The sequence below is a fragment of the Mesorhizobium kowhaii genome (genome assembly GCF_042431665.1).
Lineage (GTDB): Bacteria > Pseudomonadota > Alphaproteobacteria > Rhizobiales > Rhizobiaceae > Mesorhizobium > Mesorhizobium kowhaii.
Map to the genome: position 1 here is coordinate 164,609 of NZ_JBHLYT010000008.1, position 54,501 is coordinate 219,109.

At 64.6% G+C, this 54,501-nt stretch carries 49 protein-coding genes; 29 read left to right on the top strand and 20 right to left on the bottom strand.

The genetic code is table 11. From position 1 onward, the window contains the following. The first annotated feature begins 135 nt into the window (after nucleotides 1–135). The 5 genes from minC (at nucleotide 136) to ACFFNA_RS10545 (ending at nucleotide 6,285) form a co-directional block, all read left to right on the top strand. Nucleotides 136–954 (top strand): septum site-determining protein MinC, encoded by an 819-nt coding sequence (minC, locus tag ACFFNA_RS10525; RefSeq protein ID WP_378917982.1) that lies wholly within the window; start codon nucleotides 136–138, stop codon nucleotides 952–954. Nucleotides 955–1,008: 54 nt separating this feature from the next. Beyond that, nucleotides 1,009–1,824 carry a septum site-determining protein MinD gene (minD, locus tag ACFFNA_RS10530; RefSeq protein WP_111543354.1) on the top strand — a complete coding sequence of 272 codons (816 nt, stop codon included), beginning with the start codon at nucleotides 1,009–1,011 and terminating at the stop codon, nucleotides 1,822–1,824. Continuing rightward, complete coding sequence (gene minE / locus ACFFNA_RS10535) at nucleotides 1,821–2,093, top strand: cell division topological specificity factor MinE (RefSeq protein ID WP_024501686.1); 273 nt, start codon at nucleotides 1,821–1,823, stop codon at nucleotides 2,091–2,093. Before minD ends, minE begins: the two co-directional genes overlap by 4 nt. A gap of 174 nt (nucleotides 2,094–2,267) precedes the next feature. Then, complete coding sequence (locus ACFFNA_RS10540; protein WP_378917985.1) at nucleotides 2,268–4,472, top strand: sensor domain-containing diguanylate cyclase; 2,205 nt, start codon at nucleotides 2,268–2,270, stop codon at nucleotides 4,470–4,472. A gap of 346 nt (nucleotides 4,473–4,818) precedes the next feature. Further along, complete coding sequence (locus ACFFNA_RS10545) at nucleotides 4,819–6,285, top strand: coiled-coil domain-containing protein (protein ID WP_378917987.1); 1,467 nt, start codon at nucleotides 4,819–4,821, stop codon at nucleotides 6,283–6,285. 1 nt (nucleotide 6,286) lies between these two features. Here the strand turns inward: ACFFNA_RS10545 and ACFFNA_RS10550 are convergent, their stop codons facing one another. The 6 genes from ACFFNA_RS10550 to ACFFNA_RS10575 all read right to left on the bottom strand — a co-directional run bounded on the left by ACFFNA_RS10550 (nucleotide 6,287) and on the right by ACFFNA_RS10575 (nucleotide 14,016). Continuing rightward, complete coding sequence (locus ACFFNA_RS10550) at nucleotides 6,287–8,119, bottom strand: ABC transporter ATP-binding protein (RefSeq protein ID WP_378917989.1); 1,833 nt, start codon at nucleotides 8,117–8,119, stop codon at nucleotides 6,287–6,289. Nucleotides 8,120–8,128: 9 nt separating this feature from the next. Next, a complete protein-coding gene (locus ACFFNA_RS10555; protein ID WP_378917991.1) occupies nucleotides 8,129–9,163 on the bottom strand; it encodes a glycosyltransferase family 2 protein in 1,035 nt (344 codons plus the stop codon). Nucleotides 9,164–9,167: 4 nt separating this feature from the next. Continuing rightward, complete coding sequence (locus ACFFNA_RS10560) at nucleotides 9,168–10,274, bottom strand: glycosyltransferase family 2 protein (RefSeq protein ID WP_378917993.1); 1,107 nt, start codon at nucleotides 10,272–10,274, stop codon at nucleotides 9,168–9,170. Then, nucleotides 10,271–11,440: an acyltransferase family protein gene (locus ACFFNA_RS10565; RefSeq protein WP_111543360.1), complete on the bottom strand. Its 1,170-nt coding sequence runs from the start codon at nucleotides 11,438–11,440 to the stop codon at nucleotides 10,271–10,273. Before ACFFNA_RS10565 ends, ACFFNA_RS10560 begins: the two co-directional genes overlap by 4 nt. Nucleotides 11,441–12,049: 609 nt before the next feature. Beyond that, on the bottom strand, nucleotides 12,050–13,291 hold the full coding sequence (locus ACFFNA_RS10570; protein WP_378917995.1) for an ATP-binding protein: 1,242 nt from the start codon (nucleotides 13,289–13,291) through the stop codon (nucleotides 12,050–12,052). Then, entirely contained in the window at nucleotides 13,288–14,016 is a 729-nt protein-coding gene (locus ACFFNA_RS10575) for a response regulator (protein ID WP_378917997.1), read from the bottom strand. Before ACFFNA_RS10575 ends, ACFFNA_RS10570 begins: the two co-directional genes overlap by 4 nt. Nucleotides 14,017–14,224: 208 nt before the next feature. On the opposite strand from ACFFNA_RS10575, the gene ACFFNA_RS10580 reads away from it, so the two are divergent. The 9 genes from ACFFNA_RS10580 to ACFFNA_RS10620 all read left to right on the top strand — a co-directional run bounded on the left by ACFFNA_RS10580 (nucleotide 14,225) and on the right by ACFFNA_RS10620 (nucleotide 24,055). Beyond that, nucleotides 14,225–14,962: a hypothetical protein gene (locus ACFFNA_RS10580; RefSeq protein WP_378917999.1), complete on the top strand. Its 738-nt coding sequence runs from the start codon at nucleotides 14,225–14,227 to the stop codon at nucleotides 14,960–14,962. Nucleotides 14,963–15,083: 121 nt separating this feature from the next. Next, complete coding sequence (locus tag ACFFNA_RS10585; RefSeq protein ID WP_378918001.1) at nucleotides 15,084–15,287, top strand: hypothetical protein; 204 nt, start codon at nucleotides 15,084–15,086, stop codon at nucleotides 15,285–15,287. After that, nucleotides 15,268–15,576 carry an efflux RND transporter permease subunit gene (locus ACFFNA_RS10590; protein WP_378918003.1) on the top strand — a complete coding sequence of 103 codons (309 nt, stop codon included), beginning with the start codon at nucleotides 15,268–15,270 and terminating at the stop codon, nucleotides 15,574–15,576. Before ACFFNA_RS10585 ends, ACFFNA_RS10590 begins: the two co-directional genes overlap by 20 nt. Next, on the top strand, nucleotides 15,560–16,822 hold the full coding sequence (locus ACFFNA_RS10595) for an efflux RND transporter periplasmic adaptor subunit (protein WP_378918005.1): 1,263 nt from the start codon (nucleotides 15,560–15,562) through the stop codon (nucleotides 16,820–16,822). The genes ACFFNA_RS10590 and ACFFNA_RS10595 overlap by 17 nt, the downstream gene beginning before the upstream one ends. A 4-nt stretch (nucleotides 16,823–16,826) precedes the next feature. Continuing rightward, the gene (locus ACFFNA_RS10600; RefSeq protein WP_378918006.1) at nucleotides 16,827–19,982 is read left to right on the top strand and encodes an efflux RND transporter permease subunit; all 3,156 of its coding nucleotides are present in this window, start codon (nucleotides 16,827–16,829) and stop codon (nucleotides 19,980–19,982) included. A gap of 11 nt (nucleotides 19,983–19,993) precedes the next feature. Next, nucleotides 19,994–21,487: an efflux transporter outer membrane subunit gene (locus ACFFNA_RS10605; RefSeq protein ID WP_378918008.1), complete on the top strand. Its 1,494-nt coding sequence runs from the start codon at nucleotides 19,994–19,996 to the stop codon at nucleotides 21,485–21,487. Next, the gene (locus ACFFNA_RS10610; RefSeq protein ID WP_378918010.1) at nucleotides 21,400–21,768 is read left to right on the top strand and encodes an EamA family transporter; all 369 of its coding nucleotides are present in this window, start codon (nucleotides 21,400–21,402) and stop codon (nucleotides 21,766–21,768) included. Before ACFFNA_RS10605 ends, ACFFNA_RS10610 begins: the two co-directional genes overlap by 88 nt. A gap of 158 nt (nucleotides 21,769–21,926) precedes the next feature. Continuing rightward, nucleotides 21,927–23,300 carry an NfeD family protein gene (locus ACFFNA_RS10615; RefSeq protein ID WP_378918012.1) on the top strand — a complete coding sequence of 458 codons (1,374 nt, stop codon included), beginning with the start codon at nucleotides 21,927–21,929 and terminating at the stop codon, nucleotides 23,298–23,300. After that, nucleotides 23,297–24,055 carry a slipin family protein gene (locus ACFFNA_RS10620; protein WP_111543371.1) on the top strand — a complete coding sequence of 253 codons (759 nt, stop codon included), beginning with the start codon at nucleotides 23,297–23,299 and terminating at the stop codon, nucleotides 24,053–24,055. Before ACFFNA_RS10615 ends, ACFFNA_RS10620 begins: the two co-directional genes overlap by 4 nt. 13 nt (nucleotides 24,056–24,068) lie before the next feature. Here the strand turns inward: ACFFNA_RS10620 and ACFFNA_RS10625 are convergent, their stop codons facing one another. After that, nucleotides 24,069–24,998, bottom strand: coding sequence for a LysR family transcriptional regulator (locus ACFFNA_RS10625; protein ID WP_111543372.1), 930 nt, complete (start codon nucleotides 24,996–24,998; stop codon nucleotides 24,069–24,071). A 97-nt stretch (nucleotides 24,999–25,095) separates the two neighbouring features. On the opposite strand from ACFFNA_RS10625, the gene ACFFNA_RS10630 reads away from it, so the two are divergent. Then, the gene (locus ACFFNA_RS10630) at nucleotides 25,096–26,106 is read left to right on the top strand and encodes a zinc-dependent alcohol dehydrogenase family protein (protein ID WP_111543373.1); all 1,011 of its coding nucleotides are present in this window, start codon (nucleotides 25,096–25,098) and stop codon (nucleotides 26,104–26,106) included. 64 nt (nucleotides 26,107–26,170) lie between these two features. Here ACFFNA_RS10630 and ACFFNA_RS10635 read toward each other — a convergent pair whose 3' ends face one another. The 3 genes from ACFFNA_RS10635 to ACFFNA_RS10645 are packed head-to-tail and all read right to left on the bottom strand — an operon-like array spanning nucleotide 26,171 to nucleotide 29,945. Further along, nucleotides 26,171–28,480, bottom strand: coding sequence for a xanthine dehydrogenase family protein molybdopterin-binding subunit (locus ACFFNA_RS10635; RefSeq protein ID WP_378918015.1), 2,310 nt, complete (start codon nucleotides 28,478–28,480; stop codon nucleotides 26,171–26,173). Next, the gene (locus tag ACFFNA_RS10640) at nucleotides 28,477–29,460 is read right to left on the bottom strand and encodes an FAD binding domain-containing protein (protein ID WP_378918017.1); all 984 of its coding nucleotides are present in this window, start codon (nucleotides 29,458–29,460) and stop codon (nucleotides 28,477–28,479) included. Before ACFFNA_RS10640 ends, ACFFNA_RS10635 begins: the two co-directional genes overlap by 4 nt. Continuing rightward, complete coding sequence (locus ACFFNA_RS10645) at nucleotides 29,457–29,945, bottom strand: (2Fe-2S)-binding protein (protein ID WP_111543376.1); 489 nt, start codon at nucleotides 29,943–29,945, stop codon at nucleotides 29,457–29,459. The genes ACFFNA_RS10640 and ACFFNA_RS10645 overlap by 4 nt, the downstream gene beginning before the upstream one ends. 264 nt (nucleotides 29,946–30,209) lie before the next feature. Here ACFFNA_RS10645 and ACFFNA_RS10650 point away from each other — a divergent pair, with 264 nt between their 5' ends. The 8 genes from ACFFNA_RS10650 to ACFFNA_RS10685 all read left to right on the top strand — a co-directional run bounded on the left by ACFFNA_RS10650 (nucleotide 30,210) and on the right by ACFFNA_RS10685 (nucleotide 38,393). Beyond that, complete coding sequence (locus ACFFNA_RS10650) at nucleotides 30,210–30,830, top strand: TetR/AcrR family transcriptional regulator (RefSeq protein WP_378918019.1); 621 nt, start codon at nucleotides 30,210–30,212, stop codon at nucleotides 30,828–30,830. A gap of 151 nt (nucleotides 30,831–30,981) precedes the next feature. Then, on the top strand, nucleotides 30,982–31,725 hold the full coding sequence (locus ACFFNA_RS10655; protein ID WP_111543378.1) for a DeoR/GlpR family DNA-binding transcription regulator: 744 nt from the start codon (nucleotides 30,982–30,984) through the stop codon (nucleotides 31,723–31,725). A gap of 119 nt (nucleotides 31,726–31,844) precedes the next feature. Continuing rightward, nucleotides 31,845–33,422, top strand: coding sequence for a sugar ABC transporter ATP-binding protein (locus ACFFNA_RS10660; RefSeq protein WP_378918021.1), 1,578 nt, complete (start codon nucleotides 31,845–31,847; stop codon nucleotides 33,420–33,422). Next, nucleotides 33,419–34,423, top strand: coding sequence for an ABC transporter permease (locus ACFFNA_RS10665; RefSeq protein WP_111543380.1), 1,005 nt, complete (start codon nucleotides 33,419–33,421; stop codon nucleotides 34,421–34,423). Before ACFFNA_RS10660 ends, ACFFNA_RS10665 begins: the two co-directional genes overlap by 4 nt. 80 nt (nucleotides 34,424–34,503) lie before the next feature. Next, on the top strand, nucleotides 34,504–35,661 hold the full coding sequence (locus ACFFNA_RS10670; protein WP_111543381.1) for a substrate-binding domain-containing protein: 1,158 nt from the start codon (nucleotides 34,504–34,506) through the stop codon (nucleotides 35,659–35,661). Between the two features lie 261 nt (nucleotides 35,662–35,922). Continuing rightward, the gene (locus ACFFNA_RS10675) at nucleotides 35,923–36,921 is read left to right on the top strand and encodes a bestrophin family protein (RefSeq protein WP_378918023.1); all 999 of its coding nucleotides are present in this window, start codon (nucleotides 35,923–35,925) and stop codon (nucleotides 36,919–36,921) included. A gap of 141 nt (nucleotides 36,922–37,062) precedes the next feature. Next, nucleotides 37,063–37,536 (top strand): carboxymuconolactone decarboxylase family protein, encoded by a 474-nt coding sequence (locus ACFFNA_RS10680; RefSeq protein WP_378918025.1) that lies wholly within the window; start codon nucleotides 37,063–37,065, stop codon nucleotides 37,534–37,536. Further along, a complete protein-coding gene (locus ACFFNA_RS10685; RefSeq protein ID WP_378918027.1) occupies nucleotides 37,536–38,393 on the top strand; it encodes a sigma-70 family RNA polymerase sigma factor in 858 nt (285 codons plus the stop codon). Before ACFFNA_RS10680 ends, ACFFNA_RS10685 begins: the two co-directional genes overlap by 1 nt. A gap of 125 nt (nucleotides 38,394–38,518) precedes the next feature. Here ACFFNA_RS10685 and ACFFNA_RS10690 read toward each other — a convergent pair whose 3' ends face one another. The 4 genes from ACFFNA_RS10690 to ACFFNA_RS10705 form a co-directional block, all read right to left on the bottom strand. Continuing rightward, nucleotides 38,519–38,791, bottom strand: a complete 273-nt coding sequence (locus ACFFNA_RS10690; protein WP_378918029.1) for a hypothetical protein — start codon at nucleotides 38,789–38,791, stop codon at nucleotides 38,519–38,521. A 207-nt stretch (nucleotides 38,792–38,998) separates the two neighbouring features. Beyond that, on the bottom strand, nucleotides 38,999–40,003 hold the full coding sequence (locus tag ACFFNA_RS10695; protein WP_378918030.1) for a zinc-dependent alcohol dehydrogenase family protein: 1,005 nt from the start codon (nucleotides 40,001–40,003) through the stop codon (nucleotides 38,999–39,001). Between the two features lie 48 nt (nucleotides 40,004–40,051). Further along, the gene (locus ACFFNA_RS10700) at nucleotides 40,052–40,315 is read right to left on the bottom strand and encodes a hypothetical protein (RefSeq protein WP_378918054.1); all 264 of its coding nucleotides are present in this window, start codon (nucleotides 40,313–40,315) and stop codon (nucleotides 40,052–40,054) included. 260 nt (nucleotides 40,316–40,575) lie between these two features. Then, complete coding sequence (locus ACFFNA_RS10705) at nucleotides 40,576–41,322, bottom strand: DUF899 domain-containing protein (protein ID WP_378918032.1); 747 nt, start codon at nucleotides 41,320–41,322, stop codon at nucleotides 40,576–40,578. A gap of 456 nt (nucleotides 41,323–41,778) precedes the next feature. On the opposite strand from ACFFNA_RS10705, the gene ACFFNA_RS10710 reads away from it, so the two are divergent. From ACFFNA_RS10710 to ACFFNA_RS10720, 3 genes are all read left to right on the top strand, one after another. Beyond that, nucleotides 41,779–42,999, top strand: a complete 1,221-nt coding sequence (locus ACFFNA_RS10710; protein WP_378918034.1) for a helix-turn-helix domain-containing protein — start codon at nucleotides 41,779–41,781, stop codon at nucleotides 42,997–42,999. Between the two features lie 46 nt (nucleotides 43,000–43,045). Beyond that, nucleotides 43,046–43,678, top strand: a complete 633-nt coding sequence (locus ACFFNA_RS10715) for a Vgb family protein (protein WP_111543389.1) — start codon at nucleotides 43,046–43,048, stop codon at nucleotides 43,676–43,678. A gap of 110 nt (nucleotides 43,679–43,788) precedes the next feature. Continuing rightward, nucleotides 43,789–44,619: an aldo/keto reductase gene (locus tag ACFFNA_RS10720; protein WP_378918036.1), complete on the top strand. Its 831-nt coding sequence runs from the start codon at nucleotides 43,789–43,791 to the stop codon at nucleotides 44,617–44,619. A gap of 22 nt (nucleotides 44,620–44,641) precedes the next feature. Here the strand turns inward: ACFFNA_RS10720 and ACFFNA_RS10725 are convergent, their stop codons facing one another. Continuing rightward, the gene (locus ACFFNA_RS10725) at nucleotides 44,642–44,941 is read right to left on the bottom strand and encodes a hypothetical protein (protein ID WP_378918038.1); all 300 of its coding nucleotides are present in this window, start codon (nucleotides 44,939–44,941) and stop codon (nucleotides 44,642–44,644) included. A gap of 349 nt (nucleotides 44,942–45,290) precedes the next feature. Here ACFFNA_RS10725 and ACFFNA_RS10730 point away from each other — a divergent pair, with 349 nt between their 5' ends. Continuing rightward, complete coding sequence (locus tag ACFFNA_RS10730) at nucleotides 45,291–46,043, top strand: GntR family transcriptional regulator (protein ID WP_378918040.1); 753 nt, start codon at nucleotides 45,291–45,293, stop codon at nucleotides 46,041–46,043. 182 nt (nucleotides 46,044–46,225) lie between these two features. Here ACFFNA_RS10730 and ACFFNA_RS10735 read toward each other — a convergent pair whose 3' ends face one another. After that, entirely contained in the window at nucleotides 46,226–46,597 is a 372-nt protein-coding gene (locus tag ACFFNA_RS10735) for an endonuclease domain-containing protein (RefSeq protein ID WP_378918056.1), read from the bottom strand. A gap of 123 nt (nucleotides 46,598–46,720) precedes the next feature. Further along, nucleotides 46,721–47,026 carry a hypothetical protein gene (locus tag ACFFNA_RS10740; protein WP_095091288.1) on the bottom strand — a complete coding sequence of 102 codons (306 nt, stop codon included), beginning with the start codon at nucleotides 47,024–47,026 and terminating at the stop codon, nucleotides 46,721–46,723. A gap of 418 nt (nucleotides 47,027–47,444) precedes the next feature. Here ACFFNA_RS10740 and ACFFNA_RS10745 point away from each other — a divergent pair, with 418 nt between their 5' ends. Together ACFFNA_RS10745 and ACFFNA_RS10750 are read left to right on the top strand one after the other, a co-directional pair. Further along, complete coding sequence (locus ACFFNA_RS10745) at nucleotides 47,445–48,947, top strand: helicase HerA domain-containing protein (RefSeq protein WP_378918042.1); 1,503 nt, start codon at nucleotides 47,445–47,447, stop codon at nucleotides 48,945–48,947. 47 nt (nucleotides 48,948–48,994) lie between these two features. Further along, on the top strand, nucleotides 48,995–49,345 hold the full coding sequence (locus tag ACFFNA_RS10750; RefSeq protein WP_378918044.1) for a hypothetical protein: 351 nt from the start codon (nucleotides 48,995–48,997) through the stop codon (nucleotides 49,343–49,345). Between the two features lie 324 nt (nucleotides 49,346–49,669). Here the strand turns inward: ACFFNA_RS10750 and ACFFNA_RS10755 are convergent, their stop codons facing one another. The 3 genes from ACFFNA_RS10755 to ACFFNA_RS10765 all read right to left on the bottom strand — a co-directional run bounded on the left by ACFFNA_RS10755 (nucleotide 49,670) and on the right by ACFFNA_RS10765 (nucleotide 53,861). Then, a complete protein-coding gene (locus ACFFNA_RS10755; RefSeq protein ID WP_378918046.1) occupies nucleotides 49,670–50,452 on the bottom strand; it encodes an ATP-binding cassette domain-containing protein in 783 nt (260 codons plus the stop codon). Beyond that, complete coding sequence (locus tag ACFFNA_RS10760) at nucleotides 50,445–52,700, bottom strand: ABC transporter permease (RefSeq protein WP_378918048.1); 2,256 nt, start codon at nucleotides 52,698–52,700, stop codon at nucleotides 50,445–50,447. Before ACFFNA_RS10760 ends, ACFFNA_RS10755 begins: the two co-directional genes overlap by 8 nt. Nucleotides 52,701–52,778: 78 nt before the next feature. After that, entirely contained in the window at nucleotides 52,779–53,861 is a 1,083-nt protein-coding gene (locus ACFFNA_RS10765; RefSeq protein ID WP_120019063.1) for a substrate-binding domain-containing protein, read from the bottom strand. Between the last annotated feature and the right edge of the window lie 640 nt (nucleotides 53,862–54,501).

The following is a 54,501-nucleotide window of genomic DNA, read 5'->3' on the forward strand; positions in this document are numbered from 1 at the left end:
GGTTCGCCTGAACAAGGGCTCGGCAGGACCCTGTCAGGAACCTTACTTCCAACGGTCCCCCCAACACCCCTCGCATTAACCATTCGTTAACCATTCACTCGCTAGCGTTTACCTATCAGTAAGGATTCGCCGCCAGTGACTTTTGCCGCTCCCCTCGAGGCCAAATCCATTCGCTTTCGCGCCCGCTCCTTCGTCGCGTTCACATTGACTCCTGAAGGTCCATTGGCGGCCTGGCTGGAGGGGCTCGATCACTGGATCGGCAATTCGCCCGGTTATTTCTCAGGCCGCCCGGTGCTGCTCGATCTGAACACGATGAAGCCGCAGGCGAGCGAGATCGCGGCGCTGGTGGCGGAACTGGCGACGCGCGGCATCCGCATCTATGCCATCGAGCTCGAAGGGGCCTCGCTTGGCGCCGGATTGCCGCCGGTTCTGGTCGGCGCCAAGGAGGCGACGACCGATGGCCTGCTGCCTGGCCGCAAGGCGAGCGGGGCTGACAAGGGCACGGCGCCAGAGGTTGGTGCGGACGCGATACGCGCAGGTGCCGGACGCGCCGATGTGGGGCGCGCGCAGGCTGACAAGGTTGGCACAAGCAAAGCAGGCGAGAGCGAGCCGCAGGTTGGGCAGGAGGCTTCGGGCACGCTGATGATCAAGTCGCCGATCCGTTCCGGCCAGGCGATCGTGCATCCGCATGGCGATGTCATCGTGCTCGGCTCGGTCGCTTCCGGTTCGGAGATCATCGCGGCGGGCTCGATCCATGTCTATGGCACGCTGCGCGGGCGCGCTTCGGCCGGTGCGCTCGGCAACAAGGGCGCGCGTATCTTCTGTCGCCGCAACGAGGCCGAGCTTCTGGCGGTCGACGGCTGGTACGTCACCGCCGAGGAGATGGATTCACGCGGCAAGCCGGTTCAGGCGTTTCTCGACGGTGGCGCGCTGCGCGTCGTGCCGCTCAGCTGAGCGGGCCGATATGGGCTGCAACAACAACAAAGCAACAACAACGGAGGCATTTTCATGGGCAAGGTAGTGGTGGTCACCTCGGGCAAGGGGGGCGTCGGCAAGACGACCTCGACGGCAGCCCTTGGTGCCGCGGTCGCCAAGACCGGCAAGAAGGTGGCGCTTGTCGACTTTGACGTCGGCCTGCGCAACCTCGACCTGATCATGGGCGCCGAGCGCCGCGTGGTGTTCGACCTCGTCAACGTCATCCAGGGTTCGGCGAAACTCTCGCAGGCGCTGATCCGCGACAAGCGGGTGGAGACGCTGTTCCTGCTGCCGGCCTCGCAGACGCGCGACAAGGATGCGCTGACCGAGGACGGCGTCGGCGAGGTCATCGACAAGCTGCGCTCGGTGTTCGACTATGTGTTCTGCGACAGCCCGGCCGGCATCGAGCGCGGCGCGCAGCTCGCCATGCGCTTTGCCGACGAGGCGGTCATCGTCACCAATCCGGAAGTGAGCTCCGTGCGCGATTCCGATCGCATCATCGGCCTGCTCGACGCCCGCACTCTAAGGGCCGAGCAGGGCGAGCAGATCGCCAAACATGTGCTGGTCACGCGCTATGACGCCGCGCGCGCCGCGCGCGGCGAAATGCTCTCCATCGACGATGTGCTGGAAATCCTGTCGACGCCGCTGCTCGGCATCATTCCCGAGAGCCAGGATGTGCTGAGGGCCTCCAACCTCGGTTCGCCGGTGACGCTGTCGGAGCCGCTCAACGCGGCCGCCAAGGCTTATATCGACGCCGCGAGGCGGCTCGAGGGCGAGGATTTGCCCGTCGTCGTGCCGTTCGAACGCAAGGGTTTTCTCGATCGTCTTTTGGGAAGGAGGGCGGCATGAACCTGCTCGACATCTTCAAGCGGCGCTCCAGCGCGCCGGTGGCGCGCGAGCGGCTGCAGGTGCTGCTCGCCTATGAGCGCCGCAACCGCAGCCAGCCCGACCTCGTCTCCATCCTGCGCGAGGAGATCATGGCCGTCATCGCCAAACATGTGCAGATCGACCAGGACTATCTGCAGGTTTCGATGGACCGCGGCGAGACCATGTCGACGCTGGAAATCGACATCCAGATCCCCAACAAGAGCGCCGTGCCGCTGGCGATGGCGGGCTGATTTTTTTTACCCGCCCCCTGAAGGTCGCTGCGCAGCAGCGGCGTGGGGGGCGGCGCCACCCGCGCCGGCTGGCATTGTTAGGACGTTGATAAGCATTTGGTAATACAAGCCGGGAAATGAGATTCTGCGTCGATTTGACATGTAAAATGCCGTCGTTTTCGGCGGGGCCATGACGTGCGCATCAAGAGCCTGATCGTCCTCAGCATGACGAGCGCCGCGGCCTTGATCGGGCTGGTTGGCGGTCTCGCGATCTTTACACAGATGGCCGCGACCAAGTCGCTGGGTTTGACCGAAGCGACCAACGTCGCCCGGGAATTGGCCGACACGATCGTCTTCAAATCATCCGATGGCTCACCTTCGCTGTTCGAGCGGCCTGAAGCGCTGCGCGAATTTCTGGAGCTGCAGCACCATCGCTCGCTCAGGGATTTCCTGATCGTCGACCCCAACAAGATCCTGCTGGCCCATGCCGCCGACGAAGAACACAAGACCGGCGAGAAGTTCGATCACGACCCCGGCAACGAAGTCGGCCAGACTTTGGCGGATGGCGTCCCGCGCAAGTTCAGCGATGCGCATGAAGCCAATGACATACTGGCCGTAGCGATCGAACACCCCAAGGATACGATCGTCGGCGCCGTGCTGCTGGAATACGATCCTTTGCTGCGGGCCGCCGAACAGCGCACCAACAGCTTGCTTTGGCTGGTTGGCCTCGGGGCGGCAGCCGCCGTACTGGTTGCGGCGGCATTCGCCTGGGGGCTGCTCAGCCGCTTCGGCGCCGGCCTTTCGGACATGATGAGAGGCATGGAATCGCTGGCAAAAGGCGAGGTCATGACGCGCATCGGCCACGGCCGCAAGGATGAGTTCGGGCAGTTGGCGCAGGGCTTCAACACCATGGCGGACGAGCTTGCATCCGCGCGCGCCCACATCGAGGATATCGTCCAGACGGCGGCCGAAGGCATCGCCGTGCTGAACAGCGATGGCAAGATTGCAAGCGTCAACCCGGCGGCGGCGGCGATGATCGGGCGGCGCGCCGACAAGATCGTCGGGCAGGACTGGGGTTCGGTCATGATAATGCGGGATGCGAGGGGAGCCGAGTTCGCCGGGGGAACGTCTCCCGTCGAGCAGGCCCTGACCACGGGCCGCCAGCACCAGAGCGAAGTGCGCTTGACCAAATCGAATGGCTCGCATGTGCCTGTCATCGCCAGTTGCAGTCCGCTTAGCCGGTCCGACGGCGGCCTCGTGCTGACGCTCAGCGACATCAGCGAGCTGCGCCGCGCCGAAGGGGTTGTCAACGAGCGTGCCGATCAACTGGCGCTCCTCAACCGCGAACTGCACGAGAAGTCCGAAACCACGACCCGTCTGGTCAAGCTTGGCGAACTGCTCCAGGCCTGCGTCACCTTTCCGGAAGCGTTCTCGGTGGTCGGCACCGCCATGGCCGAGTTCCTCGGTGGCTTGAGCGGAACCGTCCACTTGACCAGCGCGTCGCGCAATTTGGTCGAGGAGATGGCGCATTGGGGCGACGTCCGCTCGAGCGTTGGCCAATTTGCGCCGGAAGACTGCTGGGCGCTCAGACGCGGCCAGGAACATGTCACCGGCCCCGGCATGCTCACGCCGCGCTGCGCGCATATCACCGAGAACGGCAAGAAGGGCTATGTCTGCATGCCTCTTGCGGCGCAAGGCGAAACGCTGGGCATCCTCCATTTGTGCGAGCCGAATGCGGCCGAGAAGCCGCAATGGCTGGCTGAAAGACAGCAGATCCTGCGCGGCGTTGTCGACACACTGGCGCTGGCGCTGGCAAATCTGCGCCTGCGCGAGACGCTGCGGCAACAGTCGATCCGCGATCCGAACACCGGTCTCTTCAACCGGCGATATCTGGAGGAGACGAGCAGCCGCGAACTGCGCCGGATGGAGCGCTCGGGCCAGCCGCTGGTGGTCATCATGCTCGATGTCGATCATTTCAAGCAGTTCAACGATACGTTCGGCCACGAAGCCGGCGACCTTGTGCTGAAGCAGGTCGCCGCGACATTGATCGAGCATGCCAGGGATAGCGATGTCGTGTCGCGCTACGGCGGCGAGGAGTTTGCCCTCGTCATGCCTGGAAGTTCGGTCCAGGAAGGTGCCGAGCGGGCAGAAGCGCTGCGCCAGGCAATCAGGAAACTTCATTTGACGCATCGCGGCCGAACGCTGGGCACCGTCACAGCCTCGTTCGGGGTCGCCGCCTATCCCGAGCATGGCGTGGGCTGGACCGAGTTGACCAATGCCGCGGATCACGCGCTCTACGATGCCAAGGGCAACGGGCGCGACCGCGTCGCCGTGGCGCTGGGCAATGCGCCCGGTGAGCGGCCCCCGATCCAGTTGGTACCAGCCCCGAAAAGCAGCTGAGACGCCTTTTGAGGTAGGGCACTCGGTCTCGCCCGCGACAATCTTCTTGCCGTCTGCAAGCCGGGATAAGGCCGAGTTTCTCGGCCCCCTGAGGGTCTCGCGCTGCGCCGCGGGCTTTTGCCGGGGCGCCCCACGGGTCTTGCCCGTCCTTCGGACCCCACACCCGTGGGGCGAGGAACAAGTTTTCCACGGCCGCGGCATTGGTTGTCCGCGGCATCCAACCCTCAAATGTCCCGGACTTGCCTCCCGCCAATGGGGGGCTTCCCCTACGCAATTAGCGGATGTAAGGATACATTAGCCATTTGTTAAGTACAGAGTTGGGGTATGGCGTAAGGGGAGTTCGGCCATGAACTTCAAGGGCCTGATCAAGCGTGCTGAAGACGTAGATAAAGCAATTCAAGACCTGGAGATCGATCTGGCGGACGCGCTGGATGCAAGTCTCGACGCCGAGGACGAGGCACCGCCAAAGAGCGACGATGTCCCGGATTCCGCGGCCGGTCCTGACGAGCCGCCACCTGAGGCCAATGCGGCAAATGCGGATAGTCCGGAGAATGCCGACAGTGCGGACAACACGGACAGTCCCGAAACCGGGCCACGACTGACCTCCCATACCCAGACCCGACTGGCTGCGCTGAGTGCCTTTGAAGGGCTGTTCCATGACGCCAGGGACTATCTGGAGGAGATCAACGGCAAGCTGTCGGAGATCGCGACCTCACACCACCTGACGCGCGAATACCTCAACATCCTCCACGGCGACATTCTTCGCGCCAATGAGTTGGAGCTGGCAAATGCCGGCCTCATCGCCGAACAAAGAACGCTGTCGGAAAAGCTGCACGACGCAGGGAGAAAGCTGCGCGAGCGTGAAAGCACTTGCGACGTGCTGCAGCAGCGCGAGACAAGCCTGGTTCAGGACAAGGAGGCGCTTCGCGCAGCGCTTGCCGCGACAAGGCTGGAACTCGCGGAGGCAGCCAATGCGAGCGCAAAACGCGACGCGGATTTCGGCGACATCGCCAAGCGGCTGACCGCCAGAACGGTCGAGGCCAACAGGCGCTTGCGCGAGAGCAAGATGCTGCGGGAAAAACATGTCAGCCTGTCGATCGAGCTCGACAAGGCGCTGAAGCGGGAATCCCAGGCGCGGCACAGGCTCGACGAGCTCTCGACGATCCATGCCAGCGAAGCAGCGCGACTTGCGGAACTGCTGGCCGCGCTCGCCAAGAGCGAGAAAGAGGAGATGCGGCTCCAGAAGTCGCTTGAGGCCGCACAGGCCAAGCTGTCGCAAATGACCGAAGCAGCCGGCATGGTGGAAGGCGACAGGGAAGCCGAACTGGCTCGCAGCCAGACGGAAATGCGCGGCTTGCGTTCCGAGATCCAGGAGCTGCAATCGCGGCTGGAGTCGGCCTCGAACGAGAACAGCGAGGCCGTCGGCGAGATCGCCAGGCTCAAGACTGAATTGAACGACACCCTGGCCGAAAAGAAAATCGCCGATGAAAGATTGTCCGCGCTCACCGATGAGAACGAAAGCGACAAGATGAGCCTTTCGAAAGTGAACGCCAATCTTTCACAGCTTATGCTGCAACAGGCGTCGGAACAGATACAGCTCGATGTCCAAAGGCAGGAATGCGAGGATCTCAGGGCCGAAATCGTGTCGCTCAATGCCCGGATCAAGGAATTGCTGCCCTACGAGCGGCTCCACAAAGCCACCAGCGGCAGACCGCGTGAGGGCAGCGTGGTCGAGATCACCGGCGTGGTGGCGGAGAAAGCACGTGCAGCGGGCAGGCGGCGCGTCCGCAGGAACCTCCGCGCGACGCCGTAGCTCACTTCGCAGGCTCGCCGCGACGTCGCTTCGCTCCCGCTCCGCCTCGGGTGACGGGCGGCTCGTGCTGGTAAAGCTCGTCCATGGTGAGCGATGCCAGGGCGCCGAAAGGTGCCTGCTTTTTCACCCGGCCGCCGCTCAGGATCACCACGTCGTCGCAGAACGAGATGGTGCTGTGATGGTGACTGATGACGATGGTCGTGCGGCGGCCGGCTCTCGACTTCAGGGTCTCGACGATGGCTGCCTCCGACAGTCCGTCCACGGCATTGGTGGCTTCGTCCAGGATCAGGAGATCGGGATCGCGCACCAGGGCCCTGGCCAGTGCGATCCGCTGCCTCTGCCCCGCCGAGAGGTTGATGCCCCGGTAGCCAACGACCGTGTCGTAACCGAGCGGAAGCCGTTCGATGAATTCATGCGCTTCGGCCAGTCTTGCCGCACGCTCGGCGTCGTCGGACGTGGCCGCGTCCTGCCCGTAGGTTATGTTTTCAAAAATGGTGCCATCGACCAGTTCCAGCTCCTGGCTGGCCAGTGCGATGTGCCGCCGCCATTGGCTGGCGTCGATCCCATCGAGCGGTGATCCATCGACGAGAATCCCGCCGGTGTCCGGTTCCACGAAGCGGCACAGAAGATTGACGATCGTCGTCTTGCCAGCGCCCGAGCGGCCGATCAGCGCCGTCGAGCGGCCGCCGCGGATCTCGAAAGTCGCCGAATGCAGCACCACCTCACGCTGGTCCGTGCCGGAATAGGTGAACGTCACGTCATCGAACTTGATGCCTTGGCGCAAGCCGTGGAACGGCCCGTCGCCTTGCGGCGGTTGAGGCTTGCCGGACGGATCCAGCATCCATGTCACCTCTTCGAGCGATCCGCTCAGGCCTTGCAGCTGGCTCCACGACCCTTGCAGGGCCCGCATATGCGGCTGCAGCCTGTAGAGCAGTATGACAAACGCGATGATCAGCGGGAAACTCACCTGCGCCAGCCAGGCGCCGATCACCACCCCCAGAAACAGCACGGCGTGGAGAACCTCCGTCAGCGGCGGCAACGCTCCCTGGCGGACAAGCAGGACGAAGGAGGCGCGCCGGACCGCATCGGACGCCGTATCGAATATCGCCTTCTCGCGGCTCTCCTGTCCGAAGATGCGGATCAGGCGTCCGGCATGCACAAGGTGGAGCATCTGTGATGCGAGGTGGCTGTTGCGCGAGGCGACGCTGCGGCTGGGCCCTTTCAGATTAGCCGAAAGGATGGCGTGCGCGATCTGGACGGCGGCCAGTCCCAGCGTGACCAACAGCGTCATGCGCCACGAAAGCAGGAGCAGAAAAGCCAGCAGGATGATGGCGGCCGATGCGCTGACGATGGCCGACAGCATGATCTGGATCGCATCCGATGCCCGCCAGGATTCGTTGGAGATGATGTTGAGCAGCCGTCCCGGACTCTGCCGCAGGAAGAATGGGTAGCCGACCCGCAACAGCCGCTCCGACAATGCGCTGCGGATCGAATGACTTGCCTTGCCATAGATGAAGGTCGTCAGCAGCGTGTTGGCGAAGGCGAAGACGTTCTTCAGGAGGATCGAGCCGAGGATGGCGATCGAAATGACGATAAGCCGGTCGCGCTCGCTCAGGCTCGCTCCGACATGCTGGAGGACAGCGGAGAAACCGGCCATTCCCGTGGCATCCCCGTGTCCCATGATAATGCCAAGCAACGGGATGATCAGGCCGATGCCGAAGCCTTCGAGGACGGCGCTGGCCAGGCCAAGAACCACCACGGCCGGAAGCAGGCGCAGTTGCTTCTTTCCGAACGCCCGGAACAGCATCGGCAGGCTTGGCGGTAGCAATGGCATTACAGCGGTTCACCTCGCCTCGGCATTTGCCTGTTGATCTTGCCGCACCGGCGTACCTTGCGCCCGTCTCGCCAGCAGGAGAACTGCGAATCTGGCCGCGCCGAGCAAATTCATGCCGACGATCGGCCAGTGCGACAGGTTGAGTTCGCGATCGAACGCAGGCCCGCCCGCCAATTCCCGGAAAGCGGCTCTCGTGGCCCAGTAGAAATGACGAAGCAGCCAGGGCGCATGGCGAACATGTTTCAGGCAGAGCCCGCCATTTCCCAGGCTGTAGTCGCGGTGGAGCTTTTCGATGGAGTTGCGATCCCGCCGGCCATGATGATGGAATATCGTCATGTCTGGCACATACTCGACCGCGATGCCGAGCAGCACCGCGCGCACGAGGTAATCGGTATCCTCTGCCGACCGCAACGGCCCGCCGGCGCCGAAGCGTTCGTCGAAATAGCCGATACGGGCCGCGACATCGCGGTGCATCGTCATGTTGCAGCCCAGCACGAAACCGCCGGGATGAACATCCGGCGTCAGCCGCTCGCGCACCCGCGACCGCTTGATCGTGAAAGGCAGATCCCTGGGATCGCCAAGCTCGACACGGCCTCCGCGGATGAGCCATTGTTCCTTGGATGCATAGTGTCGCTCCAGATCGCGCAGGTAGTCGCAATGGACCGCGCAATCATCATCGACGAAGACCAGCACACGGCCCCGCGCGCGCCTCAACCCGGCGTTACGGGCAGCCGCCAATCCGGGGCGTGGTTCGCAAACGGGCGTGAGTGGAATGTCCGACATATCGGCGATGCGGGCCAGGCGTTCCGCCGTGCCGTCGTTCGAGCCGTTGTCGACGACCACGAGTTCGGCCGCGAAGCCGGCATGGGCGCGGCACGCGGCCTGCACCGACTTGATGCAGGCCTCGAGCACCGCGGCGCGGTTGCGCGTACAGATGATGAAGCTGACTTCCGGCGCCGATCGTTCCGGTCGCGGACCGGCCGGGACGGCGCCAAGCGCCGTCGAACGATCGCGCTGCAGAGGTTGGTGGGCTTTGACGATCATCCCTCTAGCTCAACTGATAAGGCGCCAGGACCGCCGCGGCGGGTGCGGATTTGAAGAAGTATGCCAAGGCATCCGCTTGTCTGCCGGCCGACAGCGAGGCGCGGCTGAGCCAGGGGGCCCAGGCGCCGGGCCGCAGCGCATATTTCTCGCGGCGCCGGATGGCGTTCCACTTCGCGGTCCGCGTCAGCAATTCATGCGTCAGTGGGGGCTGCTTTTCGTCGGCGACGAGCTGGTAAAGGAAATAGAACAGGTTCAGCGCGCCGGCCTCGAAGCTCGGCCGCGTCTCGGCTGGCAGCGAGCCAATCCGCTCCTCCAGCGCGACGATGAAATTGGCCGCACGGGCAACCGTGTCGAGGCTGACCGTATCGCCGATGTTGCGCAGGTCCCGCGTGGTTTCCGCGAGGCCCTCGCGCTCGAGGTTCTCGGCCACGATCCGCAAATGCGTCCTGCGCATTTCCTTGATGTGCCGGCTGGTCACGCTTCCCTCATGGACTCGGTAGACGACCAGGTTTTCAGGCATCATGGCTGCCGGGTAGCGGTCGGCCAGCCGCCTGAAAAGGTCGAAATCCTCGGCGTGCCTGTAGGCCTTGTCGTAGTGGAGAGCGTCGTCTTCGATGACCTTCCGGTTGTAGACGACCGTCGGGTGCATGAAGATCGTGAAGAACTTCGCCAAAATTGGAATGCGGCCGAACTGGAACACCGGATCGGGTCTTCCCCTGGCGATGCGGCCGCGGATCAACATGTCGACGCCGGCGCCGCAGAAGCCGAGTTCGGGCCGCCGGTCGAACAGCGCCACCTGGCGCGACAATCGCCAGGGGTAGGCGACGTCGTCCGCGTCCATCCGCGCGACCAGCTCGCCCTGGGCTTTTCGCAGCCCTTCGTTGAGCGTCGCGACAAGGCCGCGGTTTTCGCGCGAGATGATCGAGATGCGGCTGTCGGCTTGCCGGTGTCGCTCGAGGATTTCGAGCGAATTGTCGGTCGATCCGTCATTGATCGCGATGATCTCCAGGCGGCAGTAGTCCTGCCGCAGGATGCTTCCCAGCGCGGCGGCGAGATAGGGCCCGGCATTGTAGACCGGCAGAAGGACCGAGACGAGCGGCGCGGCGGTCATCGTCTTGCATCCGTTCGCGGGAGGTCGAGCGATGGCGCGGGGCGATCGGGCGATCCGCCGGGCAGCCTCGCGAACCAGCCGGCGTGGCCGGCGCGCGCGGCATGGGTGCGCGCGACATAGGGGAAGTGGCGCTTCAGGCGGTTCAGCGGCCTTTCGAAAACCACCCAGGAAATCGAGGCCACGACAATCGTCGCGGCGCTCGCAACCAGGAACCGCCCTGGTCCTTGCTCCGAGACATTGAGCGGAATCCAGGGCTGCGACTTGACGGCGAGCGACAGCAATATCGGATGATAGAGATAAACGCCGTAGCTGATGCGGCCGAAAGCAAGCAGTGGCGGCAGTTCGGCAAGCTTGCCGAGGGGGCCGCGAAGGCCGCTCGAACAGGCGGCGACGATGGCCATCAGCGGCACCAGCGGCAGGACTTGCAGCAGCAGCCAGCGGGCCCATTCCAGCATTGGATCGGAAGGCGCCGGGACAAACCACTCGATCATCAGGAATGCGGCCGCAAAGGCAGGCCAGCCTAGCCGCATCCATTGCGGCAGGGCAGCGCCCCTGGACCGCCAGCAGGCAAGCAGCGCACCCGATGCCAGCGCATCCATGGATGCCGGTGGCAGCAGGTCGCGTGCCAGCGCCGGGGTGGCGGTGACCGGCCAGTAGAAGCGATAGGCCAGCGACAGCAGGATGACGCCGATGCAGATCGGCTCAAAGCGCCGGCGCGGTACCAGCAGGACGATCAGTGGCCAGGCGACATAGAACTGCTCCTCGATGCTCAGGCTCCAGAAATGGCACAGCACCCAGGGCGTCCAGTCATTGCGCAGCGCATACCAGAAATTCGACAGATAGAGCGCATGCCAGACCAGCGATCCCCTGGACTGTTCCAGGTCAAACAGCCAGACGAAACCCAGGACGGCAAAATAGGGAGGAAATATCCGCAGCGCCCGCCTGATGTAGAAGGATCGCAGCGCGGCGCCGGTTTCAAACTCGGCGGCCGCACGCGCTTCCAGCAGCACGCGCGTGATCAGGAAGCCGCTCAGCACGAAGAACAGCCGCACGCCGATATGGCCCCAGAACGAAGATCCTCCCGCCGCGAAGAAATGGGAGTACATCACCATCGTCACGGCGATGGCCCTCAGTGCATCCAGTTGGACGTCGCGGGTGTTTCCCATCAGCGCCGTCCGCCGGCGTGATGTCCGCGATGAAGCCGCCAGCCAGCTGTTTCGAACGGCAGGCCAAGGCGGCCCGCCATGGCGCCGGCACCATCAAACCCGCGCTTTGCGAGTCCGCTCAGGCAGGGCTCGAAATCGACGGACGAACAGCTCAAGTCGGTCAACCTGGCGGAATCCTTCACGGCGTATGTCCAGTCGCAAAACGAGTCCCCCAGGAGATGGTTCGGCTACCGCATTGTGCAGCGCAACACAAAAAATCTACCAGGCCGAAATATTTGTGTGAGCAAGCGCTAAAGGTTGACAAAACCGCCCGGATTTCACCCTTTTGGGCGATTTCCCCCAGCATTTCAACCCTGTCGTTGAGCTGTATGGATCTGCTCGCTCCGGTTGATTCGAAAAAACCCTGCTTGGAGAATAAGAAAAGCTCAGATCTTTCTTAAATCGTGCGCGAAACTCGAAAATCTATATTTTTACTATACGGATTCGGCCCGGGTTACGCATGGGATGAATTGGAATAATTGAGTTTTGCGCGATGCAGCATGATCGCCGGCTTTTTCAGTGACACGCGCTTGCCTGGCGAACAGGGCCGCGCCGGAGCCGTCTTGCCCGTCACACCGCCTCAAACACCACCGTCTGTTCCAGCCCGCCGCCCTTGCGGTTTTCCAGCGTCACGGTGCCGCCGTAGCGCTCGATGATTTCCTTGGCGATGGCCAAGCCCAGCCCGGCGCCCGGAATGGATTGCAGGCGGCCGGGATCGACGCGGAAGAAGGGCTCGAACGCCTTGTTCAGGAGCTCCGGCGGAATGCCTGGCCCATGATCGGAAATGGTGAGCACGGCACGGCTGCCGGCCACGGCAAGGTCGATGCGGCATGCCTTGCCATGGGTGGCGGCGTTGACGATCAGGTTGCGCAAGGCCCGGCGCAGGCCGAGCGCGCCGGCTTGCACCGAAACGGCATCCAGATGCCCGATCGATACGGCATGGCCGAGCGAGACCATCTCGGCTTCGATATCCCCCACCATCTTGCACAGATCCAGCGGCTCGACGGCATCCTGGTTCACCTCTTCGCGCACCAGGCGGATGGCGCTGTCGGCGATGCGGTCGAGCTCATCGAGGTCTTGAAGCCATTTGTCGCGCTCGTCATCGAGGAACTCGGCGCGCAGCCGCATGCGTGTCATCGGCGTGCGCAGGTCGTGGCCGGCGGCGGCGACCAGCCGCATGCGGCTTTCCATGGCGGTCTTCAGCCGGGACGAGAGCTGGTTCAGCGCATGCGCCGTCGCCTTGACCTCGGCCGAACCGACTTCCGGCACCGCCGCCAGCATTCCATCCGATCCAATCTTGGAGACGGCCGCCTCAAGCATCTCGAGCGGCCGGATCAGCACGGCGGTGAAATAGACCGAGACGGCCGTGGCGCCGGCCACGATCAGCGAAATCCAGCCGGCCAGCACCAGCCACTCGCGCCTTGGCGGCGTGATGTGGGGAACCTCCATGATCGCCCAGCGATTGTCGGGCAGGCGCACCGATGCAAGCTGACCGGGTCCATCCGCCTTGTCGCTGACGATGGCCAGAACGTCGAGGCCGCGGCGGCGCAGGATGTCGTTGAGCATCGCCGTTTCCGGGCGGTCCACCTTGCCGCCAGCCGCATGGTCGCTCAGCTTAACCCGCAGGACGTCCGGAATCGGACCGGGCAGGAGCCGCACCACGAGTTCCATCTGCTGGGCAACCCAGGGCACGGTCAATTCCGGCGGCGGTCCGCCGCCCCGGACGCTGATGACGGCCGCCGTCGCCAGGCCGACCACGCCGACGATCGAGGCGACCAGCAACAGGATGAGGCGGCGGCGCAGCGAGTTCACGCGTGGCCCTCCACCGTCTCGACGCGCGCGGTGAGCTGATAGCCGCCGTTGCGGACGGTCTTGAACAGCGGCCCGTCGCCGGTCTCGGCGAATTTGCGGCGCAGCCGGCTCACCAGCACGTCGACCGAGCGTTCGAGCGGGTCGCGCTCGCGACCTTGCGTCAGGTCGAGAAGCTGGTCGCGTGACAGCAACCGGCCGGGACGGTCGAGAAACACCTGCAGCAGGTCGAATTCGGCGCCGGTGAGATCGACGGCCAACCCTTGAGCGTCCGTCACCTTGCGGGTGTCCGATTCCAGCCTGTAGCTGGCGAAGCGGTAGATACGGGCGCGGGGCGGCGCAGGCGCTTCCTCGGGCACCGAGCGCCTGAGCACGGCGCGGATGCGGGCAGTGAGCTCGCGCGGATTGAACGGCTTGCCGAGATAGTCGTCGGCGCCGAGCTCCAGGCCGATGATGCGGTCGACATCCTCCTTCAGCGCCGTCAGCAGGATGACGGGGATATGCGGCTTGCGGTCGCGCAAGCTGCGGCAGATATCGAGCCCCGATCCGTCCGGCAACATGACGTCGAGCACGGTTAGGTCGAACTGGCCGGTGGCGAGCTTCTGCTCGCATTCGCGCCGGTCCGCTGCCACCGAGACGCGAAAGCCCTGGCCGTCGAGATAGCGCTGGAGAAGCGTCCTGATCTCGCGATCGTCGTCGACGACGAGGATATGGGGTTGTGACTGCATGACCGTGCCCTTGCTTGGCCGCGATTATAGGGAGAGCCGCGCCCAAGCGGCATGGAAAATTGCAACCGAATGTTTCCGGCCGGGCGCGGGAAACATTCGGAAACAAATTGCCCTTTTGCGGAAACCTTCGGCAACACGCCGACGCGAAGCGGACAAACACGCTTCCTATCCTCATGGCCGTCCGAAGCATGAGAGAAAGGAACAACATATGCGAAGCAGACTTTTCGCGCTCGGCCTGTTTTCCGCCGCGGCCATCCATCCCGCGCTGGCGGCGCAGCCCGATCCGGGCGCGGTACCCGGCGAAGCGCCACCGATCATGGCCCTGCAGGATGGACCGGAGCAAGGGCGAGATCATGGCCCGATGCCCTGGCCTGGTCCGCATGGGCCGATGCGCCACGGCCCCCAAGCTTTTGGGCCGGAAGGCTTTGGTCCCCACCGCATGGGACCGCCGCCGGAATTCATGCTGGCGGCCCGGCTTGCGGCGCTCGAGACCCGCGTCGGCATCCGCAGCGAACAGCTCGATGCCTGGCGTGATTATACCAGCGCGCTGCAGGCCGTGCTGGCACCGCCACGGCCCGATCATGGTCCGGGCAGACGTGGTGGCCCTGAAGGTCCTGGTGGGCTCGGTGGCCATGAAGGTCCGGGCGGGCCTGACGCCAAGGGCCCCGAGGGCGGCACGCCCGATCCCTTCGCCTTCCAGGAGAAACTGGCGGACGAGGTGACCAAACGGGCGGTCTCGGCCGGCAAGCTTAAGGACGCGATCGCGGCACTTCGCGCCAAGCTGACGCCCGAACAGCTCGAAATCCTCGCTTCGGCGGATCGCCCCCACGGACCACCCCCCGGTCCTTGGGGCGGCCCGCCGGAGGATGCAGCCGGCCCCCGAGGTCTGCCCAACGATGGCAGACAGCTCCCGCCGCCCCAGCCCGGGAACGGCGAGCAACTCTGACCGGCTGCGCGCCGGCCGGCCCGATACCCAACCCGTTCTCGGGCCGGCCGGTTCTTCGCCGGATGGCGGCCGCCATCCGATCTTTCAAATCATGGAATGGAAAGCAATGTGGGAAGCCCTGATGATGCTGCGGCTGCTCGCGTCCGCCAGCCCGAGATTCTCGCTCGGCCATGCGGCGCGCGTCAATCGTACCGCCTTGCCGTCGGCCCCGCCGATCGACACGCTGAAGGGCGCGATCCGCCTGAGCTTCGCCGCATGGCGCTTGTCGCTTCCGCTTTCGGAGCGACCCAACAACCACGGACATCATGACCGCAAGATCGCGTGAGGTGCTCACGTCCATGGCCGCGGCGCGCGGTTTCATGTTCGTGACCGGCAGGGCGCTTGGCTTATCGCCTCTGATCGGCATACTGACGCCGGTGGGCATCGCGGCCAAGAATTCGATCTTGCTTGTCGAGCACACTCCGGCCGCACGGAAGGAGCGCGACATGAGCCGCTTCGAAGCACTGCTCGATGCCGCCCGCAATCCGGGCCAGCTCCTGGTGGACCGATCCGATGCCCAGGCGGCGACCGCAACTCCAGCGAAAGATCATCCAGGCCATGCCTATCCCGTCTAGCCAGTCTTCCCTGTCGGCTCGCCGTCTCGCGCCCTGGGCCGCAATGTTGTGCGGCGCGCTTTTTCTGGCCGCCTGCTCGCAGGAGAACAAGGCCCCTGCCGGCATGGGCGCGGCCGGCAAGCCCGAGGTCGGCGTCGTCACCCTGCATCCGCAATCGGTCGCGATCACCGCCGAACTGCCGGGGCGTACGACGGCCTCGCTGACCGCGGATGTGCGCCCGCAAGTGAACGGCATCATCCAGGCACGGCTGTTCAAGGAGGGCAGCGAGGTGGTGGTCGGGCAGCCGCTTTACCTCATCGATCCGGCAAGCTACCAGGCAGCCTACGACAGTGCGAAAGCAGCCCAGCAAAAGGCGGAAGCGGCAGTGCCGACCGCGCAGGCCAAGTTCGACCGCTATGCCGGCCTGCTGAAGCAGAACGTTGTTTCCAAACAAGATTATGACGATGCCGCCGCCACGCTGGCACAGGCCAACGCGGATGTGGCATCCGCCAAGGCCAGTGTCGAGACAGCGCGCATCAACCTCGACTACACCAAGATCACCGCGCCGATCGCCGGCCGTATCGACAAGTCCTCGCTGACGCCAGGCGCGCTGGTCACCGCCAATCAGGACACCTTGCTCACCACCATCCGCGCGCTCGATCCGATCAATGTCGATGTCACGCAATCGAGCACCAATTTGCTCAACCTGCGGCAGGCCATCAATGAAGGTCGGTTGAAGTTCAGCGGCCCCAATGTCAGCGTCAAGCTGAAGCTCGAGAACGGCACCATCTATGCGCAGACCGGCAAGCTGGAATTCGCCGGCGCCAATGTCGACCAGACCACCGGCACCTTTGCGCTGAGGGCCGAGTTCCCCAATCCCGACCGCCTGCTTCTGCCCGGCATGTATGTGCGGGCGCTGGTCGAGGAGGGCGTCGCCCAGAACAGTTTCCTGGTGCCGCAGCGCGGCGTCAGCCGCAACACCAAGGGCGAGGCGACGGCCATGGTCATCAATGCCGCGGGCAAGGTCGAGACGCGCGTGCTCGCCGTGCGCAACAGCGTCGGCAACAACTGGCTGGTGGATTCCGGCGTCGGCGACGGCGACCGCGTCATTGTCGAGGGCATGCAGCTCGTGCGCCCCGGCGGCGATGCCACGGGTGTCGAAGTGACGATCGACGAGACGACCGGCGAGGTCAAGGACCGCGGTCAGAGCACATCGGCGGCACCTGCCATGTCCAAGACGGCCAGCAACCAGTCGACCGGGAACTGAGCCGATGTCCGCATTCTTCATCAACCGGCCGATCTTCGCCTGGGTGATCGCCATCGTGATCATGCTGGGTGGCCTATTGGCGCTCACCACCCTGCCGATCTCGCAATACCCGCAGATCGCGCCCACCACGGTCAACATCAGCGCAACCTATCCGGGCGCCGATGCGCAGACAGTCGAGAATTCGGTGACCAAGGTCATCGAGCAAGGCATGACCGGCATCGACAATCTCGACTACATGACGGCGACCTCGACATCGACCGGTTCGGCCTCGATCACGCTGACCTTCACCACGGCTGCCGATCCCGACACCGCGCAGGTGCAGACGCAGAACAAGCTGCAGCTGGTGCAGTCGCAGCTGCCGCAGGTGGTGCAGAGCAACGGCATCACCGTCTCCAAATCCTCGACCGGCTTCCTGATGGTCATCGGCTTCGTCTCGAGCGACGGCAAGATGAACTCGACCGATCTTGCCGACTATGTCGACAGCACCATCAACGACACTTTGAAGCGCGTCGAAGGTGTCGGCTCGACACAGTTGTTCGGCTCCAGCTATGCCATGCGCATCTGGCTCGATCCGGACAAGCTCGCCAAATATGCCCTGATGCCGAGCGACGTGGCCGCCGCAATCCAAGCCCAGAACACGCAGGTTTCGGCCGGCCAGCTGGGTGGCATGCCGCAACGCAAGGGCCAGCAGCTCAATGCCACGGTGACGGCCAAGAGCCGGCTGCAAACCGCCGAACAGTTCCGCAACATCATCCTGAAGAGTACGACGGACGGCTCGCTGGTTCGCCTCAACGACGTCGCCACCGTCGAGCTCGGCGCTGAAAGCTATACGACGCAAGCCAACTACAACGGCAAGCCGGCGGCCGGCGTCGCCGTCAATCTGGCGACCGGCGCCAACGCCATCAACACCGCCGAGGCCGTGCGCACGACGATCAACCGGCTGAGCTCGACCTTCCCGCAAGGCGTCGAGGTCGTCTATCCCTACGACACCTCGCCCTTCGTGCGGCTGTCGATCGAGGAGGTGGTCAAGACGCTGGCCGAGGCGATCGTGCTGGTGTTCCTGGTGATGTTCATCTTCCTGCAGAACCTGCGCGCCACCATCATCCCGACCATCGCTGTGCCGGTGGTACTGCTCGGCACCTTCGGCGTGCTCTCGCTGTTCGGTTATTCCGTCAACACGCTGACCATGTTCGCCATGGTGCTCGCCATCGGCTTGCTCGTCGACGACGCCATTGTCGTCGTCGAGAATGTCGAGCGCGTGATGCAGGAGGAAAAGCTGTCGCCGAAAGAATCGACGCGCAAGTCGATGAACGAGATCACCGGCGCGCTGATCGGCATCGCCACCGTGCTTTCGGCGGTGTTCGTGCCAATGGCTTTCTTCGGCGGCTCAACCGGCATCATCTACCGGCAGTTCTCGGTGACCATCGTCTCGGCGATGGCGCTGTCCGTGCTGGTCGCGCTGGTGCTGACGCCGGCGCTTTGCGCCACCATCCTGCGGCCGCCCAAGGACCATGCGACGCAGACGGGTCCGTTCGGCTGGTTCAATCGTGTCTTTGACCGCGGCACGACTGCCTACCGCGACGGCTCGCACGGCATCATCAACCGGTCCTGGCGCTTCCTGGTCGTCTTCCTGGCCATCGTCGTTGCCATGGGCTGGATGTTTGCCCGGCTGCCGAGCTCGTTCCTGCCGGAAGAGGATCAGGGCATTCTGATCACCAGCGTGCAGTTGCCGGTCGGCGCGACGCAAGACCGCACCGAGCGGGTGCTGGCAGAGGTGACCGACCACTATCTCAAGCAAGAGAAGGACGCGGTCGAAGGGGTCTTCACCGCCTCCGGCTTCGGCTTCGGCGGCGCCGGGCAGAATGTCGGTATTGCTTTCGTGCCGCTGAAGGATTTCAACACGCGCAAATCGCCGGCTTTGGCAGCGCAAGCGGTCGCCGGCCGCGCCATGGGTGCCTTCTCCAAGATCAGGGATGCGCAGGTCTTCGCGCTTGCCCCTCCCGCCATCCAGGGCTTCGGCAACACCAACGGCTTCGATTTCTACCTGCAGGACGTCAATGGCGCCGGCCATGACGCGCTGATCCAGACGCGAAACCAGCTTCTGGCCTTGGCCGGGCAGAGCAAGGTGCTCGCCAACACAAGGCCTAACGGCCAGGAGGACCAGCCGCAATTCTCGATCGACATCGACCAGGAAAAGGCCAGCGCGCTCGGCGTCAGCCTCGCCGACATCAACGACACGCTTTCGACCGCCTGGGGCAGCGACTACGTCAACGATTTCATCGATCGCGGCCGGGTCAAACCGGTCTATCTGCAGGCGGACGCGAACTTCCGCATGCAGCCGGAAGACCTGGACAAATGGCAGGTCCGCAATGCGAGCGGCGCCATGGTGCCGTTCTCGGCCTTCGCCTCCAGCCACTGGACATTCGGCTCGCCCAGGCTTGAGCGCTACAATGGGTCGGCGGCGGTCGAGATCCAGGGCGCGGCGGCAGCGGGCGTCAGTTCGGGCGCTGCGATGGACGAGATCGACAGGCTGGTGGCGCAGCTGCCGGCCGGCTATTCCCACGAATGGACCGGGCTGTCGCACCAGGAGCGGCTGTCCGGCAACCAGGCGCTGTCACTCTACGCGATCTCGGCGCTTGTCGTGTTCCTGTGCCTCGCCGCGCTCTATGAGAGCTGGTCGATCCCGTTCGCGGTCATGCTCGCGGTGCCGATCGGCATCTTCGGCGCGCTTTTGGCGGCCAGCTTGTTCGGCCAGACCAACGACGTCTATTTCAAGGTCGGGCTGCTGACCACGATCGGTCTCGCGGCCAAGAACGCCATTCTCATCGTCGAGTTCGCCATCGAGCGGCAGACGGCAGGCATGGGGCTCGTCGAAGCAACGCTGGAGGCGGCGCGACAAAGGCTGCGGCCGATCCTGATGACGTCTCTGGCCTTCATCCTCGGCGTCACGCCACTCGCGATCGCCAGCGGCGCGGGCTCGGGCGCGCAGAACTCCGTCGGCATCGGCGTCATGGGCGGCATGATCGCGGCAACCGTGATCGGCGTGTTCCTGGTGCCGCTGCTGTTCGTCACGGTGCGCCGCATCTTCAAGGGCAAGGCGGCCAAGCAGGATACTGGGCAGGATACGGGCGAGACACCGGCAACAGCCAACCAGCAATAAGGGTTTTTCACATGACAGGTTTCGAACGTGGCTCGGTGGCCGCGAGGCGGCTCCTTGCGCCTATGCTCTCCGCCGTCCTGCTCGCGGGATGCGTCGTCGGTCCGGATTATCAGATGCCTATCCTGCCGATGCCAGCAAACTGGAGCAGCCAGAAGCCGACCAAGTCCGCCCAGCCGGCGCAACTGTCGCGCTGGTGGCAGCGGCTGCGTGATCCCATGCTGAACACGCTCGTCGACGAAGCGGTTGCCGGCAATCTCGACGTTGCCACCGCCAAGGCCAAGATCCGCGAGGCGCGCGCTAGCTATCGCCAGAGCGTCGGCACATTGCTGCCGTCGGTCGACGGCTCCGGCTCGGTCACCCGCAACAAGTCGGCCGTGGCCACATCAGGCTCCAGCGGCATCTACAGCGAATACCAGGCCGGCTTCGACGCCAGCTGGGAACTCGACCTGTTCGGCGCCAATCACAGGGGCGTCGAGGCCGCACGCTATGGGCTGGACGCCTCGCAGGAGGAGCTGCGCTCGACCCTTCTGACCCTGGTCGGCGACGTCGCATCCTACTATGCCCAGGCGCGCGGCTACCAGGCCCGCATTGCGCTCGCCAGGCGCTCGGCCGCATCGCAGAGGCAGACCGCCGAACTCACCCGCACCATGGCCCAGGCGGGTACGGCAACCGCCGCCGATGTCGCCAAGGCGATGGGGCAGGCGAGCAGCACCGAAGCCGCGGTTCCAACGCTGGAAGCAAGCTTTGCCGAGGCCGTGCATCGTCTCTCGGTGCTGACCGGCCGCCCGCCGGCCGCACTCAGCGAGCGGCTGAAACGCGGCGCGTCGATCCCGACGCCGCGCCTGCCGATGCCGACCGGCATTCCCGCCGACATCCTGCTCTCGCGCCCCGACGTGCGCATGGCGGAACGGCAATACGCGCGATACACCGCCAAGATCGGCCAGGCCGAGGCGGCGCGCTATCCCTCGGTCAGCCTGACGGGAGACATCAGCACGGCAGCCCTGAAGCTCGGCGATCTCGGCAAGAACTCCTCGATCGGCTGGTCGTTCGGGCCGACGCTCAGCGTGCCGGTGTTCAATGCCGGCCAGCTGCAGGCGGCCGTCGAGGTCGCCAAGGCGCAGCGCGATCAATATTTCATCGCCTACCGATCGTCGGTGCTGACGGCGCTCGAGGACGTAGAGAATGCGCTCGTGCTGTTGTCGCAGGAGCGCATCAGGATCGGTAAGCTTGCCACTTCGGCGAAATCCTATGGCGAGGCGGCACGCCTCGAAGGCACGCTCTACAAGGCCGGCGAGACAAGCCTGCTCGATGTGCTCGACGCCCAGCGGTCGCTCTATTCGGCGGAGGATACGCTGCTGCAAAGCCGCGTCCTGCTGGCGACCAACTACATCGCCCTCAACAAGGCACTCGGCGGCGGTTGGGACGGCACGGTCGACAGCGCGAAGCCGGAGATCGTCGACGTCAAGACCGGCCCGCGGCTGGCATCGAAACTGGCGGCGCAGTAACCGGTTCGCGGTTTCCGGCGCTGTGCCCCATCAGCGCGCTGCTGGTCGGGCTGTTCTCCAGCGCGCTGCCGTTCTGGCTGGAGATGGTGGCGCTGACCAGGATGCCGGCCCGTATCTACGGCACGCTGACCTGCCTGGAGCCAGGGCTAGGCGCGCTGGCCGGCTTCCTGTTCCTGCACGAAAGCCTGACCGCGCCGCAACTGGCCGGCATCGCCGCCGTGATTGCCGCCGCCTTCGGCGCAGCGCTGACATCGCGGCCGCCAGTGCCGTCGCCGGAATAGATTTTCCAGAGACCACAGTTGCCCCCTCTGGCCTGCCGGCCATCTCCCCTACCACAAGGGAGATTGCGCGCCCAGCCGCGTTCGCCAATCGCCGACGTGAGCTCCCCTCATGGACTTCGCCAAAATACAACCCATATTGAATCCATGGAGCTTTGAGCGTGACCTTCGCGCGGGTGGCCATTCTTGCCGCGGCCTTCGTCGCCGCAGCTGTCTTTTCTCCCTTCTCTTCGGCCGGGAGCGAGAAGGTTGCGTTGAGCGTCGCGATTGACGGCGCTATCGGGCCGGCGAGCACCAGGCAGCTCGAGGAAGCGCTTGATGCAGCCGCCACGCGGGGCGCCGAAGTTCTCATCCTTCAGATCGATACACCCGGCGGGCTGGTCACTTCCATGCGCGAGATGATCGCCGATATCCTCGCTTCACCGGTGCCCGTCATCGGCTATGTCGCGCCGGCCGGTGGCCATGCCGCCAGCGCAGGCACCTACATCCTCTATGCCACCCACGTCGCGGCGATGGCGCCCGGCACCAATCTGGGTGCGGCGACGCCGGTCGAGATGGGCGGGCTGCCGTCGCTTCCGGGCGGCGACAAGGACAAGGGCGACCAGAAGGACGCCACCGGGCGGCCGGCAGGCGACGCGATGATGGCCAAGGTGACCAATGACGCGGTTGCCTTGATCCGCTCGCTGGCGGAACTGCGCGGGCGCAATGGCGACTGGGGCGAGAAAGCCGTGCGCGAAGCGGCGAGCCTTTCGGCCAACGCGGCGCTGCAGGAACATGTGATCGACTTCGTCGCCCACGACACCACCGAGCTGTTGCAGCTGGCCGATGGGCGAACCGTCGATGTGGCCAGCAGGAAAGTGGTTCTGGCGACCAAAGGGCTGCCGGTCGAGACGCTGGAACCCGGCTGGTTCATCCGGCTTCTTGCCGTCATCACCGATCCGAACATCGCCATCATCCTGATGCTGGTCGGCGTCTACGGCATCGTCTTCGAGTTCACCAGCCCCGGTGCGGTGGCGCCCGGCGTGATCGGCACGATCTGCCTCGTGCTCGGCCTCTATGCACTCAATCTCTTGCCGATCAATTATACCGGCCTCGCCCTGATGCTGCTCGGCGTTGCATTCCTCGTCGTCGAGGCCTTCAACCCCACCGTGGTGCTTGGGCTCAGCGGCGTGGCCGCCTTTCTGTTCGGCGCCGCCATGCTGCTGAGGGTCGAGGGGCCGGGCTTTGCCATGTCATGGGCCGTCGTTGGTCCCGCCGCCGCGCTGACGCTTGGGCTGGCGTTGCTGACCGGCACCTATCTGTGGGCGGCGCGTAGCAACCCGCCGCGTGTCGGCGGTGAGGCCATGCGCGGATTGCCGGCCGAGATCCTCGACTGGCAGGGCGGCGAGGGCCACGTGCTGGCCCAGGGCGAGCGGTGGCGGGCGAAGGCCGACGAACCCATCGCACCCGGCGACAGCGTCGAGGTGACCGATGTCAGCGACCTCGTACTGACCGTGCGGCGGCGCGACGCCGGAAAGAATGGAGCAAAACAATGAGCATCGGTTACGTGGCCTATCTGTTGCTTGCGCTGGTCGTGGTCATGTTCCTGTCCGCAGCCATTCGCATCCTCAGGGAATATCAGCGCGGTGTGGTCTTCACGCTCGGCCGCTTCACCGGGGTCAAAGGTCCCGGTCTCATCATCCTCGTCCCCTTCATCCAGCAGATGGTGAAGGTCGATCTGCGGGTGGTGGTGCAGGACGTGCCGCCGCAGGACGTGATTTCGCGCGACAACGTCTCGGTGAAGGTCAACGCGGTGCTCTATTTCCGGATCGTCGACGCCGAGCGGGCGATCATCCAGGTCGAGGACTTCATGGCCGCCACCAACCAGCTGGCGCAGACCACGCTGCGCTCGGTGCTCGGCAAGCACGAGCTCGACGAGATGCTGGCCGAGCGCGACAAGCTCAACAGCGATATCCAGGAGATCCTCGACCAGCGGACCGACGCCTGGGGCATCAAGGTCTCCAATGTCGAGATCAAGCATGTCGACTTGAACGAGAGCATGATCCGCGCCATCGCCAAGCAGGCCGAAGCCGAGCGGCTGCGGCGCGCCAAGGTGATCAATGCCGAGGGCGAACAGCAGGCGGCGGCGAAACTGGTCGAGGCGGGCCGCATGCTGGCGGCCGAGCCGCAGGCCATGCAGCTACGCTATTTCGAGGCTCTGCACGACATCGCCGGCGAGCGCTCATCCACGGTGGTGTTCCCGCTGCCGGTGGATCTGCTCAGTCAGTTCATGAAGCAGCAGGGGAAGTAGGGGAGGAGCGGCCTCACCGCCGCCAGGGCGGCTCCGGCGCGAAGCGCTTGCCGATCCAGTCGGCGAAGGCGCGGGTCTTGGCGGCTTGTCCCTTGGCTGAGGGCGTGACGACATAGACCGCCCCTTCGTCGGCCAGCGTCCAGTCCTCCAGGATCGGCACCAGCCGTCCGTCGGCAAGCTCGCGGCCGACCAGCCAGTCGGTGCTCATCATCAGGCCGACGCCTTGGACGGCGGCCTCGACCAGCACCTCCGCATCGTCGGTGACCAACGGCCCGGAAACCTCGACTCGCAAGCGCCGGCCCTCGCGGTCGGTCATCTCCCAGGCCGGAAAGGTCTGGAAGCCGGTGAAGCCCAGGCAGGAATGTTCGAGCAGCGCCTGCGGTGTCTCCGGCCTGCCCCTTCGGGCGAGATAGGAGGGAGCGGCGCAGAGCAACCGCCGCCGCGTCGCCACCTTGCGCGCCACCAGGCGCGAATCCTCCAGCGCGCCGAGCCGCACGGCGACGTCGAAATTCTCGGCGACCAGATCGGCGAAGCGGTTGGAGAATTCGGCCTCGATGCGGACATCGGGAAACTCGGCAAGGAATTGAGGCAGCAGCGGCCCGATCCACATGCGCCCGAACGTGCCGGGCAGCGCCAGCCTGAGCAGGCCGCGCGGGCCGCCGCCGGCATGTGCCGACGCGGCGGCCTCGGCCTCGTCGACGGAGGCGAGGATGGCGCGCACGCGCACCAGGAATTCGGCACCCGCTTCGGTCAGCGACACGCTGCGCGTCGTGCGGGAGAGCAGCCTTACCCCCAGCCGCTCCTCCAGCGATTGCAGGCGCCGCGACAGGATGGTCGCGTCGCGCCCGACACGCGCCGCCGCCCTGGTGAAGGAGCGCGCCTCGGCGATGGCCGCGAAGGCCGCCATTTCGGCAAGGGTCACTGGTTCGTGGGATTGCTGCATAGTTCGCAGTACTCAAATGCAAAAGGCAAGGATTATCCAGAGATAACGCAGCAGGTAGGTTCACTCAACCCATCAATCGTCCCACCGGAGTGAAACCATGAAAGCCATCGAACTGAGCCAACCCAGGCTGGACGCCTTCCGCGCCGCCACCATTGCCACCCCCGAACCGCAGCGCGGCGAGGTGCTGATCCGCCAGCGTGCGGCGAGCCTCAATTTCGTCGATGTCGCGGTGGCGAGCGGCAATTATCCCGGACCGAGCTTTCCGCTCATCCCCGTCGCCGATGGCGCCGGCGAGATCGTCGCGCTGGGCGAGGGCGTTGCGAGATTCGCCGTCGGCGATCGCGTCGTCGCCCATGCCAAGCCGCGCTGGATCGGTGGCCGGCCGCGGCCTTACGAGATGACGCAGATGCGCGGCATCTCGCTGCCGGGGTCGCTGGCCGAATATGTCGCGTTGCCGGCCAATTCGGTCGTGCCGGTCCCGGCGCATCTCTCCTTCGAGGCGGCGTCGACGCTGCCGATCGCCGGCACCACAGCCTGGAACGCCATCCGCGCCGCCGATGTCGGGCCGGGCTCGGTCGTCGTGCTGCTCGGCACCGGCGGCGTCTCGATCTTCACCCTGCAGCTTGCGAAAGCCGCCGGCGCCACCGTCATCATCACCTCGTCGTCGGACGAGAAGCTGGAGCGGGCGAAGGCACTCGGCGCCGACCATCTCATCAACTACCGCGCGACGCCCGACTGGGACGGCAAGGTGCTGGAGCTAACCGGCGGCCTCGGCGCCGACCTCGTCGTCGAGACCGGCGGTACCGCCACCTTCGCCCGCGCCATCAACGCCACCGCGCCCGGCGGCACACTGTTCACCATCGGCTTCGTCACCGGCGCCGAAGCTACGGTCAATCTGCTGCCGATCATCATCAAGGCGCTGAAGGTGGTCGGCAACAACACCGGATCGGTGTCCGACCTTCGCGACGCCGCCCGCGCCATCGGTGCAGCCAGGATCGAGCCGGTCGTCGACAAGGTGTTTTCGCCGAACGAAGCGGCCGAAGCCTACGCCCACATGGCCGCCGGCGGCCTGCACTTCGGCAAGCTGGCGTTCGGGTTGGAGTGGTAGGGAAGGGCTGACGCTGGAGATTGGCGAGGCGAGGGTGACGACGATCTCCCCCCGCCGTCGCTTCCTAAATCAGCTTCTCCAGCGTGATCGGCAGGTCGCGCACCCGTTTTCCCGTGGCGTGGAAGACCGCGTTGGCGATTGCGGGTGCGACGCCGACAATGGCGAGCTCGCCAACGCCCTTGCCGCCGAGCACCGAGGAGTGCAGGTCGGGAATGCCGACCGAGATCACCTCGATATCGGGAATGTCGGCGTTGGTCGGCACCAGATAGTCGGCGAGGTTGTTGTTGACGATGCGGCCGTGGCGGCGGTCGACGATGCCTTCCTCGAGCAGCGCCTGGCCGATGCCCATGATGATGCCGCCCTTCCATTGGCTTTCGGCGAGTTTGGGGTTGTAGAGCCGGCCCGAATCCAGCGCCGACACCACGCGCGACACGCGCACCGTGCCGAAATCCTCGTCGACGCGCACCTCGATGAAATGCGCGCACCAGCTGTGGCGGGAATAGTCGCCCTCGGTGTGCGGCACGGCCATGGCGATGGTGGTGTAGTTCTTGTAGCGATCCTGCGCCGTCGAATTGGCCGGCATGGTGTCTCCGGTGGCCTCGATGTGGTCGCGGCTGACGCTGCTAAGCAGTTCGGCGATCGAGAGATCCGGACCGTCGCCGCGCGGCGATGAAATACGGCCATTGGCGACCACCAGCGTGTTGGCCTGCAGCGCGTGGAACGGCGAGCGCGGATCGCTGATCGCCAGCCCGACCAGCTGATCGAGCGCCGAGGTCGCCGCCTTGTAGACGGCGCCGGTCATGACGCCGGCCAGCCGCGACCCGCCGGCGACGCCAGCGCGGGGGAAGCGGGAGTCGCCCAGCTTCACCACGACATTGTCGGCCGGCACGCCGACCGTCTCGGCGGCGGTCTGCGCCAGGATCGTATAGGTACCCTGGCCCATGTCGATCGAGGAGCTTTCGACCTCGACCGAGCCGTCGGCGAGGATGCGCACGATCGCCTCGCCATAGGCGCGCCGCACCGGGTAGGTGCCGGCGGCGACACCCCAGCCGATCAGCTGGTAGCCGTCGCGCATCGAACGCGGCTCGGGCGTCCGTTTTGCCCAGCCGAAGCGTTCCGCGCCCGCAGCAAAAGCCTCGCGCAACTGCCTGGTCGACCAGGCTTTTTTCGCCTCCGGATCCTGTTCGGCATAGTTCCGGAGCCGGATCTCCAGCGGATCGATGCCGACCTCGTAAGCGAGCTCGTCGATGGCGCTTTCGATGCCGAAGGCCGAGGGGTTTTCACCCGGCGCGCGCATAGCGCCCGGCACCACCGAATTCACCCGCACGACATTCTGCTTTGAGGAGAAATTCGGTGTCGCGTACATGATCGAGGTGACCGATCCCAGCGGCTCGACCCACATGCCGTCGATCGACGTTTCATTGATGCCGCGATGCACGATCGACTGGATTTTTCCTTCCGCGTCGGCGCCGATCGTCACCGTCTGCCGTGTCGCGGCGCGCCCGCCATAGCCGGTGAAGGTCTGTGGCCGCGTCATCACCAGCCTCACCGGCCGGCCGAGCATTTTGGCGGCACTTGCCGCCACCGCGCCATGGCTGAGCGCCAGTGCCTTGGAGCCGAAGCCGCCGCCAATATAGGGCGAAACCAGCCGCACATTCTCGAACGGCACGTCGAACCATTCGGCATAGGTGCGCGCCATGCCGTCCAGCCACTGGCTCGGCTCCCACACGGTGAGCTTGTCGCCCTCCCAGTGGGCGATCAGGCCATGCGGCTCCATCGGCGCCTGGTATTCGCGCGGCGTGTTGTAGGCGGCGCAGATCCGGACCGGGGCCGAGGCGAAAGCCGCTTGCGCGTCGCCCCATTCCTTGGTCATGGCGTCGATCGGAATGCCGTCGCCGGCCTTGGCGTCGCTGAGGTCGACGATGGCCGGGGTCTCGTCATAGCTGACCTCGACGAGCGCTGCGGCCGCAACCGCCTGCTCGAAGGTTTCCGCTACCACGGCGGCGACATGCTGGCCCGAAAAGGTGACGTCGCGCGCCAGCGGGCAATAGGGCGCATCGGGCGGCGGCGTGCCGAACCAGTCGGACGCGGTCCTGAGGCTGATGATGGTGTCCGGCGTCAACACCTTGAGCACGCCGGGTGCTGCTTCAGCCTCCGAGGTGTCGATAGAGCGCACCTTGCCCGATGCAATCGTGCTTTCGACCAGCACGGCGTAGGCTAGCCCGTCGAGCTGCTGCTCGACGGCGTATTTGGCGGCACCGGTGATCTTGGCCGGGCCGTCGACGCGCGACAGCCGGCCGCCAACAGCGTCGGCGCCGCCATCGGACGCGTCACCCCGCTTCGATTCGCCAACTCTGATGTTGTGAACGGTCATGCCGTTTCTCCCATTTTAAGGATGGCGCGGGCGACGACGCGCGGCGCCAGTTCGATCTTGTAGTGGTTGGCGCCATGGTCGACGGCACCTTCGACGGCGAGCAGGCTGGCGGCCCGGACGGCGTCCGGCCCCAGCACCTTGCCTTTCAATGCCTCTTCCACGGCCCGCGCTCGCCACGGTTTGGTCGCGACGCCGCCCAGCGCCACGCGCAAATCCCGGATGGTGCGCCCGTCAGCTTCGAACTCGATGCCGACAGCAGCACTTGCCGCCGCGAATTCATAGGATTGCCGGTCGCGGATCTTCAGGTACGTGGAACGCCGGGCGGCGGCGGAGTGGGGGATCTCTATCGCGGTAATCATCTCACCGGGTTCGATCGCGTGTTCCCTGTCGGGCGTGGTGCCGGGCACCAGGAAAAAGTCGTCGACCGGAACCCGGCGCTCGCCGAGATGGACGATCGCGTCGAAGGCAACCAAGGCCGCAGCGAGGTCACCCGGATACATGGCGATGCAGGCTTCGCTGGTGCCGAGCACGGCGTGTCCGCGGGTGACGCCTCCGAGTGCCGAACAGCCGCTGCCTGGTTCACGCTTGTTGCAGGCAGGGAAATTCGAAGGATCGCGGAAATAGGGGCAGCGCGCGCGCTGCATCAGATTGCCGCCGATGGTCGCCATGTTGCGGATCTGCGCCGAAGCCGCCTGCCACAGCGCTTCGGAGACAGCAGGGAAGCGGCTCTTGATGTCGGCGTGGTCGGCGACATGGCCCATTTTGGCCAGTGCGCCGATGGTGGCGCCGCGCTCGCTCACTTCGACCTTGTCCAGCCCCTTGAGATGGGTGATGTCGACTAGGCTGTCGGGCTCGGCGACACCGCATTTGGCGAGATCGATGAGCGTAGTGCCGCCGGCCAAGAGCATGGCGCCGGGCAGGGCGGCTGCCTGGCGCGCCGCCTCGACCGAGCCGGCACGCAGATAGGAAAAATCTCTCATGACTGGACCTCCAGGGCTGCCTGGCGGACAGCGGCGACGATGTGCGGATAGGCGCCGCAGCGGCAGAGATTGCCTGCCATGTATTCGCGGATTTCTTCGTCGGAGCCGGCATGGCCCTCGCGGATGCAGGCGACCGCCGACATGATCTGGCCGGGCGTGCAATAGCCGCACTGGAAGGCATCCTGCTCGAGGAAGGCAGCCTGCACGGGATGCAGTTCGCCCTCCCGTGCAAGCCCCTCTATGGTGGTGACGGTGCGGCCCTCGACCTGGGCGGCCAGCGTCAGGCAGGCGAGCACGCGCTCGCCGTCGACATGCACGGTGCAGGCGCCGCACTGGCCGTGATCGCACCCCTTCTTGGTGCCGGTCAGGCCGAGCCGGTCGCGCAAGGCGTCGAGCAGCGTGACGCGCGGCTCGAGTTGAAGGGTGTGGCGATGGCCGTTGATGTCGAGATGGACGGGAATTGTTGTTTTGGTCTGGCTGGTCATGGGCGTCTGGCTCCAGTTGCTTGACGCGGATGGGAATGATCTGGTGTTGGGGCAGGCGAGGGCAAGGTCAGGCGTTGGTGACAGCTGATCTTCCCCCAAGGGGGGAGATCATGCTCTCGTCGGCTTGCAAGCTCTCAGCACGTGACATACCGGTTCCCCCTATTATATGATAAAGGTGCTCCACTAAAACGGAGGCGCCTCCGTTTATTACGTGGGGGCTGACCCGGCCGGGTTCAAGCCCCTGACACATCGTGGAGAAAAAAATTGGCCGCCGAGCCGTTCGCCATCGCTGAAGAGAAGGCCGAAGAGGCCAAGCCGCTGCGCGCCGATGCGCAGCGCAACCGCGACCGGCTGGTCGAGGTGGCGGCCGCCGTCTTTGCTGAGCGCGGCATCGACGCCTCGCTGGAAGAGATCGCGCGCCGCGCCGGCGTCGGCATCGGCACGCTCTACCGGCATTTCCCGACGCGCGAGCATCTGGTCGAGGTGGTCTACCGCCGCGAGGTGGAAGCGCTGTGCGCGGCTGCCGGCGAGCTCGCCCAAAAGCACCCGTCCGATGTCGCGCTCGAACAGTGGATGCAGCGCTTCGTCGACTACATCGCCACCAAGCGCGGCCTGGCAACCAGCCTGCGCATCCTGCTCACCACCAATTCGACGTTGTTTTCCGACACGTCGGGCCGGGTGTCTCAGGCCTTGCGGCAGCTGGTCGAGGCGGCGGTGGCCGAGGGCACCATCCGCGGCGATGTCGACGCTTCCGACGTGCTGCACGCGCTGTCCGGCATCTACTCGGCGCCCGACACCCCGGAATGGCGTGACCGTTCGCGCCGGCTGGTGTCGCTGCTGATGGATGGGTTGCGGTTCGGGGCGGGGAAATCCGCCACGGCCTGATGGTCTCCGCGATCGGTCCAAGGGCGGGCGAGAGCCTTGTAAACAGGCATGTCCGTCGGTCATGGCAGGGCGGATCCGCACACCGCGCTTGCAACTGAATGAGAGCGGTTGTTAAATTCCTCACATTTCAGGCGACCGATAGGCCCAATGCATGACTGCTCGCAAAGCGCAAAGGACAGCCCGGCTGATCCATCTGCTGTCGGAACGGCGGGTTATCCACCTGAGCGAAGCGGCAACGCTTCTCGGCGTATCGGAGATGACGGTGCGGCGTGATATCGCCACCAATCAGGGGCAGATCGCCTTTCTCGGCGGACACATATTGGCGGCTGCCGAGATCGATACCGACGCTCCTTACGAACTGGCGACCGCGGCCGACAGCCATGCGGCGGCGAAGCGCGAAGCCTGCCTGCACGCGGTGCGGAAGATTCGGCCCGACGAGACGATCTTCATCGATTGCGGCACGACACTGATCCATCTGATCGACCTCATTCCTGACGATTATCGAATAACGGCAATATGTTACGCCATGAATGTCGCGGAGCGCCTGACCCGCAAGGCCAATGTAACGATCATCATGCTGGGGGGTGTCTATCATCCCGCTTCGGCGTCTTTCTCGGGCACGCATGATTTCGATATTTTGAAGAGCGTTGGCATCAATGCTGCCTTTCTGTCGGCTGCCGGCGTCGATGCCAAACGTGGCGCCACCTGCGAGCATTTTCACGAGGCGGTGGTGAAACAGAAGGTGATGGGCCTGGCGCGCGAAAACTACCTCGTCGTCGACAGCAGCAAGATCGGCAAGCTCAAGCGCGCCTTCTTCTCAGCCATGGACGGTTTCGACGCCGTCATCACCGAACATGGCGAGGTTGGACCGGAATCATTCCAACTGCCGGCCTGACTCCGTTTGACATTTCGCCAACCTGATGGAAAAGTCACAAAAAAAGTAAGAGAAGTCTCAAGAAGACAATCTCGACATGCAGGGTAGGGGACGCGTCAAGGGAAGGAAATGCAGGCGTCATGATCGAACAGGGTTCGATTTCGCCATCGTCCGAGGCCCCCTTGCTGCGCGTCGAGGGCGTCAGGAAGCGGTTCGGCGGCGTCAATGCGCTGCGCGGTGTCAGTCTCGAAATCCTATCCGGTGAAGTGCACGCCCTGCTTGGTGAAAACGGGGCCGGCAAATCGACGCTCATCAAGATCCTGAGCGGCGTGCATGTGCATGATGGCGGCTCGATCGAGATCGACGGCAGGCCTGCCTCGTTCACTTCGCCCGCCCAGTCGCGTGATGCCGGCGTGGCGGTGGTCTACCAGGATCTGAGCCTGGTCGAATCGCTCTCGGTTGCCGACAATCTGATGCTGGGGCGAGAGCCGAAGACCCGCTTCGGCTTCCTGAAAAAACGCCAGTTGGTAGCGCAGGCAGAAGCCTTCCTCAAGTCACAGAACATCCCGCTCGATGCCCGCGCTCTGGTCGGGTCGCTGCCCTTTGCCTATCGTCAGATGACCGAGATCGCCAAGGCGCTGATGGGCGACGTTCGCCTCCTCATCCTCGACGAGCCGACCTCGGCGCTGACCGACGATGAAGAGAAGATCCTATTCGAGGCGATCCGTGCGGTCGCCGCGCGGGGTGTCGGGGTGATCTACGTCACGCATCGCCTCAATGAGGTCTTCAGGATTTCGAACCGGGTGACCGTGTTTCGCGACGGGCAGAACGCCGGAACATTTGTCACGTCGCAGACCAATATGAGGCAGTTGGTCGGCGCCATCGTCGGGCCGGATCACGCCGTTCTGAAGGCGGACAGCACGGCAGCGGGACAAAGCATGCCGTCGTCGGCTCCGCCTGGTTCGCTTGAAAAGCCCGTGCTCGAATTGAGGGGCGTCAGCAATGACAGGCTGGACCGGACCAATCTCGAGTTGCGCAGCGGCGAAATCCACGGCCTTGCCGGCCTGATCGGTAGCGGACGCACCGAAATCCTGCAGACGATCTTCGGCCTGCGGCCCGTCCAGTCGGGCGACGCCAGCCTGGACGGCGTTTCGCTGAACCGAACCGATCCGGCCGCGGCGATACGGCAAGGCATCGCGCTGGTGCCGGAGGACCGGCACGTCCAGGGTCTGGTTCTTGAACATTCGATCGAGCGCAATCTGACCCTGCCGCGGCTGCCGTATTTCTCGCGCCTCGGGTGGTTGCAGCACCGCTCGGCGAGCGAGCACGCCAACGCCGCGATGCACCGGCTGGCCGTCAAGGCGCCAGGCGCATCGACCACAGTGAAGAACCTGTCCGGCGGCAACCAGCAGAAGGTCGTGTTCGGCAAATGGAACGAGCCGCGGCCGCGCGTGCTGTTGCTCGACGAACCGACGGTTGGTGTTGATGTCGGGGCGCGCGAGGAGATTTACGGTGTCATTCGTGCCGCAGCCGCGGCTGGAAGCGGTGTGCTGCTGGTGTCTTCGGATCTTTCCGAACTGCTTCAGCTCTGCGACCGCATCTCGATCGTCGTCGATGGCCGGATCACCAAGACGATTGCGAGACAGGAATTCGGCAGCGCCGAGGATCTCCATCACCTCATTCAACTTTCGCAGCCATCGGAAGAGCACGCGGCATGACCGACACCCAAAGCCCGGCAAATCCACCGATGGCAAGGGGGGCTGCCGTCAACCAGCCAGGCGGTCGTTCGGCGTTGCAGCATCTGCTTCAGGGCGAGCGTCCCTACATGCTTTACGTCGCCTTCGCCGTCATGCTGATCGTCTTCAGCCTGGCGTCGCCCTGGTTCCTGTCGATCGACAATTTTCTCAACATCGGCCGTCAGACGACGCTGGTCTCTATCATTGCCGTCGGCATGACGTTCGTCATCATCTCCAGGCAGATCGACCTGTCCGTCGCCTCGACGCTAGCGCTTTCGGGCATGAGCGCGTCGCTGGCCATGGCTTTCGTCGCCAACAACTGGGTCGTCGGCGCTGTGGCGGGATTGGGCACCGGGGCGCTGATCGGGCTGATCAACGGCGTGCTGACCACCCGCCTCGAAATCCCGTCCTTCCTGGTGACGCTGGGCACGTTGAGCGGCGCGCGCGGCCTTGCGCTGATGGTCACCAACACCAAGCCGGTCATCATCACCAACGAATACTATTTCGCGATCTTCGGCGAAGGCTCGGTGCTGGGCGTCCCGGCGCCGATCTTGTGGACGCTTGGCGTCACCATCGCCGGTATCCTGCTGCTGCACTACAGCGTCTATGGGCGGCGGGTCTATGCCGCGGGCGGCAACCCGACTGCGGCACTCTATTCCGGCGTCCATATCAAGCAGGTCACCACGCTGGCCTTCGTGCTGACGGGGACGCTCGCGGGGCTGGCATCGCTGATCCTGTCGGCGCGTTCGCACGCGGCGCGGCCCGACGTGGTGCAAGGCATGGAACTCGATGTCATCGCCTCGGTGATCCTCGGCGGCTGCAGCCTGTTCGGCGGTCGCGGCTTCGTGCTGGGTACGCTGCTCGGCAGCCTGATCATCGGCACGCTCAACAATGGGCTGGTGCTGCTCGGCGTCAGCTCGTCACTGCAACTCGTCATCAAGGGAGCAATCATCGTCGCCGCGGTCGCCTTCACGAGGAGGTAAGGCGCGCATCCGCGGATATCAGCAGAAAATTGCCGGCTCCAAACGGCAACACAAACGTCAACGATCAACGGAGGAAAGTCATGAAGCACTCGGCACGAATCCACTCGCTTTTCCTAGCATTGAGCATCGCCGCCAGCGCGTTCGCCCTGTCGACGTCCATAAGCCCAGCGCAAACGCCGGAGACCTGTGTTGCCGGCGTCGACATGGCCACGCTCGGCCCCAAGGGCATTGTCGGCCAGGGCCCGCATGGTGAAAAGGCAGCCTCGCCCGACGAGCTGAAATTGAGCGACGACGAAGCCGCCAAGGTCAAGGCCGGCAAGTTCAAGGTCGGCATTTCCATGCAGACGGTGAACCTCGATTGGTCGCAACTGCAGGTGCAAGGCATCAGCGAAACGCTGGCCAAGTATGGCGTGACTGTCACTGGCGTGGCGTCGGCCGAATATCAGGTCGACAAGCAGATCGCCGATATCGAGAACACCATCCAGCAGCATCCCGACGGCATCATTTCCATCCCTGTCGATTTCACCGCGACGGCGCCGACCTACAAGAAGGTATCGGAGGCTGGCATCAAGTTGGTCTTCATGGACAGCATTCCGGTCGGCCTCGAGCACCCGAAGGATTTTGCCTCGATGATCTCGGCCGACAGCCAGGGCAACGGCCAGATCGCGGCGCAGATCCTGTCTTCCTGCATGCCGAAGGGCGGCACGATCGGCCTGGTGAATTTCGGCGTCGACTATTTCAGCACCAATGAGCGCACCAAAGGCGTCGGCGAGTGGATGAAGAAGAACCGGCCCGACATCGTTATGAAGCAGGTCGATTTCACCGATCCCTCGAAGGTGTCGCAGATCGCCGGCGACTTCCTCACCGGCAATCCCGATGTGAAGGGCCTATTTGCGGTCTGGGACCAGCCGGCGCTCGACACGCTGTCGTCGATGCGCGCGCAAGGCATCGACATTCCGATCACCACGGTCGATCTCGGCCTGCAGTCGGCGATCGAGATCGCCAAGGGCGGTCCGCTCAAGGCAACCGGTTCGCAGCGCCCCTATGATCAGGGCGTCGCCGAAGCGCTGGCGATGATGAAGGCGCTGATCGGCCAGACGCCGCCGGCCTGGGTCGGCGTGCAGTCCCTGCCGGTGGTGCAGTCCAACGTGCTGGAATCCTTCAAGACCGTCTTCCACAAGGATCCGCCGGCCGAACTGGTCGACGCCTGCAACGGTGCGAAGCCGAAGTGCAATTGAGGTAGGCGAAATCGCCTGGGGCGCAGGGGAGATCCTGCGCCCCAGGCTGGTTTTGCGGAGCCCGACACAGCCGACCGCTCGCGCTGGTTCGTGTCGCTGGAGGGGTTCAGGTTCGGCGATGCCGAGACGAGGTTAGGGCGACTGGGAAATCGGTCCCGAAACAGTCGGCTTCATGCCAAGAACGGCCATTCATGATGAGCAAACGGTATGCTAGGCGTGATGGTCTGATTTGCTTGTCGTCCACGCTTTCGGGGGCATCCGATGTATGTAGGCCGTTCCTACAAGGTGATAGACTTCACACTCTGGTCGCGGCGCAGTGTCATCTACATGGTGGTGGTGAGTGCACTGGCTGTGGCGGCCTACCGTCTTCCAGGCATCACCGGATTCTCGGTGCCATGGTCGGTGGTGCTCGTGCTCGGCACCACCGTATCACTCGTTGCCGGGTTCAAGAATTCGCAGGTATTCACCCGCAGCAGTGAAGCGCTGCAAGCCTTTGCGCAAATTACTGCCAGCAGCCGAATGTGGTCCAATTTCTGCAGGGACTTCAATGACGTGCCGACAGCAAGGCAACTCATCTACCGCCATCTCGCCTGGTTGACGGCACTACGGTTTGCGCTGCGGCGGCCGATGCCATGGGAATCCATGGGGCGGGCAGCCAACGTCGAGTTCCGGCGGCGCTACCATATCCAGGAGGATTCAGGCTCGCTTGCCAATGAACTGCCTGCGCTGCTGGGCGAACATAGCGAGGCCGTCCTGAAATCGCCGCATCCGGAGATAACCCTGCTTGAAATGCAATCGGTCCAGGTCAATACGTTGTTCAAGGACGCCAAAATCCCTCCGCAGGTCTATGTCGAACTCACAAAGCTGATCCGCGACTTCCATGATCAGCAGGCGCGCTGCGATCGCATCAAGAACAATCCATATCCCCGGCAATACGCCATCGTCAGTTCCATGTTCGTCATGATCTTTTGCACCTTGCTGCCGTTCGGGGTCGTTCCGGTCTTTGCCGACATGGGCAAACTGGGCGGCGCACTCGGCCCGATCGCGATCTGGCTCACGATCCCGTTCAGCACGCTTCTGGGGTGGGCATACATGTCTCTCGACCAGGTCGGCGAGAGCAGCGCCAACCCTTTCGAGGGCAACGCCAACGATGTTCCGATCTCGCAAATCTGCCGCGACATCGAGATCGAGCTGCGCACCGGGCTTGGGGAGGTTGACCTCCCCAAACCATTGCTGCCGGTCAATGATATCGCGACCTAGGCAAGCGTCACCGCCGCCCGCCACCAAGGGCTGGCGCGACCCGTCGCGCGGGTTGGCGACGTGCATTAAAATTTGGCGTGCATGTCACACCGGCGGCTCCTGCCTCGTCATGATGTCGGCACCAACAGAAGGAAGCCGCTCATGACTGCAAAACTCGATCTCTTCACCGCTGCCCCTTCGCTGATGAAGGAATGGCAGCGCGCGTCCTTTGCCATTTCCTCCAGCCTCGAGCCCAGCCTGGCCGAGCTTGTGAAGATCCGTGCATCCCAGATCAACGGCTGCGCCAACTGCCTCAACATGCACACTGTGTTTGCGCGCGAGGACGGTGAAACCGAGCAGCGCATCTACCTGTTGTCGGCCTGGCGCGAGGCGCCTTGCTATACCGATCGTGAGCGCGCCGCACTCGGCTGGACCGAGGCGCTGACGCGGATTAGTGAAGGCCATACGCATGAAAGTGCCTATGACGCGCTGAAGGCCGAGTTCACGCCGGAGGAGCAGGTCAAGCTCACCTTGATGATCAATGTCATCAACGGCTACAACCGCCTTGCGGTTGGGTTCGGTGGCTGGGCCGATCCGGCGGCGATCAGGTCCGCGGCCAAGGCGGCGGCCGCCTGATGACGAGCGCAGGGTCCGAGCATGCAGCGGCGGGCTTCGACCCACTGCGTCCGACGCTGATGCGCGTCGCCTACCGCATGCTTGGCTCCGTGGCTGACGCCGAGGATATCGTGCAGGAGGCCTTCATCCGCTGGATGAGGGCCGACCGCAGCGAGGTGCGTGAGCCCGTGGCATTCCTGCGCCGCACGGTCACGCGGCTCTGTCTCGACCAGCTCAAATCCGCCCGCCGCCAGCGTGAGACCTATGTCGGCCCCTGGCTTCCCGATCCCGTCGTGGAAGAGGACGAAGTGGAGGACGTCACCTTGCCGATGATGCTGGTGCTGGAACGTCTTTCTCCGCTCGAGCGGGCGGCTTTTCTGCTGCACGATGTGTTCGGGCTGGGATTTGAGGAGGTCGCGGCCGCCATCCAGCGCGAACCCGCCGCCTGCCGCCAGCTCGCTGCCCGCGCACGCACCCATGTCCGCCAGGCGAGGCCGCGTTTCAAGGTGGAAAAGCAACGCGGCCTCGAGCTCGCCGAGGCCTTCTTCGCCGCCTCGCGCAGCGGCGACATGAAGGCGCTTGGCGCGATGCTGACGGCCGATGTCAGCGCCCATGCCGATGGCGGCGGAAAACGCCCGGCAGCGACCGAGCCGGTGCTGGGGTTCGATGCCGTCATGCAGCAATATGAGCGTGTGGCGGCCTGGCTTCAGAAGAACGGCTCGACACTTGTTCGCGTCGGTTTCGTCAACGGATTGCCCGGCTTCATCACGCTGGAAGCCGATGGCGAACTGCAGACGACCGCACTCGACATCGAGGACGGAAAGATCGCGGCCATCTATGTGATGCGCAATCCCGACAAGCTCAGGCATCTGCATTAGGTCGAATGGAAAACAAGCAATGCGGACCGGCCAGAGCGGTTCATCGTTTCAGGGAAACGCAGAACCGCTCTACCCTTTTTTGATGCAATTCCGAACGGAAAACCGTTTCACACTTTTCCTGGAATTTAGCCCTTCGCTTCGACCAGGATCACGAGCGACTCCGGCACCACGCCATCGAAGGCCATCGCGTCAGCGGCTTTCTGGCTCTGCATCGTTGCCGCAAGGGCGTCCATGTCCGGAACGTCCATCATCACAGCCACTCGTTTCGGATTCTGCGGATCGACGAACGTGCGGATGTTGGTGATCCCAAGGGAGCCGAAGAGCTCCTTGCGCTTGGGTGAATTGAGCCAGTGCTTGCTGTCTTTCGTGATGTTGTGATGGCCAATGACGGTTGGCATGGCATCCTCCCCAAGGTGACGCCGGCGGTCGATATCGCCCGCCTGATGCTGCGATCCACCTGTGCAGCCAGTGGGCGCCGTTTCTCTGGGACTGTCAATTAGCTGTTGCTGATGGATGGTTGGCGCGTTGGGCTTCGGGGCTTGTCATCTTCGCGATGGCGAAGTCGCATCAAAGTGGCCTGGTCGCTCTCTGGCGTCCAGGCGCGCTCAAAGTTCGAGACAGACCTTGCCGAAATGCTTTTGGGATTCGTAGTGCGTGAAGGCGGCGGCGATGTCCTCAAGCGAAAAACGGCGGTCGATGACGGGCTTCAGGCGGTTGACCTCTATGGCCCGGATCATGTCCTCCTGGTCCGCCCTGCTGCCAATCGAAATCCCGCTGATGCGGATCTGGTTCGAAAACAGGGCCGGGATCGACACTTCCGCCGCAAAGCCGGTCAGGACGCCGATCAGGGCGATGCGACCGCCCGTCCGGCAGGCCGCTATCGACTGCGCCAGCGTAGCAGGCCCGCCGACCTCGATCACGTGATCGACGCCGCGTCCGTCCGTCAAATCCCTGGCGTTGCGGCCCCAGTCCGGCACGGCCTTGTAGTTGATGACGGCATCGGCGCCGAGGCTTCTCAGCTTTTCCAGCTTCTGCTCGTCGGAAGACGTGGCGATGACCCGGGCGCCGGCGGCTTTGGCGAATTGCAGCGCAAACAGCGATACGCTGCCCGTGCCGAGGACCAGCACCGTATCGCCGGGTTTCACCTTGCCGCACACCACCAGGCCGCGCCAGGCGGTGACGCCCGTGCAGGTAAGCGCTGCCGCCTCCACATGCGTGTAGCCCACCGGTGCTTTGGTGAAGGCGTGCGCCGGCATGCACACATACTCGCTGGCAAAGCCGTCAAAACTTTCTCCCGGAATGTCGCGCCTGGTCGCGGGCGTCATGTCACCGCCCAGCCACCAGGGGTAGAAGGTGCTGACGACGCTGTCTCCGGCCTTGAACGCATCGACATCGTTGCCGATTGCAATCACCTCGCCTGCGCCATCGGACAGCGGAACGCGGCCGTCGGCGAACGGCATCTTGCCCTGCACCACGAAATCGTCACGCAGGTTCAACGAGCAGGCCCGGATCCTGACCAGCACTTCACCCGGTCTTGGCTGGGGATGATCTTCCTCGACCAGCTTGAGGTTGTCCAAGCCACCCGGCGTTCTCAGCCTGACCAGCCTCATTGTGTCTCTCCGATGTATGGGGTTCTTGAATGGCCGCGGGCGCGTGAGTTATCGCCCGATGCACCGGCCGGAAATGATGCGCAGCCAGGGCGCCAGATGGACGGCGCTCATCATCAGATACATCGCCGGCATGCCGGTGAGAGGCGAGGCGCTGGCGCCCATGCACAGCGCGGAGGACTCGCCCTGAACGCACGTGAACAGTGCCATCAATGCAAAGGTCGGCGCCGCGGCGAGACACAGCCAGTCGGCGATGCCGAGAGAGACTATGTTTTCAGGAGTCTCACTGCCGGTGCCTGAATGGATATCGCTCATGGTCTTTTCCTTGATGGTCATGGCGGAGCCGAGACCAGGACTTGGGTTCCTCTCCCCCGCCAAAGGCGGGGAGAGGTGGCCGCGAAGCGGCCGGAGTGGGGGCTTTCGCAGGGTGCGGCCCTCCACTCCGTCTCGGCTCCGCCGAGCCACCTTGCCGGGGCGAGCCACGCGTCTCGCCCCTCCTTCGGACCCCCACTACGTGAGGGAGAGGAAACCAGGCTGGATGAGCGTGCGCCATCCTTCCCGACAGGTTCTTGCTTCTAGGCCTTGTCCCGGAACGCCGCTTCGCCGGCGGCTGACACTTCAGCCCATTTCTGGTCGGGTGCGGCGTCGTAATTATCGTGCCAGTTCCACCAGCTGTAGAGCGGGGTCTGCGGATAGCCTTCGGGTGAGTCTTCCCAGATCTCCTGGCGGCCGAGCGGCGTTGCGTCGAGGTAGCTCCAGACGGTGCCCATCGCCTCGTCGCCGCGGCTGTTGATGAAATAGGTGCGGAACACCCGGTCGCCGTCATGGATGAAGACGTTGTGGCCGTGCCATTCGTCGACGCCAAAATCTTTGTCGAAACTGTCGGTGATGGTGTACCAGGGCATCTCCCACCCCATCCGCTTCTTCAGCCGCGCAATGTCGGCCTGCGGTGCGCGCGAGGCGTAGGCAAGCGTGGTGTTGCGGGCGTTGAGGTGGGCGAGGTGGCCGACCTGGTCGGCGCCGAGCGAACAGCCGCGGCAGGCGTGATCGGGCCAGCCATGGACTCCCGGTTCGAAGAAGGCGCGGTAGACGATCAGCTGGCGTCGGCCTTCGAACAGATCGAGCAGGCTCGCCTTGCCATTCGGCCCTTCGAACACATAGGCCTTGTCCACTTCCATCCACGGCATGCGCCGGCGCTCGGCGGCCAGAGCGTCCTTGGCGCGCAGCGTCGCCTTCTCCTTCACCAGCAGCTCTTCGCGCGCGGCATCCCACGCCTGCTGCGAAACGATTGGTGGGGTCTTCATTGCAGTGTGCTTGGTCATTGCTCGTCTCCTTTGTCAGTCTGTCGTCGCGCCGTGGCGGCGTGTTGTTGCTTGCGGATCGTGCGGTAGGGTAGGGCGATGAGGTGCTGCGGTGGGAGTTACAAGTGTGACGGGATTTGAATGGACAGGCCCACCGCAGCAGGGGTGGCGCCCGGCGCGCTCGACCGTGTCGTTCGTCGCGTGGAGAGGCAGATCGTCGGAGACAGGCATTGTCAGTTATCCCTTATGAGATTCTTAATATCGATAACTGAGATGCTCAGGCTAGCGAATGCGGGAATTGGCGTTAACGGCGGCTACGGCGCTTTCAGCCAGTCCTGATGGCTAGGTCATCATCCCAGTCATTGTCGTTCTCCCTAGTGTGCCGCCTGTTGCCGATACGGCTTGCTGGTTGGCGGTCATGACTTAAGTTAGGGCGAGCAGCGCAGGGGTGGGAGTTACAAGTGTGACGGGATTTGAATGGACTCGCTGATCACGGCAGCGGCACTGGCGCTGGCCGGGGGCGATCCGCTCGGCGCGCTGGACCGCGTCGCCTTGCGCGAGGACGCGCCGGCGCTGGCGTTGCGCGGCATCGCGATGGCGCAGCTCGGCGACCTCGACCGCGCCAAGGCGCTGCTGCGGCGGGCCGCGCGCGCCTTTGGCCCGAAAGAGGCGGTGGCGCGCGCCAGATGCGTCGTCGCCGAGGCAGAGATCGCGCTGGTCTCGCGTGACCTCGGCTGGCCGGTCAAAGCGCTGGATGCGGCGCGCGCGACGCTGGAAAAGCATGGCGACCGGCTGAACGCCGCACATGCCGGCCACCTCAAGGTGCGGCGACTGTTGCTAATTGGCCGCCTCGACGAGGCTGAAGACGTGCTGGCCAGGCTTGACCCGGCGCCGCTTCCGCCGGCCTCGAGAGCCGCGCACGAACTGGCTGTCGCCGGCATCGCGATGCGGCGCCTCAAGACGAGGGCTGCGCGTACGGCGTTGGAGTGGGCGCGCCACGCCGCCCGCCGGGCCGGCATCCCGGGGCTGATGGCCGAGGTCGACAGCGCATTCCTGGCGCTGGACGCGCCGGCGGCGCGGCTGATCGCGCGTGGCCAGCAGCGCCCGTTGCGGCTCGAGGAGGTCGAGGCGCTGCAGGCGTCGCCGGCGTTGGTCGTCGATGCCTTGCGCTATCTCGTGCGCCAACAGCAAACCATGGTCTCGCTGGCAACGCGCCCGGTGCTGTTTGCACTGGCGCGTACACTCGCCGAAGCATGGCCGGCGGATGTGTCGCGAACGACGCTTATCGCGCAGGCTTTTGGCGGCAGGCACGCCGATGAATCACATCGCGCGCGATTGCGGGTCGAGATCGGCCGGCTGCGCGCCGAACTGCGCACGCTTGCCGACATCGGCGCGACGAGCCAAGGCTTCGCGCTGGCGCCGCGCCAGGCGCGTGAGGTGGTGGTGCTGGCGCGGCCGATCGAGGAGCGGCACGCGGCGGTGCTGGCCTTGCTTGCCGATGGTGAATCCTGGGCGAGCTCGGCGCTGGCGCTGGCGCTTGGCACCGGCCAGCGCAGCGTGCAGCGGGCGCTGGAGCAGCTCGGCGAGGCCGGCAAGGTGCAGTCGTTCGGGCACGGCCGGGCGCGCCGCTGGATGACACCGCCGGTGGCCGGATTCACGACGACCTTGTTACTCCCGGCACCGCTGCCGAATGGTTAGAGCATGATCCCCGAAAAGTGCCGATCATCTCAGTGAGGATAAAGACATGAAACATTCAGCGGCCGAAATCCTGCGCGAATACGGACCCTTTCCGGGCGTCGACACCGTGCACGGGGTGAGCTTTGACGGACAGAATGTCTGGTTTGCCTCCGGTGAGAAACTGAACGCCTTCGATCCGGAAAGCGGGCAGGCGCTGCGCTCGATCGATGTCGCTGCGCACGCCGGCACCGCCTATGACGGCCGGCATTTCTTCCAGCTCGCCAATGACCGTATCCAGAAGATCGACCCCGACACCGGCAAGGTGCTGGCCACCATTCCGGCGCCCGGCGGCGGGCGCGACTCCGGGCTCACCTGGGCCGAAGGGACGCTCTGGGTGGGCCAGTACCGGGAGCGCAGGATTCACCAGATCGACCCCGAGACCGGGACGATCCTGCGCACCATCGAATCCAACCGCTTTGTCACCGGGGTGACCTGGGTTGACGGCGAACTGTGGCACGCCACCTGGGAGGGCGAGCAGAGCGACCTGCGCCGCGTCGACCCGCAAACCGGCAAGGTTCTGGAGAAGCTCGACATGCCGGCCGGCATGGGCGTCTCGGGGCTGGAATCCGATGGCGGCGACCGCCTCTTCTGCGGCAGCGTATCCGCCGGGGTGGTGCGGGCGGTGCGGCGGCCGAGGTGAGCTCGCACCGGCAAATTTGACCGCTGTCGACTGGTCGTTGCTCCCTGTCGAACCTAGATAGGGCATGCGCCGGGCGGACCGCCCGGATCATCTTGTGCAAAGGACCTGCCATGCCTGAACAGATTGCGTTGAACGACGGCTCCGCTATTCCCCAACTCGGCCTTGGCGTGTGGCAAGTCGACCAGGATATCACCGCCCAGGTGGTGGGTTGGGGGATCGAGGCCGGCTATCGTCTGATCGACACCGCTGAAGGCTACCAGAACGAGGAAGGGGTCGGAGAGGCGATCCGCAGCGCTGGCGTGCCGAGAGGCGAGCTGTTCATCACCTCGAAGCTGCGCAACGGCGCACACCAGCGCGATGCGGCCCTCAAGGCCTTCGACGAGACGATGGAGAAGCTCGGCATCGAGCAGCTCGACCTGTTCCTGATCCACTGGCCGGTGCCCGGCAAGGATAAATACGTCGAGGCGTGGAAGACGCTGGTCGAACTCAGGCAGGCCGGCCGCATCAAGTCGATCGGCGTTTCGAATTTCAACCAGGACCATCTGGAGCGGATCATCGCAGAGACCGGCGTGACGCCCGTCGTCAACCAGATCGAGCTGCATCCCCAGCTCCAGCAGCGCGCCATCAGGGACTTTCATGCCAGCCACGACATTCGCATCGAAAGCTGGAGCCCGCTGGGCAGCGGCCGGCTGCTGGGCGACCCGACCATCGCGGGCATCGCCAGGAAGTATGACAAGTCCGCGGCGCAGACGATCATCCGCTGGCATCTTCAGGAAGGGCTGATCGTCATTCCAAAGTCGATCCGCCAGGATCGCATCGCCGCTAATTTCGATGTCTTCGATTTCGAACTGGATGCGCAGGACCTGCAGGCGATCCGGGGCATGGATTCGCCCGACGGCCGTACTGGCCCAAACCCCGCCACGGCGTCGTTCCTGTTCTGAAGGGAGAAGGGGCGCCGGCGCCTCAAGACTGCTCGATGGGCTGGGCGCCGGCCAGATAGCGATCGTTGTCAAAGGGCTCGGCTTGATTGCTTTGCAGATCCCAGAGTTGTCGATGGGTCGCCGGGAGATCGCCCAGATAGACATGAAGCGCGCCCGACCGTGCGCTGCCGGTGTTGGCGACCGAATGCATGGTATGCGGAGGCAGGTGCAGCACGGTGGGCGCGGTGGAGTCCTGCCGTTGCGGAGCATCGAGCTTGCTGGCGGCATCGGGATAGATGAAGTTTGTCTCGCCACCTTTGTAGATGCCGATCAACGCGTCCATCAGGTGGTTGTGGGGGTGGATACTGCAGGCCGGGCGACAGGGTGATGTGATAGATCGTCAAATTCCGGCTTGCATGCAGAAGCACCTCGTCGTCTTCTTCTTCATGCACGAGCACCCCCAATGCGTGAAGACGGCTCGTATGGTCGCCCAACACCGCCCTTATTCGTGCGAGGGGATCGGGACTTCCGGCGGCGTTGACGATATCATTGACAACCGCGTAGAGAGGCGAGCCAACGGGAATAGCCATTGCCAGTTATCCCTTGTGAGATGACCAGATGATCGACCTGAGATGCTCAATGCTACTCAAAGTCGATGGCGGCGTCAACCGGATCGCCAGAATGGAACACGCATGACTCCTCGTGATTTCACAGCCGCATCGCCGAAACCGGCACTGTCCACCGGCACGGCCGCGGCGCCGTCGACCGCCGACCTGCTGCGCAGCGAGCAGGCATACGAGCAGGTGAAGAGCGACATCGTCGCCTGCGTGCTGCGCCCCGGTGAAACGCTGACGGAAAAGCAGATAGGCGATCGATACCTGATCAGAAAGGCGACGATCCGTGCGGCGCTGACCCGGCTGATGCAGGAAGGGCTGGTCAGGAGCGAGCCGCGCCGCGGCTATGTCATCACGCCACTGACGCTGCGCGATGTCGCCGAGATATTCGATGTCCGCAGTCTGATCGAGCCGGAAGTGTTCAGGGTGGCCGCGTCGGGTCTTACCGAGCGGGGGCTCGAAGAGGTCAGGCAGGCGGCCAGGAAGGTGCTGAAGCCGGAGACGCTGCGCAGTCACGTTGCATTCCTGGCGGCGGATCGCGCCTTTCGTCTTGCCTTGGCGGAACTGTCCGGAAATTCACGCCTGGCGCAGCTGCTGGGCCAGATACTCGACCAGTCGGAGAGGGTCCTCCACCTCGGATTCAGATCGCGCGACTTCACACAGCTGATCATCGGTCAGCAGAAGGACCTGGTTCATGCCTGCGAGGTGAGCGAAGTTTCCGGCATCGTCAAACTTGCCCGCTCGCAGTGCCTCAATCTCAAGAAGCAGGTGCTCGAAGCCCTGCTGGCAGGCGCCAAGCTCAGGGAAGCCAACCTGCAAGACTTTGCTTGATGGCATCCCGTCCGATCGCGCGGCGCCAAGCATTGCGCACGCAAGCTGGGGCGATTCGACAACAGACTTGGATCAACAGGGACACGGGATTAACAGGGAGCCGGGCCGGCGAAGTTGTCGATCTCCCCCCTCGTGGGGGAGATGTCCGGCAGGACAGAGGGGGGCGCTGTCCCGCTGGCATATCAGGTCGTGCCGGCCAAACCTGCCGCGATGACAATATGTTGGCAGACATTGTCGATGTCGCGGATGACATCGTCATTCCAGAACCGCAGCACGGCCCAACCATCCTGTTCCAGACGCTTCGTCCTGACTGTGTCGGCCACTGCGGAATCTGCTTGGCCGTGCTGCGACCCGTCGACTTCCACGACGAGCTTCTTTTCCGGGCAGGCAAAATCGATAATGTAGCCAGCGATCGGAAATTGCCTGCGAAAGCCTAGGCCCATCAACCTATGCGCGCGAAGCTCGTTCCAGAGCTTCAACTCGGCGTCGGTCATGACCTTGCGCTTTGATCGAGCGTTTGCGCGGTTCTGCGGATGCAAGGGTGTGTGTGGCATGGCCATTTTCGATTGTGATTGAGGCCGGCGTTCTACGGCGCCCCCCTCTGTCCTGCCGGACATCTCCCCCACTTGGGGGGAGATTGGCCGCTTGGCCGCTTTCGCCAACCTTCGGCAGCGCCCTTAAATCCCCGAGCCGTCGAGCTGCTGGGCGTCGTCACCTTCCCAGGGTGCCGGCATGGAGGCGCGGCTGAGATTGGCCGTCGGCAGTGGCATCCAGCATTTCAGTTCTGGCTCGGCGTATTCGACGACGCGGCCCGGCGAGGAATCCGATGCGCGCCAGCCTTCGCTGGCGAACTGGTCGGCGCGCGACCAATAGGCAAGGTCGACTTCCGCCGGTCCCTGTTCGGACGGGCGAACCGTGACCAGGATGCGGCTGCCATCCCTCGGCGCCGTCGACATGTGGCGCCACCGTTCGGGCTCGTCCATCGCTTTTCCTCCTCGCACCTGCGTCGGGGGAAGTGTCGCCTCGCCGTCAGGGGCGGTCAACCCAAAGTTTGCGTTGGTGAGCGAGTCCTAGCGATGACAGAACCTGGCGGGATCAGGCGAAGTTGGCGACCGACATATACTGCGAGAGGGAACTTGAAAACGTCGGTCGCCAGGGGGCGGTTGGGACGCACCACGTTGTGGACGCGATGCAAGGTCAGGCTACGCGCATGTAGGACGTCTTCAATCGGAACGCCGACCCATGGTGAACAGCTGGTTACTATCCACAGGGTTCCCCTGTCCTCGATGATCCGGAGACGTTCAGACAGCCTGTGCGCAACACGGAGCCGCCGGCCATGCGCGCTCGACGGGCTGTGATCCGGTTGATAAGCCCGTCTGCGAAAGGAGCGCCTGAGTCGAGATGACCGTTGCGATCGAAATGGGACACACGACCGCAGGCGCCCCGGCGACGCTGGATCTCGAGGAGCTGCTCGCGACCCGCTTGCTGGTGCAGGGCAATTCGGGCTCCGGCAAATCGCATCTGCTGCGGCGTCTGCTGGAGCAGAGTTCCCCCTGGGTGCAGCAGACCATCATCGACCCCGAAGGCGACTTCGTCTCGCTGGGCGACCGGTTCGGCCATCTGGTGATCGATGCCGAGGAGCATACCGAGCGCGGCCTGCAGAGCGCGGGCGAGCGGGCGCGCATCCATCGCGTCTCCACCGTGCTCAATCTCGAAGGGCTCGACGCCGAGAACCAGATGCGGCGCGCCGCTGCCTTCCTAGGCGGGCTGTTCGAGGTCGCCCGCGACCACTGGTACCCGATGCTGGTGGTGGTGGACGAGGCGCAGCTGTTCGCGCCGGCGGTGGCCGGCGAGGTTTCCGACGAGGCGCGCAAACTGTCGCTCGGCGCCATGACCAATTTGATGTGCCGTGGCCGCAAACGCGGGCTTGCCGGCATCATCGCCACCCAGCGGCTGGCCAAGCTCGCCAAGAACGTCGCCGCCGAGGCGTCCAATTTCCTCATGGGCCGCACCTTCCTCGATATCGACATGGCGCGCGCCGCCGACCTTTTGGGCATGGAGCGGCGCCAGGCCGAGGCGTTTCGCGACCTGGAGCGCGGCCAGTTCATGGCGCTCGGTCCGGCGCTGTCGCGCCGGCCGCTCGGCCTGCGCATCGGCCCGACCGACACAAGTCCGCGCAATGGCACGCCGCGGCTGATGCCGCTGCCGCAATCAGCGCTGGAGGACGCACGCGCCATCATCCTGGCCGCGCCGCCGCCCGAGACCGTGCGGCCGCAGCGCCGGTCGTCGCCGGACCTGCTCGATCAACTGATGGCGGCGAAGTCGGCGGCGCTGGAAATCCGCCCCGAGCCGGTGGAGCCGCAAATCAGCGCCGAGGATCTGGCCGAGCGCCGCGAGCGCGTCGACCGTGTGTTGCGCGCCATCCTGGCGCAGCCTGACGCGGGCTTCCGTGTCATCGGCGTGCTCTACCAGGAGTTCGTGGTGCGCTGCCGCATCGAGGGTCTTGCCTCGGTGGTGCCCGATCTGCCGGAGTTCCGCCGCATGCTGACGCGCGCCCGCGCCGGCCTCGGCTCCGACATGGCGGCAGGCGATGATGCCTGGCAGGACGTCTCGGTGCGCGCCTCGCTTTTGCCCGACGATATGCAGGGCGTGTTCATGATGATCGCCCGCGCCGCGAAGGAGGGCTGGCCGTGCCCGAGCGACGCCGCGATCGCCCGCGCCTATGGCTCCCACTCGCTGCGCCGTGCCCGGCGCCTGCTGACCTATATCGAGGAGCAGGGCCTCATCGTCTGCCAGCTTGACGGGGTAGGCCGGCGCACCGTGACGCTGGTTGAACTGGCCTGGGCCACGGCACCGGGCGACCCCAATGCCGAGGAGGCCGAGCAGGGGAGTTTGGCGGTGTGAGGCGGCGGCGTCAGGTTTCCGACCTGTCACCCACCATAGCCTCCGTCATGAACGGCCGAAACAAATTACTTTGGCTTTCGGCCGAGGCCCATGGATTTGGCAAGTTTCGAGCGGGTTTCGACGTCCGCAGCAGCGTGGACATTCCACGCCACGCGCTCGGCGCCAGCAATGACATCGATCGGGACGCGACCCCGACAGCTGATCGGACGCCGTTTAATGCCGCACGCGCGGAGTTGGCATCCGCCCTCGCCAGGCTCGGATGGCGCAATGCGCGCATGATCCTGCGCGACATCGACGATGATGTGCTGAGCGCCACGGGACGGGCCGGGTTTCGCAAGACTTGTCGGGATGCGGTTGGAGCCAGGGCGATGCTGAGATCGCTGGTGGGGTTTTGGTGAGGAGTGGTGCGGAGGGCGCTGCGCTTCTGCCGGCGGTTAGGCACTTCATGATCGCGCGGCGAGGGAGGGCTGGCCTTGCCCAGCGATGCGGCAATCACCAGCGTCTATGGCATGCTGCAATGACCGCAATGGGTGGCGGGTACAAGCGGACTTTGCGGCTTCGAGGCTTGGAATGTGAGATGCGGACATTCAGGCGCCCCCCATGCATCGACGTGAACTGACCCTTTGACGACCTTCTTGATGTCACGCTTCAAGGTCTGCACGGGGAGTGGAAGCTGCCATTCTGTTTGACAGCCACGGCTGGAGAAAAGTGATCCTGATCGGTCAAAGCCTTGCCTCATCGGCCGTAAGTGCGTGCTCTCGCGTGCCGGAGACGATGATCTCCAGGACCTCATGCTCGTCGGTGTTCCTGATGTAGCGATCGCCGACGTTCTCGCCGCGCTTCAGCACCATCACGCGGTCGCCCACAGCGAAGATGTCAACGAGGCGGTGGGAGATGATGATCTGGGCAACGCCCTGCTTTTTCAGTTCCAGCATGGTCTCGAGCAGCCGCTCGGTCGCCATCACCGAGAGATTGGCGGTCGGCTCGTCGAGGATCACCACGCGCGGCTGGAAGGAGATCGCGCGGGCAATCGCCACAGATTGCTGGCGGCCGCCCGACAGGCTCTCGACCTTTTGATAGACGGAGTTCACGTCGACCTTGAGCCGCTTCAGCACGCTGTCGGCTTCCGCGTACATTTTCCGCCGATTGACGAAAAGGCCCTTGCGCGGCCAACGGCCAAGAAAGATGTTCTGACCGACATCCATATTCCCGCAGAGCGCGAAGTCCTGGTAGATCATCTCGATGCCGGCGTCGCGGCTTTCGTGCGGGCTCTTGAAGCGCACCGGCTGCCCGGCGACGAAGACCTCGCCGCCGGCGTCGCGCTGGTAGGCGCCGGTCAGGATCTTCATCAGCGTCGACTTGCCGGCCGAGTTGTCGCCGACGAGGCCCAGGATCTCGCCGGGATAGAGCACGAGGTCGACGTTGCGGAGCGCCTGCACCGCCCCGAAGGCCTTCTCGATGCCGCGCATCTCCACGATCGGGGTTGGCCGGGGCGCGTCAGGCATGGGTGGTTTCCGCCGTTCTTGTGCGCCTCGCGAGGCGCGACCGCAGACCGCCGAAGATGTTGGCCTGGCGCACCCAGATGTCGATCAGCACCGCCACGATCAGGATGCCGCCGATGAAGACGTTGATCCAGTGCTGCGGCATGGTGAAGCCCTGGACGTTGAGCTGCAGAAGCGCCCGGATCAGGGTGATCACCGCCGCCCCGGCGAGCGCCCCGATCACGGTGCCGTGGCCGCCGAAGATCGAACCGCCGCCGATGATCACCGAGGCGATGGCGTCGAGTTCGCGGAACTGGCCGGCCACCGGGTTGAAGCTGCGGAAGTAGGCGACGTTGATGATCCCGGCCATTGTCGCGCAGAGCGCCGCCAGCATGAGCGCGAGGAACCGCACCCGGTTGGTGTTGATGCCGGCATAGGCGGCGGCGCGAATGTTGCCGCCGGTCGCATAGACCTTCTGCCCGAAGGGCATGTAGGCGAGCACGACGCCGGCAATGAGGGCGACGAACAGCATCCAGATGGTCTGGACGCTCACCACCTCGGCGACCGAGCGCAGGAGCCCGTCCGGGAGCGAGATGCGGTAGTGCAGCAGGATATCGTTCACCTTGCGGCCAAGCAGGTTGTAGCCCTCGGGCCAGCCGGTGAGCTGCTGCCCGGCGACGAACCAGGCGGCGAGGCCGCGGGCGATGTAGAACATGCCCAGCGTGGCGATGAAGGCCGGCAGCTTGAAGCCGACGGTGACGATCGCGTTGACGAGGCCGGCGCACATGCCCGCGAGCAGGCCCATCGCCACGGCGGTGAGTGGGTCAGCGTCGAGGACCTTCAGGAAATAGGCGGCGGTGCTGCCGGCGAGGGCGAGCACCGCCCCGACGGAGAGGTCGATGTCGCCGGCGGCGATGACGTAGGTGAGCCCTATGGTGATCAGCGCAAGCTCGGTGTAGTTGAGCAGGATCGCGAAGCTGTTGGACAGGTTCCACCAGTAGTCCGGCCGGAGCGCGAGGCCGGTCAGCCACAGGAGCGCGGTCAGGATGATGGCGAGCGCGTCGCGCCGGGCGAGGAACTTGCCGAATCCGGTGGCCGACAGCGCCATGTCGGTCGCCATCGCGCCCTTGGTCTGCACCCCCTCGATCGCGATGCCGCCGATCTCGTAGGCCGGTGGCGGCGGCCGGCCGCGGAGCCAGGCCCAGAGGCGCCCTGCCACCTGGCGGCGGATGAGATAGGGCTCGATGAGCACCGCGACGATGAGCAGCAGCCCGAGGAAGACCGGCACCGCGCCGACCGGCAGCGAGAAGACGGCGTTGACCGTGATTTCCTCGTCGCCGATCTTGATGATGCGCGTGATCGGCCAGCCCTCGCGCAGCACCTTGTCGAGCAGCACGACCAGCATGGCCCCGAGGCAGGACCCGGCAACCCGGCCGCGGCCGCCGAGGATCGAGGCGCCGCCGATGATGACGGCGGCAATGACGGTCAGCTCACCGCTGACGCCGTAGAGCGGGGTCACGCCCTTGTCCTGGGCGGCCGACAGCAGGCCGGCGAGGGTCGCGCAGAGCGAGGAGATCAGGTAGGCCCGGATGCGCACCCAGTTGGTCGGGATGCCGGCATAGCCCGCTGCCTGCTCGTTGCCGCCGGTGGCGAAGGTCTCGTAGCCCCAGCGGGTCTTGGCAAGCACATAGGCGCCGACCACGGCGACGACGGCGAAGACCACGATCTGGTTGTTGAAACCCAGGAGGTTGGTCTCGCCGAGGTGGAAGAACAGCGGATGCTCGCTCGCCTTGGCGGGATAGTAGATCGACTGGCCGTGGGTCAGCGCCAGCACGAAGCCGCGGCCGATGAAGAGGATGGTCAGCGTGCCGATGAACGCCGGCACCTTCAGGACGGTGACGAGCACGCCGTTGATCAGCCCGATCAGCGTGCCGAGCAGCAGGCAGAGGACCATCGAGGGGACGATGCCGAGATCAAGGAAGCTCGGGGCGAACAGCCGGGCGAACACCACGGCGACCAGGCCGTAGGTGGAGCCGACCGACAGGTCGAGGTCCTTGTTGACGATGACGAAGGTCATCCCGACCGCGATGATGGCCACCCGCGAGGTGTCGCGCAGCAGGGCGTGGAGCGCCTCGGTCGAGCCGAAGAACGCGGGGTTGACGAAAGCGCCGCCGAGATAGAGCAGCAAAAGCAGGGAAAGCAGCCCCGCCTCCCAGCCGCCGACAAGCTGGGGCGGCGCACGGCCGGGTGATTTGGTCGCGGTGGGCGCCATGGGTCCCCCTCTGGTCGTTGCCGTCGCCGCGGGGGAACTCGCGCCCTCCCGCACCGATTTTAGACGTTCCGAGCGAAATCAGTTCTCGAAGCGCTTGCCGACGTTTCCGACAGTCTCCTGCGTCACGAGTTGGGCGCGCGTGTCGAGATTGGCCGCCGCGATGCCGCGGTCGATCTGCAGATAGAGCTGCATAACCGGCCAGAAGCCCTGCAAGAAAGGCTGCTGCCCGAGCGCGCCGGTCAGATCGCCGCTCTTCATCGCATCCTGCTGGGCTGGGCCGAGGTCGAAACCGTAGGCGCAGATCTTGCCGGTCATTCCGGCCTGAGCGACGGCCTTGGCAAGCGCCGGCGTGAACACGTTGTTGCCCGCGAACGCGCCAACGACGTCGCCGCGCGATTCGAACAGCGTCACGATGCCGTTCACCGGATCATTCGGATTGGTGTCGATACCGGTGTTCTCCGGACCCGCGTCGACCTTGAAGGCATCAAGCTTGCCGGCATCCTTCAAGCCCTTGACGATAGCGTTGAAAGCCGAAGTGACGCGATTGTTCACCTCGATGTTGCCCATTGCGGTCGACGACGGCAGGACGATCGAACCCTTCTCGATACCCTTGTCCGCGAGGCACTTGACGAGCGCCTCGCCGGCGATTGCGGCAGCGGAGGCGTCCTGGCCGGTGTGGCCGATGCCGCTGCGGTTGAGGATCGTGCCGTCAAAGGAATTGGTCGTGGCGACCGGTATGCCCTTCGCCTCGGCGGCCTTGACGATGTCGTTATAGGCGCCGACCTGAGGCGTTGTCATGATCAGCCCGTCGATCGTCGGATCCTGCACGATCTGGTTCAGGATTTCGATCTCGCGGGCCGGGTCGTCGGTCGGCGATTCCGCGCCAAGCAGCAGGACCTTGGCGCCGATCAGGTTGCCGGCGACGGTCGCGCCGACGTAGACCGGATCGAAGAAGCCATTGCCGGCAGTGTGTGTCACGATAGCGAAAGTGAGGTGACCATCGGCCGAATGGAAGTCCTTGGTACCGGGGGCCTCCTTTGCGGCTTCTTCGAAGCTGTAGCCGCCGACCGCCTTATCGACGCCGCCCGATTGTGCGTAGGCGTTCGATACGCCGAGCGATAACGCCGCGGCACACACCGCGAGCGGGAAAATATGTTTCATGATTATCCTCCCTTGCAACCAACGGTCGGAAGCCGTTCGGGCGCATTTATTCAGGGGATTCCGAATGCTTCCTCCCACCCCGTATATTCTGCCCAAAGCCTGCCCACGTAAATAGTGCTCCCACTTTCACCGATGAATTGGCTCAGAGCGGAAAGCATCCGCGCCGTCGAAAGGTCTCCTAACGCAAGCGAGGGACCTGCTAAGAGTTCGGAAGGCTTCTGGTCGGCGGAGCGTGATCCCGAACGGAAATCAGATCGACATGACGGTGTTCGAGAAGAAGTTCGACGCCGGGGCAGCAGCGATGCGGGAAGTGATGAAAACGGCGACTGCATTTGGACGGCCGAATCCGCCGCTCGCATGCGAGGATTGATCGTTCGCTAGAAATTGGCCAATGCGAATGACTGCAATTGGATACAGTGACACGCCTTTAGCTGTCGTACCTGGGAAGGTCCGCAAATGGCGCACCCGCGACCTCCAGCGCGGTCGCCGGTAATGTCCGCTTTAAGGCAGTGGCACAGCTAACTTTAATGACCGAGATGCTGAAGGGTTTCGGGTGCCGTGAGGCGTACGAAAGCCTCTCATGCAGGAACCCGCGGGCCACAGTTGATGGCTATGGGGATTTTAGTTTGCGGCTGATGTC

Bases quoted from the DNA above. Each gene is read 5' to 3' on its own strand.
- ACFFNA_RS10630 (WP_111543373.1), top strand. From the start codon at position 25,096: ATGAAAGCCATCGAACTGAGCCAACCCAGGCTGGACGCCTTCCGCGCC.
- ACFFNA_RS10645 (WP_111543376.1), bottom strand. From the start codon at position 29,945: ATGACCAGCCAGACCAAAACAACAATTCCCGTCCATCTCGACATCAAC.
- ACFFNA_RS10760 (WP_378918048.1), bottom strand. From the start codon at position 52,700: ATGGCGCCCACCGCGACCAAATCACCCGGCCGTGCGCCGCCCCAGCTT.
- ACFFNA_RS10665 (WP_111543380.1), top strand. From the start codon at position 33,419: ATGACCGACACCCAAAGCCCGGCAAATCCACCGATGGCAAGGGGGGCT.
- minD (WP_111543354.1), top strand. From the start codon at position 1,009: ATGGGCAAGGTAGTGGTGGTCACCTCGGGCAAGGGGGGCGTCGGCAAG.
- ACFFNA_RS10695 (WP_378918030.1), bottom strand. From the start codon at position 40,003: ATGAGGCTGGTCAGGCTGAGAACGCCGGGTGGCTTGGACAACCTCAAG.
- ACFFNA_RS10765 (WP_120019063.1), bottom strand. From the start codon at position 53,861: ATGAAACATATTTTCCCGCTCGCGGTGTGTGCCGCGGCGTTATCGCTC.
- ACFFNA_RS10560 (WP_378917993.1), bottom strand. From the start codon at position 10,274: ATGACCGCCGCGCCGCTCGTCTCGGTCCTTCTGCCGGTCTACAATGCC.
- ACFFNA_RS10600 (WP_378918006.1), top strand. From the start codon at position 16,827: ATGTCCGCATTCTTCATCAACCGGCCGATCTTCGCCTGGGTGATCGCC.
- ACFFNA_RS10555 (WP_378917991.1), bottom strand. From the start codon at position 9,163: ATGATCGTCAAAGCCCACCAACCTCTGCAGCGCGATCGTTCGACGGCG.
- ACFFNA_RS10620 (WP_111543371.1), top strand. From the start codon at position 23,297: ATGAGCATCGGTTACGTGGCCTATCTGTTGCTTGCGCTGGTCGTGGTC.
- ACFFNA_RS10670 (WP_111543381.1), top strand. From the start codon at position 34,504: ATGAAGCACTCGGCACGAATCCACTCGCTTTTCCTAGCATTGAGCATC.
- ACFFNA_RS10640 (WP_378918017.1), bottom strand. From the start codon at position 29,460: ATGAGAGATTTTTCCTATCTGCGTGCCGGCTCGGTCGAGGCGGCGCGC.
- ACFFNA_RS10590 (WP_378918003.1), top strand. From the start codon at position 15,268: ATGACCGCAAGATCGCGTGAGGTGCTCACGTCCATGGCCGCGGCGCGC.
- ACFFNA_RS10595 (WP_378918005.1), top strand. From the start codon at position 15,560: ATGCCTATCCCGTCTAGCCAGTCTTCCCTGTCGGCTCGCCGTCTCGCG.
- ACFFNA_RS10585 (WP_378918001.1), top strand. From the start codon at position 15,084: ATGATGCTGCGGCTGCTCGCGTCCGCCAGCCCGAGATTCTCGCTCGGC.
- ACFFNA_RS10545 (WP_378917987.1), top strand. From the start codon at position 4,819: ATGAACTTCAAGGGCCTGATCAAGCGTGCTGAAGACGTAGATAAAGCA.
- ACFFNA_RS10565 (WP_111543360.1), bottom strand. From the start codon at position 11,440: ATGGGAAACACCCGCGACGTCCAACTGGATGCACTGAGGGCCATCGCC.
- ACFFNA_RS10625 (WP_111543372.1), bottom strand. From the start codon at position 24,998: ATGCAGCAATCCCACGAACCAGTGACCCTTGCCGAAATGGCGGCCTTC.
- ACFFNA_RS10660 (WP_378918021.1), top strand. From the start codon at position 31,845: ATGATCGAACAGGGTTCGATTTCGCCATCGTCCGAGGCCCCCTTGCTG.
- ACFFNA_RS10730 (WP_378918040.1), top strand. From the start codon at position 45,291: ATGACTCCTCGTGATTTCACAGCCGCATCGCCGAAACCGGCACTGTCC.
- ACFFNA_RS10580 (WP_378917999.1), top strand. From the start codon at position 14,225: ATGCGAAGCAGACTTTTCGCGCTCGGCCTGTTTTCCGCCGCGGCCATC.
- minE (WP_024501686.1), top strand. From the start codon at position 1,821: ATGAACCTGCTCGACATCTTCAAGCGGCGCTCCAGCGCGCCGGTGGCG.
- ACFFNA_RS10755 (WP_378918046.1), bottom strand. From the start codon at position 50,452: ATGCCTGACGCGCCCCGGCCAACCCCGATCGTGGAGATGCGCGGCATC.
- ACFFNA_RS10740 (WP_095091288.1), bottom strand. From the start codon at position 47,026: ATGGACGAGCCCGAACGGTGGCGCCACATGTCGACGGCGCCGAGGGAT.
- ACFFNA_RS10680 (WP_378918025.1), top strand. From the start codon at position 37,063: ATGACTGCAAAACTCGATCTCTTCACCGCTGCCCCTTCGCTGATGAAG.
- ACFFNA_RS10575 (WP_378917997.1), bottom strand. From the start codon at position 14,016: ATGCAGTCACAACCCCATATCCTCGTCGTCGACGACGATCGCGAGATC.
- ACFFNA_RS10655 (WP_111543378.1), top strand. From the start codon at position 30,982: ATGACTGCTCGCAAAGCGCAAAGGACAGCCCGGCTGATCCATCTGCTG.
- ACFFNA_RS10745 (WP_378918042.1), top strand. From the start codon at position 47,445: ATGACCGTTGCGATCGAAATGGGACACACGACCGCAGGCGCCCCGGCG.
- ACFFNA_RS10685 (WP_378918027.1), top strand. From the start codon at position 37,536: ATGACGAGCGCAGGGTCCGAGCATGCAGCGGCGGGCTTCGACCCACTG.
- ACFFNA_RS10700 (WP_378918054.1), bottom strand. From the start codon at position 40,315: ATGAGCGATATCCATTCAGGCACCGGCAGTGAGACTCCTGAAAACATA.
- ACFFNA_RS10705 (WP_378918032.1), bottom strand. From the start codon at position 41,322: ATGACCAAGCACACTGCAATGAAGACCCCACCAATCGTTTCGCAGCAG.
- ACFFNA_RS10605 (WP_378918008.1), top strand. From the start codon at position 19,994: ATGACAGGTTTCGAACGTGGCTCGGTGGCCGCGAGGCGGCTCCTTGCG.
- ACFFNA_RS10750 (WP_378918044.1), top strand. From the start codon at position 48,995: ATGAACGGCCGAAACAAATTACTTTGGCTTTCGGCCGAGGCCCATGGA.
- ACFFNA_RS10690 (WP_378918029.1), bottom strand. From the start codon at position 38,791: ATGCCAACCGTCATTGGCCATCACAACATCACGAAAGACAGCAAGCAC.
- ACFFNA_RS10550 (WP_378917989.1), bottom strand. From the start codon at position 8,119: ATGCCATTGCTACCGCCAAGCCTGCCGATGCTGTTCCGGGCGTTCGGA.
- ACFFNA_RS10675 (WP_378918023.1), top strand. From the start codon at position 35,923: ATGTATGTAGGCCGTTCCTACAAGGTGATAGACTTCACACTCTGGTCG.
- ACFFNA_RS10720 (WP_378918036.1), top strand. From the start codon at position 43,789: ATGCCTGAACAGATTGCGTTGAACGACGGCTCCGCTATTCCCCAACTC.
- ACFFNA_RS10735 (WP_378918056.1), bottom strand. From the start codon at position 46,597: ATGCCACACACACCCTTGCATCCGCAGAACCGCGCAAACGCTCGATCA.
- ACFFNA_RS10710 (WP_378918034.1), top strand. From the start codon at position 41,779: ATGGACTCGCTGATCACGGCAGCGGCACTGGCGCTGGCCGGGGGCGAT.
- ACFFNA_RS10725 (WP_378918038.1), bottom strand. From the start codon at position 44,941: ATGGACGCGTTGATCGGCATCTACAAAGGTGGCGAGACAAACTTCATC.
- ACFFNA_RS10715 (WP_111543389.1), top strand. From the start codon at position 43,046: ATGAAACATTCAGCGGCCGAAATCCTGCGCGAATACGGACCCTTTCCG.
- ACFFNA_RS10635 (WP_378918015.1), bottom strand. From the start codon at position 28,480: ATGACCGTTCACAACATCAGAGTTGGCGAATCGAAGCGGGGTGACGCG.